The sequence below is a fragment of the Paraburkholderia phymatum genome (assembly GCF_040965635.1).
Classification (GTDB): domain Bacteria; phylum Pseudomonadota; class Gammaproteobacteria; order Burkholderiales; family Burkholderiaceae; genus Paraburkholderia; species Paraburkholderia phymatum_B.
Genome location: NZ_JBFRCH010000001.1, coordinates 683,237 through 739,938 on the forward strand (window position 1 = coordinate 683,237; position 56,702 = coordinate 739,938).

52 protein-coding genes, 1 tRNA gene and 1 pseudogene (2 of these 54 running past the window's edge) are annotated in these 56,702 nt (G+C 63.4%); 25 read left to right on the forward strand and 29 right to left on the reverse strand.

Annotation, left to right across the window (positions count from 1 at the left end; genetic code table 11):
• Positions 1 to 29, reverse strand: the 5' portion of a protein-coding gene (locus tag AB4Y32_RS03115) for a hypothetical protein (RefSeq protein ID WP_368719922.1). The gene continues 598 nt to the left of window position 1, outside the view; the window shows 29 of its 627 coding nt (coding positions 1–29); its start codon is at positions 27 to 29; its stop codon lies beyond the left edge, outside the window.
• A gap of 26 nt (positions 30 to 55) precedes the next feature.
• Between AB4Y32_RS03115 and AB4Y32_RS03120 the strand changes: the two genes are divergently transcribed.
• Positions 56 to 241 (forward strand): hypothetical protein, encoded by a 186-nt coding sequence (locus AB4Y32_RS03120; RefSeq protein ID WP_368719923.1) that lies wholly within the window; start codon positions 56 to 58, stop codon positions 239 to 241.
• Between the two features lie 527 nt (positions 242 to 768).
• Here AB4Y32_RS03120 and AB4Y32_RS03125 read toward each other — a convergent pair.
• The 10 genes and pseudogenes from AB4Y32_RS03125 to AB4Y32_RS03170 form a co-directional block, all read right to left on the reverse strand.
• Positions 769 to 2,892, reverse strand: coding sequence for a dipeptide ABC transporter ATP-binding protein (locus AB4Y32_RS03125; protein ID WP_368719924.1), 2,124 nt, complete (start codon positions 2,890 to 2,892; stop codon positions 769 to 771).
• The gene (locus AB4Y32_RS03130; protein WP_368719925.1) at positions 2,889 to 3,800 is read right to left on the reverse strand and encodes an ABC transporter permease; all 912 of its coding nucleotides are present in this window, start codon (positions 3,798 to 3,800) and stop codon (positions 2,889 to 2,891) included. Before AB4Y32_RS03130 ends, AB4Y32_RS03125 begins: the two co-directional genes overlap by 4 nt.
• Positions 3,797 to 4,807 (reverse strand): ABC transporter permease, encoded by a 1,011-nt coding sequence (locus tag AB4Y32_RS03135; protein ID WP_368719926.1) that lies wholly within the window; start codon positions 4,805 to 4,807, stop codon positions 3,797 to 3,799. Before AB4Y32_RS03135 ends, AB4Y32_RS03130 begins: the two co-directional genes overlap by 4 nt.
• 34 nt (positions 4,808 to 4,841) lie before the next feature.
• Positions 4,842 to 6,527, reverse strand: a complete 1,686-nt coding sequence (locus AB4Y32_RS03140; RefSeq protein ID WP_368719927.1) for an ABC transporter substrate-binding protein — start codon at positions 6,525 to 6,527, stop codon at positions 4,842 to 4,844.
• 300 nt (positions 6,528 to 6,827) lie between these two features.
• Positions 6,828 to 6,974, reverse strand: a pseudogene (locus AB4Y32_RS03145) (HoxN/HupN/NixA family nickel/cobalt transporter); the annotation flags it as partial.
• Positions 6,975 to 7,054: 80 nt separating this feature from the next.
• Positions 7,055 to 7,552: a cupin domain-containing protein gene (locus AB4Y32_RS03150; RefSeq protein ID WP_368719928.1), complete on the reverse strand. Its 498-nt coding sequence runs from the start codon at positions 7,550 to 7,552 to the stop codon at positions 7,055 to 7,057.
• Between the two features lie 215 nt (positions 7,553 to 7,767).
• A complete protein-coding gene (fusA, locus tag AB4Y32_RS03155) occupies positions 7,768 to 9,873 on the reverse strand; it encodes an elongation factor G (RefSeq protein ID WP_368719929.1) in 2,106 nt (701 codons plus the stop codon).
• A gap of 275 nt (positions 9,874 to 10,148) precedes the next feature.
• Complete coding sequence (locus AB4Y32_RS03160; RefSeq protein WP_368719930.1) at positions 10,149 to 10,673, reverse strand: DUF192 domain-containing protein; 525 nt, start codon at positions 10,671 to 10,673, stop codon at positions 10,149 to 10,151.
• Positions 10,674 to 10,817: 144 nt separating this feature from the next.
• Entirely contained in the window at positions 10,818 to 11,018 is a 201-nt protein-coding gene (locus tag AB4Y32_RS03165; RefSeq protein ID WP_087733785.1) for a hypothetical protein, read from the reverse strand.
• Positions 11,019 to 11,420: 402 nt separating this feature from the next.
• Positions 11,421 to 11,990 carry a pseudouridine synthase gene (locus AB4Y32_RS03170; RefSeq protein ID WP_368719931.1) on the reverse strand — a complete coding sequence of 190 codons (570 nt, stop codon included), beginning with the start codon at positions 11,988 to 11,990 and terminating at the stop codon, positions 11,421 to 11,423.
• A 395-nt stretch (positions 11,991 to 12,385) separates the two neighbouring features.
• Here AB4Y32_RS03170 and icd point away from each other — a divergent pair, with 395 nt between their 5' ends.
• The 3 genes from icd to AB4Y32_RS03185 all read left to right on the forward strand — a co-directional run bounded on the left by icd (position 12,386) and on the right by AB4Y32_RS03185 (position 15,934).
• On the forward strand, positions 12,386 to 13,642 hold the full coding sequence (gene icd, locus AB4Y32_RS03175; protein ID WP_368719932.1) for an NADP-dependent isocitrate dehydrogenase: 1,257 nt from the start codon (positions 12,386 to 12,388) through the stop codon (positions 13,640 to 13,642).
• Positions 13,643 to 13,807: 165 nt separating this feature from the next.
• Complete coding sequence (locus AB4Y32_RS03180) at positions 13,808 to 14,164, forward strand: hypothetical protein (protein ID WP_368719933.1); 357 nt, start codon at positions 13,808 to 13,810, stop codon at positions 14,162 to 14,164.
• Positions 14,165 to 14,305: 141 nt separating this feature from the next.
• Positions 14,306 to 15,934 (forward strand): multicopper oxidase family protein, encoded by a 1,629-nt coding sequence (locus AB4Y32_RS03185; protein ID WP_368719934.1) that lies wholly within the window; start codon positions 14,306 to 14,308, stop codon positions 15,932 to 15,934.
• A 94-nt stretch (positions 15,935 to 16,028) separates the two neighbouring features.
• Here the strand turns inward: AB4Y32_RS03185 and cspD are convergent, their stop codons facing one another.
• Positions 16,029 to 16,235 carry a cold shock domain-containing protein CspD gene (gene cspD, locus AB4Y32_RS03190; protein WP_017776809.1) on the reverse strand — a complete coding sequence of 69 codons (207 nt, stop codon included), beginning with the start codon at positions 16,233 to 16,235 and terminating at the stop codon, positions 16,029 to 16,031.
• 551 nt (positions 16,236 to 16,786) lie between these two features.
• On the opposite strand from cspD, the gene clpS reads away from it, so the two are divergent.
• A complete protein-coding gene (gene clpS, locus AB4Y32_RS03195; protein ID WP_012399982.1) occupies positions 16,787 to 17,101 on the forward strand; it encodes an ATP-dependent Clp protease adapter ClpS in 315 nt (104 codons plus the stop codon).
• Positions 17,098 to 19,398, forward strand: coding sequence for an ATP-dependent Clp protease ATP-binding subunit ClpA (gene clpA / locus AB4Y32_RS03200; RefSeq protein ID WP_368719935.1), 2,301 nt, complete (start codon positions 17,098 to 17,100; stop codon positions 19,396 to 19,398). Before clpS ends, clpA begins: the two co-directional genes overlap by 4 nt.
• A 113-nt stretch (positions 19,399 to 19,511) precedes the next feature.
• Here clpA and dut read toward each other — a convergent pair whose 3' ends face one another.
• From dut to AB4Y32_RS03230, 6 genes are all read right to left on the reverse strand, one after another.
• Complete coding sequence (gene dut / locus AB4Y32_RS03205) at positions 19,512 to 19,958, reverse strand: dUTP diphosphatase (protein WP_368719936.1); 447 nt, start codon at positions 19,956 to 19,958, stop codon at positions 19,512 to 19,514.
• Positions 19,959 to 20,012: 54 nt separating this feature from the next.
• A complete protein-coding gene (locus AB4Y32_RS03210) occupies positions 20,013 to 21,017 on the reverse strand; it encodes an LLM class flavin-dependent oxidoreductase (RefSeq protein ID WP_368719937.1) in 1,005 nt (334 codons plus the stop codon).
• 76 nt (positions 21,018 to 21,093) lie between these two features.
• Positions 21,094 to 22,305, reverse strand: a complete 1,212-nt coding sequence (coaBC, locus tag AB4Y32_RS03215; RefSeq protein ID WP_368719938.1) for a bifunctional phosphopantothenoylcysteine decarboxylase/phosphopantothenate--cysteine ligase CoaBC — start codon at positions 22,303 to 22,305, stop codon at positions 21,094 to 21,096.
• Positions 22,306 to 22,484: 179 nt separating this feature from the next.
• On the reverse strand, positions 22,485 to 22,985 hold the full coding sequence (lspA, locus tag AB4Y32_RS03220) for a signal peptidase II (RefSeq protein WP_368719939.1): 501 nt from the start codon (positions 22,983 to 22,985) through the stop codon (positions 22,485 to 22,487).
• Positions 22,985 to 25,822: an isoleucine--tRNA ligase gene (ileS, locus tag AB4Y32_RS03225; RefSeq protein ID WP_368719940.1), complete on the reverse strand. Its 2,838-nt coding sequence runs from the start codon at positions 25,820 to 25,822 to the stop codon at positions 22,985 to 22,987. The genes lspA and ileS overlap by 1 nt, the downstream gene beginning before the upstream one ends.
• A gap of 211 nt (positions 25,823 to 26,033) precedes the next feature.
• Complete coding sequence (locus AB4Y32_RS03230; RefSeq protein WP_368719941.1) at positions 26,034 to 27,026, reverse strand: bifunctional riboflavin kinase/FAD synthetase; 993 nt, start codon at positions 27,024 to 27,026, stop codon at positions 26,034 to 26,036.
• A gap of 119 nt (positions 27,027 to 27,145) precedes the next feature.
• Between AB4Y32_RS03230 and purN the strand changes: the two genes are divergently transcribed.
• The 6 genes from purN to nadC all read left to right on the forward strand — a co-directional run bounded on the left by purN (position 27,146) and on the right by nadC (position 34,072).
• Entirely contained in the window at positions 27,146 to 27,811 is a 666-nt protein-coding gene (purN, locus tag AB4Y32_RS03235) for a phosphoribosylglycinamide formyltransferase (RefSeq protein WP_368719942.1), read from the forward strand.
• Positions 27,808 to 29,067, forward strand: coding sequence for an RsmB/NOP family class I SAM-dependent RNA methyltransferase (locus AB4Y32_RS03240; protein WP_368719943.1), 1,260 nt, complete (start codon positions 27,808 to 27,810; stop codon positions 29,065 to 29,067). The genes purN and AB4Y32_RS03240 overlap by 4 nt, the downstream gene beginning before the upstream one ends.
• A gap of 79 nt (positions 29,068 to 29,146) precedes the next feature.
• Complete coding sequence (locus AB4Y32_RS03245) at positions 29,147 to 30,505, forward strand: mechanosensitive ion channel family protein (RefSeq protein WP_368719944.1); 1,359 nt, start codon at positions 29,147 to 29,149, stop codon at positions 30,503 to 30,505.
• Positions 30,506 to 30,711: 206 nt separating this feature from the next.
• Entirely contained in the window at positions 30,712 to 31,908 is a 1,197-nt protein-coding gene (locus AB4Y32_RS03250) for a DesA family fatty acid desaturase (RefSeq protein ID WP_368719945.1), read from the forward strand.
• Between the two features lie 131 nt (positions 31,909 to 32,039).
• Positions 32,040 to 33,170, forward strand: a complete 1,131-nt coding sequence (nadA, locus tag AB4Y32_RS03255; protein WP_368719946.1) for a quinolinate synthase NadA — start codon at positions 32,040 to 32,042, stop codon at positions 33,168 to 33,170.
• Positions 33,170 to 34,072 (forward strand): carboxylating nicotinate-nucleotide diphosphorylase, encoded by a 903-nt coding sequence (nadC, locus tag AB4Y32_RS03260; RefSeq protein ID WP_368719947.1) that lies wholly within the window; start codon positions 33,170 to 33,172, stop codon positions 34,070 to 34,072. The genes nadA and nadC overlap by 1 nt, the downstream gene beginning before the upstream one ends.
• Before the next feature lie 98 nt (positions 34,073 to 34,170).
• Here the strand turns inward: nadC and nadB are convergent, their stop codons facing one another.
• The 4 genes from nadB to radC all read right to left on the reverse strand — a co-directional run bounded on the left by nadB (position 34,171) and on the right by radC (position 37,396).
• Positions 34,171 to 35,769 carry an L-aspartate oxidase gene (nadB, locus tag AB4Y32_RS03265; RefSeq protein ID WP_368719948.1) on the reverse strand — a complete coding sequence of 533 codons (1,599 nt, stop codon included), beginning with the start codon at positions 35,767 to 35,769 and terminating at the stop codon, positions 34,171 to 34,173.
• Positions 35,770 to 36,059: 290 nt separating this feature from the next.
• Positions 36,060 to 36,227 carry a 50S ribosomal protein L33 gene (rpmG, locus tag AB4Y32_RS03270; protein WP_087733803.1) on the reverse strand — a complete coding sequence of 56 codons (168 nt, stop codon included), beginning with the start codon at positions 36,225 to 36,227 and terminating at the stop codon, positions 36,060 to 36,062.
• 10 nt (positions 36,228 to 36,237) lie between these two features.
• Complete coding sequence (gene rpmB / locus AB4Y32_RS03275; RefSeq protein WP_004186391.1) at positions 36,238 to 36,471, reverse strand: 50S ribosomal protein L28; 234 nt, start codon at positions 36,469 to 36,471, stop codon at positions 36,238 to 36,240.
• A gap of 244 nt (positions 36,472 to 36,715) precedes the next feature.
• Positions 36,716 to 37,396: a RadC family protein gene (gene radC, locus AB4Y32_RS03280; protein ID WP_439899720.1), complete on the reverse strand. Its 681-nt coding sequence runs from the start codon at positions 37,394 to 37,396 to the stop codon at positions 36,716 to 36,718.
• A 273-nt stretch (positions 37,397 to 37,669) separates the two neighbouring features.
• On the opposite strand from radC, the gene AB4Y32_RS03285 reads away from it, so the two are divergent.
• The 7 genes from AB4Y32_RS03285 (at position 37,670) to AB4Y32_RS03315 (ending at position 44,720) form a co-directional block, all read left to right on the forward strand.
• Entirely contained in the window at positions 37,670 to 38,125 is a 456-nt protein-coding gene (locus AB4Y32_RS03285; protein WP_368719950.1) for a peptidylprolyl isomerase, read from the forward strand.
• A 2-nt stretch (positions 38,126 to 38,127) separates the two neighbouring features.
• Complete coding sequence (gene ispH / locus AB4Y32_RS03290) at positions 38,128 to 39,087, forward strand: 4-hydroxy-3-methylbut-2-enyl diphosphate reductase (RefSeq protein WP_368719951.1); 960 nt, start codon at positions 38,128 to 38,130, stop codon at positions 39,085 to 39,087.
• 538 nt (positions 39,088 to 39,625) lie between these two features.
• Positions 39,626 to 40,825, forward strand: a complete 1,200-nt coding sequence (locus tag AB4Y32_RS03295) for a branched-chain amino acid ABC transporter substrate-binding protein (protein ID WP_368719952.1) — start codon at positions 39,626 to 39,628, stop codon at positions 40,823 to 40,825.
• Between the two features lie 227 nt (positions 40,826 to 41,052).
• Positions 41,053 to 42,003, forward strand: a complete 951-nt coding sequence (locus tag AB4Y32_RS03300) for a branched-chain amino acid ABC transporter permease (RefSeq protein ID WP_087733808.1) — start codon at positions 41,053 to 41,055, stop codon at positions 42,001 to 42,003.
• 26 nt (positions 42,004 to 42,029) lie between these two features.
• The gene (locus AB4Y32_RS03305) at positions 42,030 to 43,199 is read left to right on the forward strand and encodes an ABC transporter permease subunit (RefSeq protein WP_368719953.1); all 1,170 of its coding nucleotides are present in this window, start codon (positions 42,030 to 42,032) and stop codon (positions 43,197 to 43,199) included.
• A gap of 28 nt (positions 43,200 to 43,227) precedes the next feature.
• On the forward strand, positions 43,228 to 44,004 hold the full coding sequence (locus AB4Y32_RS03310; protein ID WP_015004377.1) for an ABC transporter ATP-binding protein: 777 nt from the start codon (positions 43,228 to 43,230) through the stop codon (positions 44,002 to 44,004).
• Positions 44,004 to 44,720: an ABC transporter ATP-binding protein gene (locus AB4Y32_RS03315; protein WP_368719954.1), complete on the forward strand. Its 717-nt coding sequence runs from the start codon at positions 44,004 to 44,006 to the stop codon at positions 44,718 to 44,720. Before AB4Y32_RS03310 ends, AB4Y32_RS03315 begins: the two co-directional genes overlap by 1 nt.
• A 119-nt stretch (positions 44,721 to 44,839) precedes the next feature.
• On the opposite strand, the gene AB4Y32_RS03320 is transcribed toward AB4Y32_RS03315, so the two are convergent.
• From AB4Y32_RS03320 to AB4Y32_RS03330, 3 genes are all read right to left on the reverse strand, one after another.
• Positions 44,840 to 45,292, reverse strand: coding sequence for a GNAT family acetyltransferase (locus AB4Y32_RS03320; protein ID WP_368719955.1), 453 nt, complete (start codon positions 45,290 to 45,292; stop codon positions 44,840 to 44,842).
• Positions 45,289 to 46,473 (reverse strand): acetylornithine transaminase, encoded by a 1,185-nt coding sequence (locus tag AB4Y32_RS03325; RefSeq protein ID WP_368719956.1) that lies wholly within the window; start codon positions 46,471 to 46,473, stop codon positions 45,289 to 45,291. Before AB4Y32_RS03325 ends, AB4Y32_RS03320 begins: the two co-directional genes overlap by 4 nt.
• A gap of 372 nt (positions 46,474 to 46,845) precedes the next feature.
• The gene (locus tag AB4Y32_RS03330) at positions 46,846 to 47,877 is read right to left on the reverse strand and encodes a CDP-6-deoxy-delta-3,4-glucoseen reductase (RefSeq protein ID WP_368719957.1); all 1,032 of its coding nucleotides are present in this window, start codon (positions 47,875 to 47,877) and stop codon (positions 46,846 to 46,848) included.
• 74 nt (positions 47,878 to 47,951) lie between these two features.
• Here AB4Y32_RS03330 and AB4Y32_RS03335 point away from each other — a divergent pair, with 74 nt between their 5' ends.
• Positions 47,952 to 48,986 carry an NAD-dependent epimerase/dehydratase family protein gene (locus AB4Y32_RS03335; protein ID WP_368719958.1) on the forward strand — a complete coding sequence of 345 codons (1,035 nt, stop codon included), beginning with the start codon at positions 47,952 to 47,954 and terminating at the stop codon, positions 48,984 to 48,986.
• A gap of 63 nt (positions 48,987 to 49,049) precedes the next feature.
• Here the strand turns inward: AB4Y32_RS03335 and AB4Y32_RS03340 are convergent, their stop codons facing one another.
• Both AB4Y32_RS03340 and AB4Y32_RS03345 read right to left on the reverse strand, forming a co-directional pair.
• A complete protein-coding gene (locus tag AB4Y32_RS03340) occupies positions 49,050 to 49,238 on the reverse strand; it encodes a hypothetical protein (RefSeq protein ID WP_368719959.1) in 189 nt (62 codons plus the stop codon).
• Positions 49,239 to 49,405: 167 nt separating this feature from the next.
• Positions 49,406 to 50,110 (reverse strand): pseudouridine synthase, encoded by a 705-nt coding sequence (locus AB4Y32_RS03345; protein WP_368719960.1) that lies wholly within the window; start codon positions 50,108 to 50,110, stop codon positions 49,406 to 49,408.
• Between the two features lie 43 nt (positions 50,111 to 50,153).
• On the opposite strand from AB4Y32_RS03345, the gene AB4Y32_RS03350 reads away from it, so the two are divergent.
• Together AB4Y32_RS03350 and AB4Y32_RS03355 are read left to right on the forward strand one after the other, a co-directional pair.
• Positions 50,154 to 50,498: a hypothetical protein gene (locus tag AB4Y32_RS03350; protein ID WP_368719961.1), complete on the forward strand. Its 345-nt coding sequence runs from the start codon at positions 50,154 to 50,156 to the stop codon at positions 50,496 to 50,498.
• 132 nt (positions 50,499 to 50,630) lie between these two features.
• Positions 50,631 to 51,899, forward strand: coding sequence for an MFS transporter (locus AB4Y32_RS03355; protein ID WP_368719962.1), 1,269 nt, complete (start codon positions 50,631 to 50,633; stop codon positions 51,897 to 51,899).
• A gap of 31 nt (positions 51,900 to 51,930) precedes the next feature.
• On the opposite strand, the gene AB4Y32_RS03360 is transcribed toward AB4Y32_RS03355, so the two are convergent.
• The gene (locus AB4Y32_RS03360; RefSeq protein WP_368719963.1) at positions 51,931 to 52,887 is read right to left on the reverse strand and encodes an alpha/beta hydrolase; all 957 of its coding nucleotides are present in this window, start codon (positions 52,885 to 52,887) and stop codon (positions 51,931 to 51,933) included.
• Between the two features lie 277 nt (positions 52,888 to 53,164).
• Between AB4Y32_RS03360 and AB4Y32_RS03365 the strand changes: the two genes are divergently transcribed.
• The gene (locus AB4Y32_RS03365; protein ID WP_368719997.1) at positions 53,165 to 54,553 is read left to right on the forward strand and encodes an amino acid permease; all 1,389 of its coding nucleotides are present in this window, start codon (positions 53,165 to 53,167) and stop codon (positions 54,551 to 54,553) included.
• A gap of 229 nt (positions 54,554 to 54,782) precedes the next feature.
• Here the strand turns inward: AB4Y32_RS03365 and AB4Y32_RS03370 are convergent.
• Positions 54,783 to 54,868 (reverse strand) — tRNA-Leu (locus AB4Y32_RS03370).
• Between the two features lie 196 nt (positions 54,869 to 55,064).
• Between AB4Y32_RS03370 and AB4Y32_RS03375 the strand changes: the two genes are divergently transcribed.
• Together AB4Y32_RS03375 and AB4Y32_RS03380 are read left to right on the forward strand one after the other, a co-directional pair.
• A complete protein-coding gene (locus tag AB4Y32_RS03375; protein ID WP_368719964.1) occupies positions 55,065 to 56,306 on the forward strand; it encodes a tyrosine-type recombinase/integrase in 1,242 nt (413 codons plus the stop codon).
• 139 nt (positions 56,307 to 56,445) lie between these two features.
• Positions 56,446 to 56,702, forward strand: partial view of a hypothetical protein gene (locus AB4Y32_RS03380; RefSeq protein WP_368719965.1) — the 5' portion only. The gene runs 160 nt beyond the window's last position; the window shows 257 of its 417 coding nt (coding positions 1–257); it begins with the start codon at positions 56,446 to 56,448; its stop codon lies beyond the right edge, outside the window.

Genomic DNA, 56,702 nt, shown 5'->3' on the forward strand with positions numbered 1-56,702 from the left:
GCCCGCGCCGCCGCTGCCACGCCCGCCATTGGGCGAGCAGTTGCCGGCGTTGCCAATGCAAGTCTTGAGTAGAAAGACGGATGCCGCGTCGTCGGCTGCCGTTGTCGTGACGGACTGCGCGCCTGTCGAGTCCGCATCGTTCTGCGCAAGCTGCGTCGCAGCCGACGCTCCGCTGGCCGTGAGCGGCGCATCGGCTGTGACGATCCACCTCGGAATCACTTCGTCAGTGGATGCGGCCTGAGCGAACTGGGCCGCCATCAAAGTCCCCGCGCCTACCGCGAAGGCTGCCGTACTTTTTATCGTCGTGTAGTAGTACGCAGCAAATTTGCTCGTGTTCATCGCACACCTCCCGAGGAAACGACGACCCCCGCAAGCCGTCATCCCTTTATGCTGCTTTTTGCTTTTGTCCCGTTTGCTCTGTCGAGCCGCGCGTGGGCCGGAAGTTCGCGGCGTACATCAGGCGCGAGACCGGCTGTCCTTTCTGTGCGCCGTTGCGTTGTTCGTGTACCGGCTGCGAAGCAGCATGTCCGAGGATTCGTCGACCTCGCCGCAACCCCATGCGCGACAGTCCTTTAGCGATAAACATGCCATTGCGCGCGCACGCCCGCCGCGTATGGCGCCGATGTGACAGATCCATTGCACGCGCATCGGAACGGATGAAAAACGTTTCGGACATGAAACGCAGGCCGCGAATCGCGAGGCTTTTCGTATCAGCGATGTCGATGAGCGGTTTCGGCGATGTTCGATGAGCGCGGCCGAACAGGTGTTTCAGTCGCGGCGTTGAAGGACGCGTAACTCGTCGACGGGAATGTGGCAACGGATGCGATGCCCGTCGCCGGCATCGGTGAAGGGCGGGTCCTGCTGTTCGCAGATCGCGCCGAGCTTGCGCGGACAGCGCGTATGAAAGACGCAGCCCGAAGGCGGCGAAGCGGGGCTCGGCAATTCGCCCGACAGGCGGATGCGCTGCGTGCGAGTGTTATCACGTGTTTCGTCTGGCTCGTTGCCGTGCGCGTCGAGCGTGGGCACGGAAGACAGCAGCGCTTCCGTATAGGGATGGTGCGGACCGCCGAACACAGCATCGGCGGGCCCGATCTCTAGCAGCCGGCCGACGTACAGCACCGCGATGCGATCGGACAGATAGCGTACGACATGCAGATCGTGCGAGATGAACACATAGCTCACGCCGCGATCGCGCTGCAGATCGGCGAGCAGATTGAGGATCGCGGCCTGCACGGACACGTCGAGCGCGGACGTCGGCTCGTCGCACACGACGATGCGCGGATCGCCCGCAAACGCGCGCGCAATCGCGACGCGCTGCTTCAATCCGCCCGACAGTTGCCGCGTGCGCGACGTCAGATAGCGGTCGGGCAGCCGCACGGCTTGCGTCAGCGACGCAAGCCTTTCGTCGCGCGCCGGGCCATGCAGCGAGGACAGCCGCGACAGCGCGCGGCCGATCAATCGCTTGACGGAATGCGCGCGATTGAGCGCGGAGTCCGGATTCTGGAAGACGATCTGCAGCGACTTCACCTGATCGTCGTTGCGATTCGTGACGCGCGGCGGCAGGCGCGCACCGTCGAGTTCGATGACGCTGCCCGCGTCGGGCGAAACAAGGCCGAGCAGCAGCTTCGCGAGCGTCGTCTTGCCGCTGCCCGATTCGCCAACGAGGCCGAGCGTCTCTCCCTTCGCGAGTTCGAGCGACACGTCGTCGACGGCGCGTAGCGTCGCGCCCGGGACGTGAAAAGTCTTCGACACGTTCTCCGCGCGCAGAACGGCCGAATGATCGCGTGCGCCGCGTGCATTATCAGCGGCATCATTGGACGCATGTAAGGCCGTCACGCGCGGCAACTCGATCGCGCGTTCGTGATAGTGGCAGCGAGACATCTGGTCGCCGTTCTGCGACCGCACGCGATAAGGCGGCGGTGCTTCGCGACGGCAGCGGTCATCGGCGAGACGGCAACGCTCCGCATAGATGCAGCCCTGCGTGACGGAGCCCAGTTGCGGCAGGCTGCCCGCGATCGTATCGAGCCGGTCGGTGTCCTTGCTGCGGCCCGAAGTGGGCAGACAGCGCAACAGGCCCACGGTGTACGGATGACGCGGCCGCGCGAACACATCTTGCGTCGCGCCTTCTTCGACGAGCTTGCCCGCGTACAGCACGCCGACGCGCTCGCACATCCGGCCGATCACCGCGAGGTTGTGGCTGATGAAGAGCACGGCCGTGCCGAACTCTTCGCGCAGTTGCGCGACGAGGTCGAGCACTTCCGCTTCGACGGTGGCGTCGAGTCCCGTCGTCGGTTCGTCGAGAATCAGCAGCGCGGGTTGTGACGCGAGCGCCATTGCGATCACGACGCGCTGCTGCATGCCGCCCGACAACTGATGCGGATAGCTGTCCATCACGCGCTCGGGCTCGGCGATGCGCACCTTGCGCAGCATCTCCGCGGTTCGCGTGAGCGCTTGATCGTAGCTCGCACCGGACGCTTCGAACGCTTCCGACACCTGGCGCGCAATCGTCAGCGAAGGGTTCAGCGCGCGCGACGGGTCCTGGTAGACCATCGAGATCGCGTTTGCGCGCATCTCGCGCAGCGCGGCGGCGTCGAGTGAATGCACTTCCTTGCCCGCGATCGAAATGCGGCCCGCCTTCACGCGGCCATTGCGCGGCAGATAGCGCAGCGTCGCCATCGCGACCGTCGACTTGCCGCAGCCCGATTCGCCGACGAGCCCATACGATTCACCGCGCCTGATCCGAAACGACACGTCCTGCAGCACTTCGCGCTCGCGTCCGCGCGTGCGGTACGTGACGGTGAGGCCGACGATCGTGAGCGCGTCCGACTGGTCGCTCTTCGACACGTCGAAAGCGGGAAACGAGGCGGGAGGAGAGGGGGGCGGTCCGTTCATCCGTCGACGGCTCCTTGCACGGCATCCGCGATCAGGTTCACGCCGACCACCAGCGAAGCGATGGCCACCGCGTCGAACACGACTGTCCACCATGCGCCGCCCGCCATCAGCGTGTACGACTCGGAGAGCGCGAGGCCCCAGTCGGCGGAAGGCGGCTGGATGCCGAAGCCGAGAAACGACAGCGTCGCGACCGCGAAGATCGCGTAGCCGAGGCGCACCGTCGCCTCGACGATGATGGGCGGCAGCACGTTCGGCAGGATTTCCGCGAACATGATGTAGAGCGCGTTCTCTCCCCGAAGCTGCGCGGCCGCCACGTAGTCGAGATGCCGTTCGGCGAACACGGCGGCGCGTACCGTGCGTGACGTGATCGGCGCGAACGTGATGCCGATCACGAGGATCACCGTCGCGTTCGACGCGCCGACGGCCGCCAGCGCGAGCAGCGCGACGATCACGAGCGGCAGCGCGAGCACGGCATCGATTGCGCGTCCGATCACGTTGTCGACCCAGCCGTCGAAGTAGCCGACCACCAGACCGAGCGCGGTGCCCGCCAGCGTGCCGAGCAGCGTCGCGAGCGGGGCGATCGTCAGGATGTCGCGCGCGCCGACGATCACGCGCGAGAGCACGTCGCGGCCCAACTGATCGGTGCCGAACCAGTGTCCCTGCGCGGGTGGCGCGAGCGAATTCAGCGGATCGGATGCGTACGGATCGAGCGGCGCGATCCACGGGCCCGCAATCGCGCACACGATCCACCACAGCACGATGACCGCTCCGACAATGAACGTCGGCGAGTGGAGCAACACGCGCAGCGCGTCGTAGCGGCTCTCGCGCGGGCGCGGCGCGGACGTTTGCAGCGGCGTTTGCGGTGGCGTTTCAGGTGGCGTAACAGGCGAGGCGGGCGTCGTGCTCATTCGGCGCTCCTCACACGCAAGCGCGGATTGAGCAGCACGTACAGTGCATCGGCGATGAGATTCGCGGCCGTATACACGACGCCGATCGTCAGCACGCCCGCTTCGAGCATCGGAAAGTCCTTGGCCTTCGCCGCGTTGTAGATCAGCGAGCCGATGCCCTGGTAGTGGAACAGCGTCTCCACGACGACGAGCCCGCCGATCATGTAGCCGAGCTGCGTCGCGGCCACCGTGATGGTCGGCAGCAGCGCGTTGCGCAGCACATGTCGCCAGATCACGATATGCGGCGGCAGCCCCTTGAGGATCGCGGTGCGTGTGTAGTCGGCGTCGAGCGCCTCGACGGTGCCCGCGCGCGCCATCCGCGCGATATAGCCGAAGAACACGAAGACGAGCGGCAGCACGGGCAGGATCAGGTGCTTCAGTTGCGTGAGGAAGTCCGCATTGGCCGGATACGACGCCTCGATGGGCAGCCATTGCAGCCACACGCCGAATACGAGTATCAGCACGATCGACGACACGAACTCCGGCACGACTGTCGCCGACAAGCCGGCGATGCTGATCGTGCGGTCGAGCCAGCGTCCCGCGTGCATCGCGGCCCACACGCCGCCCGCGATGCCGATCGGCACGACCACGATGAACGCGAGAAACCCGAGCTTCGCGGAGTTCGCCAGCGCGTTGGCGATGAACGGCGCAACGGGCTCGCGAAACGCGTACGACATGCCCATGTCGCCGTGCACGAAGTGCGTGATCCACTGCACGTACTGCGTGAGAAGCGGCCGGTCCGCGCCCAGCTGATGATTGAGCGCCGCGACGGCGCGCGCGTCGGCGAGCGGCCCGAGCAGCGCGCGGCCGATGTCGCCGGGGAGCAGCTGCCCGCCCGCGAACACGATGATCGACAGGAGCCACAACGTGATCAGCGACAAGCCGACACGCGTCGCGACAAAACGCGCGACGCGCGCCGTACTGCCGCCCGTGCTGCGAGCGATGGATGAGGAGGCCGTGGTCGACATCGATATCTCTTGCTCGCTGCTATGTCACGCGGGCTCAGGCCGCGAGCGTCGCGCGATCGAAATACAGCTGCGCGATCGCGGTAAAGCGCACGCCGTTCAACTGCTTGCGCGCGGCGATCAGCTGATCGTAGAAGAACGGAAAGATCACGGGCGTTTCGTCGAGCAGCAATGTCTGGATCTGCCCAGACACTTTCTTTTGCGACGCGAGATCGAGTGCCGCGACGTAATCGGCAACCAGCTTGTCGTACTGCGGGTTCTTGAAATGTGCTGCGTTCCAGGTGCCCGTGCTCGTCAGTGGCGCATTGAGAAACACGTTCGGGACGCCACGGCTGCCGTAATCGGTGATGCCCAACGGCGCGTCGAGCCAGTCCGATTTGCCCGGTGTGCCCGAGCCGTAGTACTGCGACTGGCTCTCGACCTTCAGGTTGATGCGTATGCCGATGGCCTTCGCGTAGTTCTGCACGACGACGGCGAGATCGGGAATCTCCATGAACTTCTCGGTTGTGAGCGTCACGTCGAAACCGTTCGGCACGCCGGCTTGCGCAAGCAACTGCTTCGCCTTGGCGACGTCGATCTTGCGCTGCGGCACCCCCGCATCCGACGACGGAAACGCAGGCGCGAACGGGCTGTCGTTGCCGACCTGCGCGCGGCCCTTGAAGAGTCCCTTGACGATCACATCGCGATCGAGTGACAGCGCGAGCGCCTGGCGCACGCGCTTGTCCTTGAACTGCGGGCTGTCGACGCGCATGTGAATCTGCCTGTGCGCGCTCGACTTCACGCCGATCACCTTGAACTCGGGATTGTTCATCAGGCCCTGGCCGCCCTGCACGGTGAACGTGCCCATCACGTCCGCCTGATGGCCTTGGAGCGCGAGTATCTGCGCCTGCTGGTCCGCGTAGAACGTGAACTGCACGCGCTGCGGCAACGCTTTTTCACCCCAGTAGTCGGGATTGCGCGCGAACGTCGCGCCGACCTTCGCCTGATACTTCTCGAGCTTGAACGGGCCCGTGCCGATGAAGCTCTTCTCATATCCGCCCGTGTAGCTCGCGGGCAGGATCACCGCGTTGTAGTTGTCCGACGAAACGTAGTACGGGAAATTGCCGTTGGGCGCGTCCAGGTGGAACGCGACCGTGTGATCGTCGACGACCTTCGTTCCGCCTTTCGACAGCACGCCCTTCAGCACCGACAGCGCAGCCGAGCCGGCGGCGGGATCGGCGAGACGGTCGAAGGTCGCGGCGACGTCCTTCGCGGTGAACGGCTGGCCGTCGTGGAACTTGACGTTCTCGCGCAGCTTGAAGGTCCACACGTCGCCCTTGTCGTTCGCCTTCCACGACAACGCGAGCGCGGGCTTGAGCACCTGCTTTTCGCCATCGTCGTCGATCAGGAATTCGCCCGTCTGATTCAGCAGGCAGAGGCTAGCGGCATCGGTGACGGTCATCGGATCGACGGCGCCCGCGGGCGTCAGGTGCGCGACGCGGATCGTTCCATTCGCATTCGCCGCGCCTTGCGCGCGGGCGCTGTGCGGCGCGAGCAGGCCGCCGCCCACGAGCGACATGCCGATCACGCTCGCGTATCGCAGCAGCTCGCGGCGCGTGAGGCGGCCGGCCTGCCATTCGTCGATCGCATGATTGCCGTAGGCGTCGGCGCTTCGGCGTGTCGCCTCGACGTCAAAACCGGCTTCTGAAAGAGGCGCAAAACGCGGGTCCGCGGAGTTCTTCATCGATGGTTAGTCCGATCCGTTCTGTTGGGACGCCACGCGTTGTGCGCGCGGCGCTGCGGGTTGACGCAAGCGGTACTGCGGCGACGATGCGGGTTCAGTGTAAGCGATTGCCTTTGTATTGGGAGCATTCGTGTCCGTGATGGGTTCCCTTCAGACGAATCGGCGATGAAACATGTGTCGCGCACACAACGTCGCGGCCGCGCCTGCGGGCCGCTCGACGGCGTTGCGGCGGCCAATCCGGCGTTCGGGCGGCGCGCTTGCCGCGTTCAGTCGGTGTTTATGAAGCGCTGATGAGGTGGTGGCGGCGATGTGGTCTGCGTCGACTGCGTGCCGCAGGCCGAAGCCATGCGCGAGCAGCGCTGTGCCGAGCAGCAGCGGATAGTGGCGAAACGCGATCAGCGCCCACGCCCACGCGGCGACGTTCGCGTCGATCAGTCCCGCGTACAGCGTGACGAGGCGAGAGCGTGGCGAACAGCGCGGCGCGGGCGTCGTGCTCGGCGTTGTGCTGACGTTGCGCGGGACCTCAATCAATGCTCGTGCGGATGCTTGTGAATCGGATCGACCCAGTAGACGGTCTCGGGCTTTTCGACGGCATCGATGTTCAGGTTCACGACGACGGCTTCGTTGTCGCTGCGCACCAGCACGCATTCGAGGGGATCGTCGGTGCTCGCGTTGATCTCCTGATGCGGCACATACGGCGGCACGAAGATGAAGTCGCCGGGGCCGGCTTCCGCGGTGAATTCCAGATGCTCGCCCCAACGCATCCGCGCATGGCCGCGCACGACGTAGATCACGCTTTCGAGCGCGCCGTGATGATGCGCGCCCGTCTTTGCATTCGGATGAATCGTCACTGTGCCCGCCCACAGCTTCTGCGCGCCGGCGCGCGCCGCGTTGATCGCGGCGGCGCGGTTCATGCCGGGCGTTTGCGGCGTATTCGTGTCGAGCTGATCGCACTTGATGACCTTTACGCCGTGCTCGCGCCAGTCGATCGGCGCCTGGGGCGCTTGCTGATGTTCGTCGCTCATGTGTCGTCTCCTTGCTCGGGCCGCGTTTGCGCGCGGTTGTTTGCTTTCGCGCTTGCCGCCATGCGCACAACGATGTGATCGCCGATGTCATTGCGATATGAGTCGGGTCATTCTGGCATGGCCAAAAACTTCGCGTATGACGCTGCGCCAGAACGCGAGCGCAAAAAAAAGCCCGTTCCAACGGAACGGGCTTTCATGCTCAACGAGGAAAACGCCTACTTCCCCTTCGAATTGATGATCGCCTCCGACACATTGTTCGGCGTCTCGGCGTAATGCTTGAACTCCATCGTGTAGGTCGCGCGGCCTTGCGTCAGCGAGCGCAGCGACGTCGAATAGCCGAACATCTCGGCGAGCGGCACTTCGGCGCGCACGAGCTTGCCGCCGCCGCCCGCAATGTCCTCCATGCCCTGCACGATGCCGCGGCGGCCCGACAGGTCGCCCATCACGTTGCCCATGAAGTCCTCGGGTGTTTCCACTTCGACGGCCATCATCGGTTCGAGCAGCACTGGCTTCGCGCGGCGCATGCCTTCCTTGAATGCCATCGACCCAGCCATGCGGAAGGCGTTTTCGTTCGAGTCGACGTCGTGGTACGAACCGAACGTGAGCGTGACCTTCACGTCGACGACGGGATATCCCGCGAGCACGCCCGCCTTCAGCGTCTCCTGAATGCCCTTGTCGACGGCGGGAATGAATTCGCGCGGAATCACGCCGCCCTTGATCGCGTCGACGAATTCGTAGCCCTTGCCCGGGTCCGGTTCGACCGTGATGACCGCGTGACCGTACTGGCCGCGCCCGCCCGACTGCTTGACGAACTTGCCCTCGACGTTCTCGATCTTCGTGCGCACCGTTTCACGATACGCCACCTGCGGCTTGCCGACCGTCGCCTCCACGCCGAACTCGCGCTTCATCCGGTCGACGAGAATTTCCAGGTGCAGCTCGCCCATGCCGGAGATGATGGTCTGGCCGGATTCTTCGTCGGTGGTGACGCGGAACGACGGGTCTTCCTGCGCGAGACGGTTGAGCGCGATGCCCATCTTTTCCTGGTCGGCCTTCGTCTTCGGCTCCACGGCCTGCGAGATCACCGGGTCGGGGAAGATCATCCGCTCGAGGATGATGATGTTGTTCGGGTCGCACAATGTGTCGCCCGTGGTCGCCTCTTTCAGGCCGACAGCGGCCGCGATGTCGCCCGCGCGCACTTCCTTGATTTCCTTGCGCTCGTTCGCGTGCATCTGAAGAATGCGGCCGAGGCGCTCCTTCTTTTCCTTCACCGGGTTGTAGACGGTGTCGCCCGATTCGACCACGCCCGAGTACACGCGGAAGAAGATCAGCTGACCGACGAACGGGTCCGTCATGATCTTGAACGCGAGCGCCGAGAACGGCTCCTCATCGCTCGGATGACGCTCCGCTTCCTTGTCGTCTTCGGTGTGGCCGAGAATCGCGGGCACGTCGACGGGCGAGGGCAGATAGTCGATCACGGCATCGAGCATCGCCTGCACGCCCTTGTTCTTGAACGCGCTGCCGCACAGCATCGGCACGATTTCGTTGGCGATCGTGCGTTTGCGCAGGCCCGTCTTGATCTCGTCTTCCGTCAGGCTCTCGTGATCGGTCAGGTACTTTTCGAGCAGCTCTTCGCTCGATTCCGCGGCTGCCTCGACCATCTTTTCGCGCCACTCGTGCGCGAGATCCTTCAGGTTGTCGGGAATTTCTTCGTAGGTGAACTTGATGCCCTGGCTCTCGTCGTCCCAGACGATCGCCTTCATCTTCACGAGATCGACGACGCCCTGAAAGTGATCTTCCGCGCCGATCGGGATCTGGATGGGCACGGCCACGCCCTTCAAACGCTCGCCGATCTGCCGCTGCACGCGGAAGAAGTCCGCGCCGACGCGGTCCATCTTGTTGACGAACGCGATGCGCGGCACCTTGTACTTGTTCGCCTGGCGCCACACGGTTTCGGACTGCGGCTGCACGCCGCCGACGGAGTCGTACACCATGCACGCACCGTCGAGCACACGCATCGAGCGTTCGACTTCGATCGTGAAGTCGACGTGTCCCGGCGTGTCGATGATGTTGATCCGATGCTCCGGATAATTGCCGGCCATGCCTTTCCAGAACGCCGTCGTGGCCGCCGACGTGATCGTGATGCCGCGCTCCTGCTCCTGTTCCATCCAGTCCATCGTCGCCGCACCGTCGTGAACCTCGCCGATCTTGTGAGTCACGCCGGTATAGAAAAGAATGCGTTCGGTGGTGGTGGTCTTGCCGGCATCGATGTGAGCACTGATACCGATGTTCCGGTATCGCTCGATAGGAGTCTTGCGGGGCACGTGAACCTCCATGAGTTGGCGCGCCGGTAAATGGCGCCGGGTCCGCTGCTGACATATGCTGCGCGGCCCGGACGATCTCTCTCGGTGCTGCTGATGAGACTATAAGAATAGCGTGTCGCCCTGGCTTTTGCAGGAATCCTGCCAGCACGCGCGCGACGCCGCGCCTGCTTTGCATTGCAGTGCAGCGGACGCAAAAAAGCCGGCGCGCCCCGAGGCTGCGCCGGCCTGTATTCGTTCGGGCCGTTGGCGGTTTCCGGCTTGCGCGGTGCGCGTGCTTATTGTGCTTGTTGCGGCGCCGGCAGCCCCTGGATCTTCATTCCGGGCTTGATGCCCTTCGACGTGAACCAGCCCTTGCTCATCTCCAGCGCATATACGCCGTTGTTTTTCGGGCAGTGGTTGTTGGTGGTTTCGGCCTGCATCTCGTCGATGTCGGTGACCGTGCCGTCGGCTCGCATGAATGCGATGGACAGCGGGATCAACGTGTTCTTCATCCAGAAGCAATGCACGGCGTTCTCGCCGAACACGAAGAGCATGCCCTCGTTCGGCGCGAGTTGCGTACGGTACATGAGGCCTTGCTCGCGGTCGGCATCGTTCGCGGCAACGGCGGCGTCGATGACGAACATGCCCGCCGAGAGTTTCGCGCGCGGGAAATCGCCCGGCTGCTTCGCGCCCTGGGGCATCTGCTGTGCAAGGACGTCCTGTGAGGACAGCGTTGCCAGCGACACAGCGGAGAATGCGGCGACAGGCAGTGCAACTGCAATTGCGAAGCGCGCCATCAACGAGCGCAAAGAAAATCGCACGACGTGACTCCTTGCTGAATGTGAACCGCGAATGTTACGCGAGCGCGTCAAAAACAAAAAGGCAGAGAGCCTTGCGGCCATCTGCCTTTCAACGCCGTAAGAACGGCAATGAAGCGAGTTCTTGACTGCGTTATTTCAACAAACTTATTCCGAAGCTGCCGAAGCTGCTGCTGCCGGAGCGGCCTTCTTGTGCGACTTCTTGTGCGATGCCTTCTTGTGCGACGACTTGTGAGCCGACGAAGCTGCTGCTGCCGGAGCTGCCGAAGCTGCTTCCGGTGCCGAAGCTTGTGCGAATGCTGCCGTTGCGAAGAGACCAGCGACCAGAGCGGCGATCAGTTTGTTCATTTTGTGAATCCTCGACTTTAGTTAATTAACCAAATGACCCGGTTAGGTTGAGTCATGTCGTTAAACGTGCCATCCACCTTTCGGTTGACATCCGCATCGAAGAAATTTTTCTCAGCGGCTGCTAGCGTTCGGACACCCCGTACAGGTCGTCGAAGCGGCTTGTATCAAGGCTCTTGAAGCTCAATGCCGGACAGCTTCAGCGGCATCTGCGTCGAATAACGCGTGACGTTGCGGCACGGTTGACGAAAATCTCCTGGAATTTTTTTGAGTGCGCCTCGCAGACTTTCGAGTGCTTTTTTGAGGCTTTATCGCACGCTTTTCAAATAGCGAAAAGAACAGAAAATGTTTGCCGATACAACGGCTTAGTGCTCTGCCGACTAGGCGTTTCCGGTATGGCGATTGCTACGCGAGGCCATCCCAAGGTGCGCGCGATGGTAGCTCGATGCACTCGCACGGCTGCAATCCAAGCGAAAAGACATCGAGCGCGCCGACACCGACGCGCACGAGACGCAGCGTCGGAAAACCGACGGCTGCCGTCATGCGGCGCACCTGACGGTTCTTACCTTCAGTGATCGACAGTTCGATCCACGTCGTGGGAATCGCTGCGCGATAGCGAATTGGCGGCGTACGTGCCCATAGCGCATCGCCGGGCTCGACGAAATTCGCACGGCAGGGACGCGTCACATAGTCGCCGAGATCGACGCCGCGCGCGAGCGCCTTTAGATCGTTCGCACCAGGCGCGCCTTCGACTTGTGCCCAATAGCGCTTCACCAGCTTGTGACGCGGTTCCGTGATGCGAGCCTGCAATGTGCCGTCGTCGGTGAGCAGCAGCAGGCCTTCGCTGTCGGAGTCGAGTCGGCCGGCGGGATAGACGTCGGGCACCTTCACCCAGTCGGAAAGCGACGCGCGTGTTTCGTGCGGCGAGAACTGGCAGATGGTGCCGAAGGGCTTGTTGAGAGCGAGCAGAGTCATGCGTGAGCGAAGCACTGTGCGGACGCGGCGTCGTGCGGCCGCAGCAACGCGGTCGCCGTGCGTCGACGGCCAGTACGGGCAAGTCGGGTGGCAAATGGCGAGATCTTAATACATAATATGGAACGTTAAGTTCTATGTCTTATATAAGACATAGGACGTTTGATTCCTCTCGCGCCAGTGAGCCTGCCGCGGCGTGCGTCGGTGCTCGTCCCGAGGGCAGCGTCACGGCGACGTGGGCTAGAATACCCGCCTGCCTGTCTGCTGCAAGGGCCTTGGCTCGCAGTATCGGGCATCGGCATTCGCAGCGGCATCTTGCCGCGTCGCGCGCAAGAGGAGCGCCCCGGTTTCGCAGTTCCAACCTGTTCTTACAGACCAGCCATCACTGGAGTCCGATCATGGCGTATCAGCACATCAAGGTTCCGACTGACGGTGACAAGATCACCGTCAACGCGGATTTCTCGCTCAACGTTTCCGACCAGCCGATCATTCCGTACATCGAAGGCGACGGCACGGGCTTCGACATCACGCCCGTGATGATCAAGGTCGTCGATGCGGCCGTTGAAAAGGCGTACGGCGGCAAGCGAAAGATCCACTGGATGGAGATTTACGCGGGCGAGAAGGCGACCAAGGTCTACGGTCCCGATGTGTGGCTTCCGGACGAAACGCTGGAGGTGCTGAAGGAATACGTCGTGTCGATCAAGGGGCCGCTGACGACGCCCGTCGGCGGCGGCATCCGTTCGCTGAACGTCGCGCTGCGCCAGGAGCTCGACCTATACGTGTGCCTGCGTCCCGTGCAGTACTTCAAGGGCGTGCCGTCGCCGCTGCGCGAGCCGGAGAAGGTCAACATGGTGATCTTCCGCGAGAACTCGGAAGACATCTACGCGGGCATCGAATGGCCGGCCGAATCGCCGGAGGCGAAGAAGGTCATCAAGTTCCTGCGCGAAGAAATGGGCGTGAAGAAGATCCGCTTCCCCGACACCTCGGGCATCGGCGTGAAGCCGGTGTCGCGCGAAGGTACGGAACGTCTGGTGCGCAAGGCGATCCAGTACGCGATCGACAACGATCGCCGCACGGTCACGCTGGTCCACAAGGGCAACATCATGAAGTACACGGAAGGCGCGTTCCGTGACTACGGCTACGCGCTCGCGCAGAAGGAATTCGGCGCGGAGCTGATCGAAGGCGGCCCGTGGATGAAGGTGAAGAATCCGAAGACGGGCAACGACATCGTCGTGAAGGACGTGATCGCCGATGCGTTCCTGCAGCAGATTCTGCTGCGTCCCGCCGAATACGATGTGATCGCCACGCTGAACCTGAACGGCGACTACATCTCCGATGCGCTGGCGGCGCAGGTCGGCGGCATCGGCATCGCGCCGGGCGCGAACATGTCCGATTCCGTCGCGATGTTCGAAGCGACGCACGGCACGGCGCCGAAGTACGCGGGCAAGGACTATGTGAATCCGGGCTCGGAGATTCTGTCGGCGGAAATGATGCTGCGTCACCTGGGCTGGACGGAAGCGGCCGACGTCATCATCTCGTCGATGGAAAAGTCCATTCTGTCGAAGCGCGTCACGTATGACTTCGCGCGTCTGATGGAAGGCGCGACGCAAGTTTCCTGCTCGGGTTTCGGGCAGGTGCTGATCGAGCATATGTGATCGCGTCTTAACGTTTCGGTATCCTGCACGGACCCCGGCAAGCTCATGCTTGCCGGGGTTTTTCGTTTGGGCTTCCGTCATCAACGCATCGACCGCACTGCGTTATGATCCACTGATGCGCTTTGTCATCGGACATCGCATTCCCGTACCCGTCGATAGATACGCATGACTCTGCTTTCGCGCATCCTCATCGTGTTGACGCTCGCCTTGATCGGCATGCAGGGCGCGTCGGCGTGCGAGCATGAACATGCGTCGACGTCGCCGCTTGCGATGCGCTCGCACGACGCGATGCGTGTCGTTGCAACGCATTGCGATGCTTCGACGGACACGCGCGATGCCGGCTCGCCTTGCCACCACGCGCACTCGCTGTGCTGCACGACGACGTGCGGCGTGCACTGCGCGATGCTGTCGACTACGGGCGTTCACGCGCGCATGTCGTCGGCGGACGTGCCGGTTCCTCGCAGCGATCCTGCGCGCGCCGGTGTCACTCGTGCGCCCCCTGTGCGGCCGCCGATCGTTTGACCGTTTCGTGTCGGCGCGCTTTTTCGTGGCGCGCAAAACGCAACTCGATGGGTGAGCGCACGCGCGCTCGCAACTCGCCACACGATCCGTGCGCGCAGCGAGCAATCTGATTGCCGCGCCGCATCAGCAAGGAAACGATCCATGATTCGCAGGGAATTCCTCGTCCGCACGTTGAGCGCCGCTGTTGCTTCGCTCTTCGCGCGCGACGTTTTCGCACAGCACTCGATGCACTCGATGCACGGCATGTCCGGCATGGACGATATGAAAGACATGCCCGGCATGTCGCCGGATCACGCGGCGCACTCGCACGCCGCTCCGTCCGCTGGGAATCTCGCGCCCGAATCCGCGCTGCCCGCGGGCGCGCCACTCGCCGCATTCCGCAAGCTCGCGAACGAGAGCAGCGAGCCGGGCGTCTTCCGCGCGACGCTCGTCGCGCAGTCCGTGCGGCGCCAGTTGATGCCGGGACATTCGACCGCGCTGTGGCTCTACGGCGATGCTGCGCAAGGCTCGATCGTCGGTCCGCTGATCGACGTGCGCGAAGGCGACACCGTCGAAATCCGTTTCGTCAACCGTTTGCCGCAGCCGTCGACGATCCACTGGCACGGACTGCCCGTGCCGCCCGATCAGGACGGCAATCCGACGAACCCTATCGCGCCGGGCGCCACGCACGTCTATCGCTTCACGCTGCCGCGGGGCAGCGCGGGCACGTACTGGTATCACCCGCATCCGCACATGATGACGGCGGAGCAGGTGTTTCGCGGGCTGGCCGGACCGATCATCGTGCGCGCGGCCGACGATCCCCTCGCCGCGTTTCCGGAGCGGCATCTGTTCTTCTCGGACCTGAAGCTCGCGAGCGATGCGTCCGTCGCGCCGAACGACATGATGGACTGGATGAACGGCCGCGAAGGCCAGTTCGTTCTGGTGAACGGCGCGCGCCGTCCGCGTCTCACCGTTGCGCAGGACGAGCGCTGGCGTTTGTGGAACGGATGCAGTGCCCGCTATCTGAGATTATCGTTCGGCAACGAACAGACTTTCACGCAGGTCGGCACGGACGGCGGTCTGCTCGACAAGCCGCGCGACGGTCTGACGGAGCTGCTGCTCGCGCCCGGTGAGCGCGCGGAGATCGTCGTGCGCGCGGGTGCGCAGCCGTCGACGGCTGTTCTCACCGCTGCCGTCCATGACCGCCGCAAGATGACGATGACGGAAGGCCGCAGCCTGCCGGCCGATCCGGCGAAAGCGCTCGCTGATGTCCGATTCGAGCCACGCCCGTCGGCGGCGCGCGCCGTGCCGCCGACGCTGCGGCCCATCGCGCCGCTGTTGTCGTCGGCTGATACGGCCGCCGGCAAAGTGCCGCGCAAATCCGTCGTCTTCGAGGAAGCGATGGACATGAAGTCAATGCACCGTCCCGGCGCGATGATGTCCGCGCTGCCCCCCGGCATGAAGTTCATGATCAACGGCGCAACATTCGATCCATTGCGCATCGCGCTAACCAGCCGGGCGGGCGAAGTCGAAATCTGGTCGATCGAAAACCGCACCGACATGGATCATCCGTTTCATCTGCACGGCACGCAGTTCCAGGTGATCGGGCGCGAGCTGGATGGCGCGAAGACGACCGAGCCGTATCTCGCATGGCGGGATACCGTCAACGTGCAGCGGGGAGAGACGGTGCGCATCGCGACGGTCCAGCGCGACGCGGGCGAGCGGATGTTCCACTGCCACATTCTGGAACACGAGGACCTGGGCATGATGGCGACCCTCAAGGTCGTCTGATTGCTGCCGTAGATACCGATAGCGGCGCGACGTGCGCCAGAAACGAAAAAACCCGGCGTGACGCCGGGTTTTCAAGGGTGCCGTACCGAACGTATCAGGCTGCGGCCTGAATGTTCGATGCCTGCTTGCCCTTCGGGCCTTGAACGACCTCGAAGCTGACCTTCTGGCCTTCCTTGAGGGTCTTGAAACCGTTCATCTGGATAGCCGAAAAGTGTGCAAACAGATCTTCTCCGCCTTCGTCGGGCGTAATGAATCCGAAACCCTTCGCGTCGTTGAACCACTTGACCGTACCAGTTGCCATACCAACTTCCCCTGTAACTCAAAAGCTGCCACGAGCCCTCGAAAAGCTCAACGACCGCAGGATGCAGTCGCCCCTCCTCACAAGCTCACCAACGGCATTTTTTCGTATAGACCACTTATTGAAAAAAGTGCCAGCTTGATTGTTGAGTCTCTTTATTCGAGTGTCAAGAAAATTTTGAGACGCTCAATTCTCCGTTGTAAAGAACCAATTTCCAGGGTTTTTACCGCTTTGCATGTGTGTTGTCGCGCAAGCGTGGCATCTTGAAAAGTCGCATAATCAACGCACATGCTGTACTGCGAGGAAGAGGCCGGTATTGAACGGACGCGCCGTCAGCCCGCTGGCCCGGGTTGTGCGATACTCAATCCGACCGAAGTCATTACGTTGCAACACAGATGTACATCGAATATTTCGGAGGGCCGCGACCGCAATCGGCCCGGCGCAAAGCGCACCCACGAGAGGCCGCTCCAACGGGCCGGAGGGAACTGATGTCCGACCAGCCGGTCGGGTTTTGACAGGATTGCGGGCCTGTCCGAGTTGTTTAGAATGGGTGTATGGCGATTATCCCGGACAAGCAGGACAACACCGTACTGGAGCGGCAGGAACAAAAGCTGAAACCGCCTGCCATGTTCAAGGTGGTGCTGTTGAATGACGATTTCACGCCGATGGAATTCGTCGTGATGATCGTGCAGGAATATTTCAATAAGGATCGTGAGACCGCGACACAAATCATGTTGAAGGTCCATCGCGAGGGCAGGGGAGTTTGTGGGGTCTACACGCGGGACATCGCGTCGACCAAAGTCGAGCAAGTCGTTACCCACGCACGGCAGGCCGGGCATCCGCTGCAGTGTGTGATGGAGGAAGCATGATTGCCCAGGAACTGGAAGTCAGCCTGCACATGGCGTTCATGGAAGCGCGCCAGGCGCGGCATGAGTTCATTACGGTCGAACATCTTTTGCTGGCGCTGTTGGACAACCCGACGGCGGCCGAAGTGCTGCGCGCGTGCGCTGCCAACATCGAAGACCTGCGTCAGAACCTGCGCAACTTCATTCACGACAATACGCCGACCGTTCCGGGCACCGACGACGTCGATACTCAGCCGACGCTGGGTTTCCAGCGCGTGATCCAGCGCGCGATCATGCACGTTCAGTCCACGTCGAATGGCAAGAAGGAAGTGACGGGCGCAAACGTGCTGGTCGCGATCTTCGGCGAGAAGGACTCGCACGCGGTCTACTACCTGCAACAACAGGGTGTCACGCGTCTGGACGTCGTCAACTTCATTTCGCACGGCATCGCGAAGACGAACAGCTCGGAAGCCGCGAAGTCGACCGACGCGAGCGTCGAATCGGACGAAGCCGCTGCGCAGAAGGAAACGCCGCTCGCGCAGTTCACGCAGAACCTGAACCAGATGGCGAAGGACGGCCGCATCGATCCGCTGATCGGACGCGAAGCGGAAGTCGAGCGCGTCGTGCAGGTGCTGTGCCGCCGACGCAAGAACAATCCGCTGCTGGTCGGCGAGGCAGGCGTCGGCAAGACGGCGATCGCCGAGGGCCTCGCCTGGCGGATCACGCGCGGCGAAGTGCCGGACATTCTGGTGGATGCGCAGGTCTACTCGCTCGACATGGGCGCGTTGCTCGCGGGCACCAAGTATCGCGGCGACTTCGAACAGCGCCTGAAGACGGTCCTGAAGGAATTGAAGGAGCGTCCGAACGCAATCCTGTTCATCGACGAAATTCATACGCTGATCGGCGCGGGCGCCGCATCGGGCGGCACACTGGACGCTTCGAATCTGCTGAAGCCGGCGCTGTCGTCGGGCACGCTCAAGTGCATCGGCGCGACGACGTTCACCGAATTCCGCGGCATCTTCGAAAAGGACGCGGCATTGTCGCGCCGCTTCCAGAAGATCGACGTGACCGAGCCGACCGTCGAGCAGACGGTGGCGATCCTGCGCGGCCTGAAGTCGCGCTTCGAAGAGCACCACGGCGTGAAGTATTCGTCGGGTGCGTTGTCGGCGGCGGCTGAGTTGTCGGCGCGCTTCATTACGGATCGTCATCTGCCCGACAAGGCGATCGACGTGATCGACGAAGCGGGCGCGGCGCAACGCATCCTGCCGAAGTCGAAGCAGAAGAAAACGATTGGCAAGAGCGAGATCGAGGAAATCATCTCGAAGATCGCGCGTGTGCCGGCGCAAAGCGTGTCGCAGGACGATCGCAGCAAGCTGCAGACGCTTGACCGCGATCTGAAGGCCGTCGTGTTTGGCCAGGACCCTGCTATCGACGCGCTCAGCGCTTCGATCAAGATGGCACGCGCGGGCCTCGGCAAGACCGACAAGCCGATCGGCGCTTTCCTGTTCTCCGGCCCGACGGGCGTCGGCAAGACGGAAGTGGCGCGGCAACTGGCGTTCACGCTGGGCATCGAGCTGATCCGCTTCGACATGTCGGAGTACATGGAGCGTCACGCGGTGAGCCGTCTGATCGGCGCGCCACCCGGATACGTCGGTTTCGACCAGGGCGGCCTGCTGACGGAAGCCGTGACGAAGAAGCCACATTGCGTGCTGCTGCTCGACGAAATCGAGAAGGCGCATCCGGACATCTTCAACGTGCTGCTGCAAGTGATGGACCACGGCACACTGACAGACAACAACGGACGCAAGGCGGATTTCCGCAACGTCATCATCATCATGACGACGAATGCGGGCGCCGAGTCGATGCAGAAGTCGACGATCGGTTTCACGACGCGCCGCGAGACGGGCGACGAAATGGTCGACATCAAGCGCATGTTCACGCCGGAGTTCCGCAACCGTCTGGATGCAACGATCAGCTTCCGCTCGCTCGATGAAGAAATCATCATGCGCGTGGTCGACAAGTTCTTGATGCAGCTCGAAGACCAGTTGCACGAGAAGAAGGTCGACGCGCTCTTCACCGACTCGCTGCGCAAGCATCTCGCGAAGCACGGTTTCGATCCGCTGATGGGCGCGCGTCCGATGCAGCGTCTGATCCAGGACACGATCCGCCGCGCGCTCGCCGACGAGCTGTTGTTCGGCAAGCTGATGAACGGCGGCCGCGTGACGGTCGACGTCGATGCGGACGACAAGGTCCAGCTGACGTTCGACGAGAACTCGGCGCCGCCGCGCAATCCGAATCCGGAAGCGGTGGAAGTGGACTGAGCGTCAGTCGCTCCGCAGATCCGAAGCAAAAACAAAAACGGCGTGGGTTTTACGACCCACGCCGTTTTCATTTTCGGCACGTCAAATGCATCAAAGGGAAGACGAGCAATGCCTCAGTGCTTGCCGGTGCTCCCGAAACCGCCTTCACCACGCTCGCTCGTTTCGAACTCGTCGACGATATTGAACGCGGCTTGCACGACCGGGACGATTACGAGCTGCGCGAGACGCTCCATCGGATTCAGCGTGAAGGTGGTCGTGCCGCGATTCCATGTGGAGATCATCAACTGGCCCTGATAGTCCGAGTCGATCAGGCCGACCAGGTTGCCAAGCACGATGCCGTGTTTGTGGCCCAGGCCCGAGCGCGGCAGGATCAGCGCCGCGTAGCCGGAATCGCCGACATGGATCGCGAGGCCCGTCGGCACGAGCGCCGTTTGGCCAGGCTCGAGCGTCAGCGGCGCTTCGAGGCAGGCGCGCAGGTCGAGGCCCGCGCTGCCCATCGTCGCGTAGGCGGGGAGTTGTTCGCGCATGCGCGGATCGAGAATCTTCAGGTCGAGTTTCATGCAGTTCGGTGAGAGGTTGAAGAAGTAACGTTGTCTGTTGATTCGAAGTTTTTTCTACGACTTGCCGAGTTCGAACGCCTCGGCAAGCAGTTCATACGAGCGCAGACGCGCGCGATAGCTGCCCGCAACGGTGAGCACGATCAGCTCGTCCGCGTCGAACTGTTCCTGCAACGCATGCAGCCGTTCCGTCACCGACTCCGGCGTCCCGATGATGCTGCGCGGCTTTTCCCTGTCGATGACCAGAACTTCACGCTCGCCGTATTCCTGCGCGAGCCCTTGCTCGATGGACGGAATCGGCGCATTCAGGCCGTACGCCATCTGCACGCGGCGCAAATCGACGGCCTTTTCCAGGTCGGCGGCTTCGCGCTCGGTGTCCGCGCAGATCACGAAGACAGCGGCCGCGAGATACGGTTTCTGCTCGTGACCAGGCTTGAAGCGTTCGCGATACGTCTGCGCGACGGCATGCCCGAAATGCGCATTGATGAAATGCGCGAACGAGAAACGAATGCCGAGTTGCGCCGCCAGCAGCCCGCCGAAATCGCTGGAACCGAGCACCCACAGCTGCGGACGCGTTTCGATTTGCGGCTGCAGCAGCACGCCGTAGCCGAGATGATCGGAAGGCAGCGTGCCATCCATCATTGCGACGAGATCGGCGACCTGCTGCGCAAACTGTTCGCCGCAATTGTAGGCGCCCGCCGCGACCGCCTCCGCAGTGCGCATGTCGCCGCCCGGCGCGCGTCCGACGCCCAGATCGACGCGGTTCGGAAACAGCGCCTCGAGCATCATGAACTGCTCGGCGACCTTGAACGGACTGTAGTACGGCAGCATGATGCCGCCCGAGCCGACACGGATGCGCTTCGTCACGCTGCCCAGGCGCGCGAGCATCACTTCCGGACACGGATTCGACAGGCCAGAAAGCCCGTGATGTTCGGCGCACCAGTAGCGCGTGTAGCCGAGATCGTCGGCGAGTTGCGCAAGTTCGACCGTCGCGGCAATCGCGTCGGACACCTTATGCCCGTCGATCACGGGCGTCTGGTCGAGCACGGAGAGCAGGGTCATGACAGCACCATGGCATTGGCTGAGGGATCGTATTCGAGCGTGACCATTCGCGATGACACGATGAGCGCTGCGACGCTCAGGCGATCACGCTCGCATCCGGCAGGCGCTTGGCGATTTCCGCGATCAATGCGCGCGCGAGCGTCTGCTTGTCCGCGCGCGGAAGCCGCGTGATGCCGGCGGCTTCGAAAAGCACGACTTCGTTGTCGTCGAGCCCGAACGTCTGCGGGCCGAGATTGCCGATCAGAAGCGGCACGTTCTTGCGCTTGCGCTTCTCTTCGCCGTGCGTGTCGAGATCGCCGCTCTCCGCCGCAAAGCCGACGCAGAACGGCGCATGCTGCAGCTTCGCGACCGACGCCAGAATGTCCGGGTTCTCGACGAACGAGAACGACGGGATCGCGCGATCGGCGGTCTTCTTGATCTTGTGATCGGCAACATGATCGATGCGCCAGTCCGCGACGGCCGCCACGCCGATGAAGATGTCGCAGTCGGGCACGGCGCGCATGACGGCGTCGTGCATCTGCTGTGCCGTCTGCACGTCCTCACGGTAGACGCCCCACGGCGTTTCCAGGCCGACGGGCCCGGCGACGAGATGCACGTCCGCGCCCGCCTGTTGCGCCGCGCGCGCGAGCGCGAAGCCCATCTTGCCGCTCGAACGGTTCGTGATGCCGCGCACGGGATCGATCGGCTCGAACGTCGGGCCCGCCGTCAGCAGCACGCGGCGGCCCGCCAGGATTTTCCGCGTGAAAAACGATGCAATCGCCTCGTAGACGGCTTCCGGTTCGAGCATGCGCCCGTCGCCGACTTCGCCGCAGGCCTGCGCGCCCGAATCCGGTCCGAGCAGTTCGATGCCGTCCGCGCGCAGTTGCGCGACGTTGCGCCGCGTCGCGGGATTCATCCACATCTGACGGTTCATCGCGGGTACCACGAGCAGCGGACAGTCACGCGCGATGCAAAGTGTGGACAGGAGATCGTCGCACAGGCCGTTTGCCAGTTTCGCGAGGAAATCGGTGGAGGCGGGGGCGATCACGATCGCGTCGGCTTCGCGCGACAGATCGATGTGCGGCATGTTGTTCGGAATGCGCGCGTCCCACTGGCTCGTGTAGACGGGGCGGCCGGACAGCGCCTGCATCGTGACGGGGGTGATGAACTGCGTCGCTGCGTCCGTCATCGCGACCTGGACGGTCGCGCCCGCCTTCGTCAGGAGGCGCGTGAGTTCAGCGATCTTGTAGCAGGCGATCCCGCCTGTCATGCCGAGGACGATGTGTTTTCCGGCGAGTTCTGTGGCCAACTGATGCCTCCGACAAGACGTGATGGCCGACGCATCGGTGAAGCGCGCCGGCTTCGCACTGCAAGACTGCTGTCTGATCGCGAGCGGCACGGCTTATGATTTTGCCGAAGGCTCGCGCGCTGCGTGCGGCCGGACATGCGCCGCGCGCAGCCTGTTGTTATTCAAGTCAAGCGTCGCGCTCAGCGCGCGCCGCGCACGCGTCGCAGTTCGTCGAACACGAGCAGCGCCGCGCCGATCGTGATCGCGCTGTCCGCGAGATTGAACGCCGGCCAGTGCCACGTGCCGACATGGAAGTCGAGGAAGTCGATCACGTGGCCATACATTAGACGGTCGATCACGTTGCCGATCGCGCCGCCCATGATCAACGCGAGCGCGGTGCAGAACAGCTTCTGCGTGCCGTGACGCTTGAGCAGATAGCAGATCAGCAACGCCGCCGCGACGCCCAGAGCCGTGAACGCCCAGCGCTGCCAGCCACCCGCCATCGCGAGAAAGCTGAACGCGGCGCCGCGGTTGTAGACGAGCACGAGGTTGAAGAACGGCGCGATCGCGTGCGACGAGCCGTATGCAAACACCTTCGCCACCGCGATCTTCGTCAACTGATCGAACAGGATCACGATGACCGCAACGCCCAGCCACGGCGCGAGCGAACCGCCCGTCGATTTCGACAGCGTTCTGGACATTATGCCGCGCTCCTCGTTTCGCCGTTGCCGAACAGATTGCTGATGCAGCGGCCGCACAATGTCGGATGCTCGGCGTTTTCGCCCACTTCCTTGCGGTAGTGCCAGCAGCGTTCGCACTTCAGGTACTTCGACGTGATCACGTCGACGCCTTCTTCCGCTTCGGTGTTCACCTTCACGACAGTCGCGCCCGACGTGATCAGCACGAATTTCAGGTCTGCGCCGAGGCTCGCGAGCGCATCGTGACGCGCGCCGCTCGCGCGAATCTCGACTTCCGCCTGCAGCGACGAGCCGATCTGGTTTGCGACGCGCGCTTCTTCCAGCGCCTTCGTCACGTCGCTGCGCACCGAGCGCAGCAGCGTCCACTTGTCGAGCAGCGCGGACGCGTCTGGCACTTCCGGCCAGGCGTGATAAGTCTCGGTGAAGATGGTTTCGCTTTGCGGCTGGAACACCCTCCACGCTTCTTCGGCCGTGAACGACAGGAACGGCGCCATCAGACGCAGCAAACCTTGCGCGATGTGATACAGCGCGGTTTGCGCCGAACGGCGCGCGTTCGAATCGGGCGCCGTCGTGTACAGGCGGTCCTTCAGCACGTCGAGATAGAAGCCGCCCAGGTCTTCCGAGCAGAACGTTTGCAGCTTCGCGACGACCGGGTGGAACTCGTACTTGTCGTAGTGCGAGAGGATGTCGGCTTGCAGATTGGCCGTCAGCGCAACCGCGTAACGGTCAATCTCGAGCCACTCGCTGACGGGCCGCGCGTGCTTCTCGAAGTCGAAGTCCGACAGGTTCGCGAGCAGGAAGCGCAGCGTGTTGCGGATACGCCGATAGCTTTCCGTCACGCGCTTGAGGATTTCCTCGGAGATCGCCAGTTCTCCCGAGTAGTCGGTCGACGCGATCCACAGACGGATGATTTCCGCGCCCAGCCGGTTCGCGACCTCGTGCGGATCGATGCCGTTGCCGAGCGACTTCGACATCTTGCGGCCCTCGCCGTCGACGGTGAAGCCGTGCGTGAGCAGCGCGTTGTACGGCGGGCGGCCGTCGAGCATCGACGCCGTCAGCAGCGACGAGTGGAACCAGCCGCGATGCTGGTCCGAGCCTTCGAGATACAGATCGGCCGGGAATTGCAGCTCGTCCTTGTGCGAGCCGCGCAGCACGTGCCAGTGCGTCGTGCCCGAATCGAACCAGACGTCGAGTGTGTCGCGGTTCTTGTCGTACATGTTCGCGTCGTCGCCGATCAGCTCGCGCGCATCGAGCGTTTGCCACGCCTCGATACCCGACACTTCCACGCGCTTCGCGACTTCTTCGAGCAGCTCCAGCGTGCGCGGATGCAGCTCGCCCGTTTCCTTGTGGACGAAGAACGCCATCGGCACGCCCCATTGGCGCTGGCGCGACAGCGTCCAGTCGGGACGGTTTGCGATCATCGCGAAGAGGCGCTGCTTGCCCCACGACGGATAGAACGCCGTCGCGTCGATGCCTTCCAGCGCGGTCTCGCGCAGGGTCTTGTCGCCGTCGTTCGGCTTGATGTCCATGCCGGCGAACCACTGCGACGTCGCGCGGTAGATGATCGGCGTCTTGTGGCGCCAGCAGTGCATGTAGCTGTGCACGTACTTTTCGGTGCGCAGCAGCGTGCCCGCTTCGTCGAGCGCTTCGACGATCTTCGGATTCGCCGCCCAGATCGACAGGCCGCCGAACAGCGCGAGCGATTCGATGTAGCGGCCGTCGCCCATCACCGGGTTGATGATGTCCGAGTCGGCCATGCCGTGCGACTTGCACGAAATGAAGTCCTCGACGCCATACGCCGGCGACGAGTGCACGATGCCCGTGCCCGTTTCCGTCGTCACGTACTCGCCCAGATAGACGGGCGACGTGCGCTTGTAGCCCGGGTGCGTGGACGCGAGCGGGTGCGTGAAGCGCACGTTCGCGAGCTTCGCGCCGGGCGCCGTCGCGATCACGCGGCCTTCGAAGCCGTACGTCTTCAGGCACGCCTCGACGCGTTCCTCAGCGAGGATCAGCAGGCCGCGCGGCGTATCGACGAGCGCGTACGTGATGTCCGGGTGCACGTTGAGCGCCTGATTGGCGGGGATCGTCCACGGCGTCGTCGTCCAGATGACGATGCCGCCCTCGTCGCGCGGCAGCGACGCAAGGCCGAACGCCTGCGCCGTCTTGCCGGTTTCAGCGAACGGGAAGAGCACGTCGATGGTCGGATCGGTCTTGTCCTTGTACTCGACTTCCGCTTCCGCCAGCGCCGAGCCGCAGTCGAAGCACCAGTTCACCGGCTTCAGGCCGCGGAACACGTAGCCCTTTTCCATGATCTTCGCGAGCGCGCGGATTTCGCCGGCTTCGTTCGCGAAGTTCATCGTCTTGTACGGATTGTCCCAGTCGCCGAGCACGCCCAGACGGCGGAAGCCGGCCTTCTGCTTCTCGATCTGCTCGGTCGCGTAGGCGCGCGCCTTCTGCATCACTTCGGCGGCGGGCAGCGACTTGCCGAACTGCTTTTCGATCTGGATCTCGATCGGCATGCCGTGGCAGTCCCAGCCCGGCACGTAGACGGCGTCGAAGCCCGCCATGTCGCGCGCCTTGACGATCATGTCCTTCAGGATCTTGTTTACTGCGTGGCCGAGGTGGATGTCGCCGTTCGCATACGGCGGGCCGTCGTGCAGCACGAACTTCCTGCGCCCCTTGCTGGCGGCGCGGATCTTCTCGTAGATCTTGCCTTCCTGCCAGTCCTTGACCCATTGCGGCTCGCGCTTGGGCAGGTCGCCGCGCATCGGGAAGGGCGTGTCCAGCAGGTTGACGGGATACCGGGCCTGCGGTTTCGAATCGGCTTTCTTGTTGCTCATGGTTACGTAGCGGTGAATACGGTGTTAGGACGCGGCATGCGCGAAAGGCCTGAGTGGCGCCGGGTGCGGCGCGTTGCGCCCGGCGTCGCGCACGACGCGGGGGCCATTGCATTGCACGCTGCTGTCGAAGCTTCATGCTGCGCGCGGCGCCCCTCTATGCGCGGCGGACGGTACGTGCGTCATGCGATGCGTCGTGCACGTACCGCATCGGTCATCTAATTCGATCGGTGGCCGATGTGGCGAAGCCCGTGGAACGGCTGCCGGGCGCATCGCCGATCGCTTCGAACCACGCGCGGGCATGGGTGACGTCGCGCGCGATCGCGGCCGTCAGTGTTTCGAGGTCGACGAATTTTTCCTCGTCGCGCAGCTTCTTCAGAAACTCGACGCGCACCAGCTTGCCGTACGCATCGCCGTGCCAGTCGAGCAGGTGCACTTCGAGCAGCACGCGGCCGGAATCGTCGACGGTCGGACGCAAGCCGAGGCTCGCGACGCCGGGCAGCGGCTTGTCTTCGATGCCATGCACGCGCACGATGAAAATGCCCGACAGCGCAGGACGCTTGTGCGCGATCGGCAGATTCAGCGTGGGAAAGCCGAGATCGCGGCCGAGCTTCAGCCCATGCACGACGTGGCCGCTGATCAGATAGTCGCGGCCGAGCGCGGCGCGCGCCGCGTCGAGGTCGCCTGAAACCAGCGACGCGCGCACGCCGGAACTCGAAATGCGTGCGCCGGACGGGTCGGCGACGGTCGCCATCTGCTCGACTTCGAAGCCGTACTGCTCGCCCGCTGCCTTGAGCGAAGCGAAATCGCCAGCGCGTTTCGCGCCGTAGCGAAAGTCGTCGCCGATCATCACCCAGCGCGCATGCAAGCCGTTGACGATGATCCTTTCGACGAAAGCATCCGGCGACTGGCTCGCGAACGTGTGATTGAAATGCTCGACGACCACGCGGTCGACGCCGTTCATGCGCAGCGCTTCGAGCTTGTCGCGCAGCATCGCAATGCGCGGCGGCGCGCTCGCGGGACTGAAGAACTCACGCGGGTGCGGCTCGAAGGTCATCACGCAGACGGGCAGGCCGCGCGCGTCCGCGGCGGCGCGGACACGGGCGAGCAATGCCTGATGCCCGCGGTGGACACCGTCGAAATTGCCGATGGTCAGCGCGCAAGGCGCACGGCTCTCGGCATTGGGAAGACCGCGAAAGACTCTCACAATAGCGGGCGATGGGATTTGAGCGGGCCAGATGCCGCAAAACAATCGATTATAAACGCAGAGGGCCACACACGGCGCCGCGGCGCGGATTGGCGGTTCCCGAATGATAAAATCCGCGGATGAAAAATCTCGTCATTCTGATTTCCGGACGGGGAAGCAACATGGAAGCCATCGTACGCGCCTGCGCGAGCGAAGGCTGGCCGGCGCGGATCGCCGCCGTGATTGCCAACCGTCCAGACGCCGCCGGGCTTGCGTTCGCGGCGTCGCAAGGCATTGCGACGGTGGTCGTCGACCACCGCCAGTTTCCCGACCGCGAAACCTTCGACGCGGCGCTCGCGCGCGAAATCGACAGTTTCAAACCTGATCTCGTCGTGCTAGCGGGCTTCATGCGCGTGCTGACGAACGGTTTCGTCGATCGCTATGCGGGACGCATGCTCAACGTGCATCCTTCGCTCCTGCCTAGCTTTCCGGGCCTCAAGACACATCAGCAGGCGCTCGACGCTGGCGTGCGGCTGCACGGCGCATCGGTGCATTTTGTCACCTCGCAGCTGGATCATGGGCCGATCGTCGTGCAATCGGCTGTGCCCGTGCTTGCCGGCGACGACGCCGCGACGCTCGCCGCGCGCGTGCTCGCAACCGAGCATGTGATTTATCCGCGCGCGGTGCGCTGGTTCGTCGAAGGGCGCGTCGCGCTCGACGGCCTGCGCGTTACGGTGACGCCGCCCGAGCCTCAATGGCTCTTCGTTGACACAGCAAGCCAGAACGCTGCCGGGGAGGCTGCATGAGACTACATGGATTTCTAATCGGACAAACCGAAACGCTGCTCGCGGACGTCCTTAAGTTCACCGGCCCCGCGGATGCGACGACCAGCCGGTTTTTCCGCGCGCATCCGAAGCTCGGCCACGGCGAGCGCGGCGTGATCGCGGAAGCGGTGTTTGCGGTGCTGCGTCGGCGGATGGAATTCGCGCACCTGGCGGAAAGCGGAACCGGCAGTCCTAACCGTCGGCTAGCGCTGCTCGGACTGATGCAGACGGCGGGCCGTACGGCGCTGAAGCCGTTCGTCTCCGACGCAGAAGGCGCGTGGCTCGAGCATGTGTCGAAGGTCGATCCGCAAAGCCTGCCGCTGCGCACGCGTCTGAATTTGCCGGACTGGATCTGCCAGGCGCTCGGCACGCGGTTCGAAGCCGAGGAGCTCTCCCATCTGGCCGCCGCGCTGAACTATCCGGCGCCGTTGGATCTGCGCGCGAATCCGATCAAGGCGAGCCGCGATGAAGTGCTGGACGCTCTGTCGAAGGCGGGCATCGAGGCGGGCGCCACGCCGTATGCGCCGCTTGGCGTGCGCGTGGTCGGCAAGCCGCCGCTGTCGAAGCTCGACGCGTTCCAGAACGGCTGGCTCGAAGTGCAGGACGAGGGCAGCCAGCTGCTGTGCGCGCTGGTGGCGCCGAAGCGCGGCGAGATGGTCGTCGACTTCTGCGCGGGCGCAGGCGGCAAGACGCTGGCGCTCGGCGCGATGATGCGCTCGACGGGCCGCCTCTACGCATTCGACATTTCCGACCGTCGCCTTGCCAAGCTCAAGCCGCGCCTTGCGCGCAGCGGCCTGTCGAACGTGAACCCGGTGCTGATCGACAGCGAACACGACGCGAAGATCAAGCGCCTTGCGGGCAAGATCGATCGCGTGCTGGTCGATGCGCCGTGCAGCGGTCTCGGCACGCTGCGCCGCAATCCCGATCTGAAGTGGCGCCAGTCGCCGGAATCGATCGCCGAGCTGACGCCGAAGCAACTGTCGATCCTGACGAGCGCGGCGCGTCTCGTGAAGAAGGGCGGGCGGCTCGTCTATGCGACGTGCAGCATTCTGGAAGCGGAAAACGAAGGCGTCGTGCAACAGTTTCTCGCCGATCATCCCGATTTCGAGCTGGTGCCCGCGCGCGATGTGCTCGCCGAGCAGCGTATCGATCTGGAAATGGGCGATTTCCTTTCGCTGTGGCCGCACCGTCATTCGACGGATGGCTTCTTCGCCGCCGTGCTGGAGCGCCGCGGGTAAGGCCGGACGCGCGAGCGGTCGGGGCTGACGCGGTCCTGCCGGCGCATGCGTCAGCGCCGCGCCGGCTGCGGGAAACATCATGCAAAACCATCTCTTGTTCCACTCGCTGGGCGATGTCGTGCGCGACTTCGGCCAGCCCGTCATTCTGTGGCAGCTCGGCGTGCTGCTGGGCGCACTGGCGCTCGCGTGGGTGCTCGCGCGTGTCGCGCGCCGCGCGCTCGATGCGCAGCGCGAAACCCGCTACGGCGCGCTGCGCTTCGGCGCGGAGGCGCTCAATCGCGCGCTGTTCCCGCTGCTCGGCGGCATTTTCGTCTGGATCTCGCAGACGATTGCCGGGCATTTCATCCATACGTCGCTGCTCGAACTCGCGATGGTGCCGCTCTTCGGCATCGGGCTAATCTACATCGTGTTCTACCTCGCGCGGCGCGTGTTCGGCCGCGACGGCAGCACGCATACGTGGCTGTCGCTGGTCGAAAAGCTCGTGTCGCTGGTTGTCTGGGTCGGCATGGTGCTGACCGTGACGGGCATCCAGAGCGACGTGCTGAAGTGGATGGCGAGCGTGCAGTTTCGTCTCGCCAATACCCATCTGACGCTGCTCTCGCTGCTGTCGGGGCTGCTGTGGGTGTGCGTGACGATGATCGTCGCAATGTGGCTCGGCGCGGCGCTCGAGGACAAGCTGATGCGTTCGCGCTCGCTCGACGCGAACCTGAAAGTCGTGCTGTCGCGCGTCGGACGCGCGCTGCTGATCCTTGCGGCGGTGCTCATCAGCCTGTCGCTGGTCGGGATCGACGTGACGGTGCTCGGCGTGTTCGGCGGGGCGCTCGGCGTCGGCCTCGGGTTCGGCTTGCAGAAGATCGCGAGCAACTACGTATCAGGCTTCATCATCCTGATCGACCGGTCGCTGCGCATCGGCGACACGATCAACGTCAGCGGCCTGCAAGGCATGGTCACGCAGATTCGCACGCGCTATACGGTGGTGCGAGGGCTCGACGGCATCGAAACGCTGATCCCGAACGAAAAGCTGATTACGGACGTCGTACAGAACCAGTCCTCGTATCTGACGCGCGGCAACGCGAAGGCGAGCGTGCAGGTGGCGTATTCGACGGATGTCGAAAAGGCCATGGCGCTGCTGGTCGAGGCCACGCACGGCGTCGAGCGCGTGCTGCAGGAACCGAAGCCGACGCCTATACTCGCCGGCTTCGGCCCGGACGGCATTAATCTGGAACTCGGCTACTGGATCGAAGATGCAGCGACGGGCACGGCCGGCGTGCGTTCGAACGTGAACCGCAACATCTGGCGGCTCTTCACAGAAAACGGCATCTCGATTCCCTATGCGCAGCGCGACGTGCGCATCGTCGCCGGTCCAAGCGACATCATGCCGCAGGCAATCACAATGACTACCGGTCGCGCGGCGAACGAACCCGGCAGCGCGGCCTGAGGCGCGTCCCAGCGGGTAGCAATCGGACGTTTCCAGACCGATATCGGGAAACGCCCGGTTGATGCAACACAACAATTTTCTTTTTTGTTACAGACACTTGGAACGGTTCGCGTAAAATATCGTCCAAAACAATCTGCTTGCTTTCACTTTCTTGACATTCGCCGTGTATCCTTCCGCGCATGTCTTCCATTCCCAGGTAAATGGCCTTGCTGAATTCCCTGCTTGATTTTCTGGCGCACGGCGCGCTGCGTTTTTCGTGGTGGCAAATCGCGTTGTGGACGCTCGCCGTCACGCACGTGACGATCATCGGTGTCACTGTCTATCTGCACCGCTGCCAGGCGCACCGCGCGCTGGACCTGCATCCCATCGCAAGCCACTTTTTCCGGTTCTGGCTGTGGATGACCACAGGCATGCTGACGGGCCAATGGGCCGCGATTCACCGCAAGCACCACGCGAAGTGCGAAACCGAAGACGATCCGCACAGCCCGCAGACGCGCGGCATCTGGAAGGTGCTGCTCGAAGGCGCCGAGTTGTATCGCGCTGAAGCGAAGAATGAAGAGACGATGCGCAAGTTCAGCCACGGCACGCCTAACGACTGGCTCGAGCGCAACGTCTACACGAAGTACCCGATCCTCGGCGTGAGCCTGATGATGGTGATCGACGTGGCGCTGTTCGGCATCGTCGGTCTGACTGTGTGGGCCGTGCAAATGATCTGGATTCCGTTCTGGGCGGCTGGCGTCGTGAACGGCCTCGGACACTTCTGGGGTTATCGCAACTTCAATTCGGCGGATGCGAGCACCAATCTGTTCCCGTGGGGCATCATCATCGGCGGCGAAGAACTGCACAATAATCACCACACGTATGCGACGTCGGCCAAGCTGTCGAACAAGTGGTACGAGTTCGATATCGGCTGGATGTACATCCGCATCATGTCGGCGTTCCGTCTTGCCAAGGTGAAGAAGCTCGCGCCGACGCCGCGTCTGACCACCGGCAAGCTCGTGCTCGACCAGGACACGTTGCAGGCCGTGCTCGCGAACCGCTACGAAGTGATGGCGCGTTACGCAAAGGCGATCAAGCGCGCGTACCGTCAGGAACTCGCGCATCTGAAGGAAATGGGCGCGCGCGAGAAGTATCAGCTGATGCGTGGCGCTCGCAAGTGGTTCCACAAGGAAGAGGCTGGTCTGGACGAGCCGCAGCGCCGTCAGCTTCCGCAAATTTTCGCGAACAGCCAGAAATTGCGCACTTACATCGAATTGCGCAACGAACTGTCGCAGATGTGGGAGCGCTCGAACGCATCGCGCGAGCAATTGCTGGTGCAATTGCAGGATTGGTGCCATCGCGCCGAGCAAAGCGGCATCAAGGCCCTGCAGGAATTTGCGATGCGCCTGCGTCGCTACGCATGACCCCCGACGAAATCTATTAAACTTTCGTTACGTCACAAAACCCCGCGTTGGCGGGGTTTTGCTTTTTGGGCCGCCGGAATCAGGGCACTGAAGGGGCTATCGGCGGCGGCATTAGCAGGGCAGAGGAGATCATGAATCAGGCGATCAGGAGCATCGAGTATGACCGCCCGCAGGGTGCGGCCTGCAGCGTCGGCAAGGCTTGGGCGAAGGTGCCCGAGACGCCTTCGGCGCAGGAGCGGCTCGCGTTGAAGGAGCGTATTCGCGGATTGCTCAAGCGTGAGAAAGCGGTGCTCGTCGCGCACTACTACGTCGATGCGGAATTGCAGGAGCTGGCGGACGAAACGGGCGGCTGTGTGGCCGATTCGCTGGAAATGGCGCGTTTCGGACGCGATCACGATGCACAAACGCTGGTCGTCGCGGGCGTGCGCTTCATGGGCGAGACCGCGAAGATTCTTAGTCCAAACAAGCGCATTCTGATGCCCGATCTGGATGCAACCTGCTCGCTCGATCTCGGCTGTCCCGTCGATGAATTTTCTGCATTCTGTGATGCGCATCCGGACCGGACCGTTGTCGTCTATGCGAATACGAGCGCCGCGGTCAAGGCGCGCGCCGACTGGATGGTGACGTCGTCGATCGGGCTGGAGATCGTCGCGGATCTGCACGCGCGCGGCGAAAAGATCATCTGGGCGCCGGACCGGCATCTGGGCGCCTATATCCAGAAGAAGACGGGCGCCGATATGCTGCTGTGGCAAGGCTCGTGTCTCGTGCACGACGAGTTCAAGGGTGTCGAGCTCGATCTGATGCGCGCCGAGTATCCGCACGCGAAAGTGCTCGTGCATCCAGAGTCGCCGGAAAGCGTCGTGGCGCACGCGGATGTCGTGGGGTCAACCACGCAACTGATCGACGCGGCGAAGAACAGCGACGCGACGCATTTCATCGTCGCCACCGACCTGGGCATCCTGCACAAGATGCGTCTCGCAGCGCCCGGTAAGACGTTTATCGAAGCACCCACGGCCGGCAATAGCGCGACGTGCAAGAGTTGCGCGCATTGTCCGTGGATGGCGATGAACGGTTTGCGCAATCTCGTCGAGGTGCTGGAGCGCGGCCACAACGAAATCTTCGTCGATCCGGCGATCCGCGAGCGTGCGCGTCTGCCGATCGACCGGATGCTTGATTTCGCTGCGCGTCACAAGAAACGCGTGCAAGCAAGCGGCGATCTCGCGCGCGATACGGCGCTGTTCTCGAATGTCGGAGCGGCGTGATGGGGGCGAATGAATCGATGGAACTGAGGGACGCGGTGTCGCCGCTTTTCGCGGAAATCCGCGCGCAGTACGGCGATGCACTCGATGCGGCGATCATGCGCAACGTCAGCGATGCGCTTGCCGAGGACGTCGGCACGGGCGATCTGACGGGCCTGCTCGTTCCCGACGACGAGATGCGCGACGCCCGCATCATCGTGCGCGAACAGGCGGTGTTGTGCGGCGTGCCATGGTTCAACGAAGTGATGCGCCGCGTCGATGCGCGCATCGACGTGCAATGGCGCTATCGCGAAGGCGACCTCATGGCGACGGATTCCGTCGTATGCACGTTGCGCGGTCCGGCTCGTTCACTGCTCACCGCCGAGCGCAACGGTCTCAACTTTCTGCAGATGCTGTCGGGTGTCGCGAGCGTGACGCGCAGATTCGCCGACGCGATCGCGCATACCCGCGCACGCGTGCTCGACACGCGCAAGACGCTGCCGGGGTTGCGTCTCGCGCAAAAGTACGCGGTGCGCATCGGCGGCGGCGCGAACCAGCGGCTCGCGCTCTACGACGGCATTTTGATCAAGGAGAATCACATCGCGGCGGCAGGCGGCGTCGGTGCGGCGATGAACGCGGCCCTCGCGCTGAACGCGGGTGTGCCGATCCAGATCGAAGTCGAAACGCTCGAACAGCTGGAGTCGGCGCTCGCGCATGGCGCGCAGTCGATTCTTCTCGACAACTTCTCGTTGGACATGATGCGCGAAGCGGTGCGTATCACGGCCGGCCGCGCGGTGCTCGAAGTGTCGGGCGGCGTGAACTTCGATACGATCCGACAGTTCGCGGAGACGGGTGTCGACCGCATCTCGGTCGGCTCGCTGACGAAGGACGTGCGCGCGACCGACTTTTCGATGCGCATCGTGTGATTGCGTAACCCGCGCCGGAAAGCAAAAGGCCATCCCCGATTTACGGGCGACGGCCTTTTCGCCTTACTGGTCAACAGCGGTCAACAGGAAAAGCGCTACTACACGTTCCGATTCGGCACGCGCTCCGGGGACAGCACAGTCGGCAGCGCCTTGGGCAACGAATTCGGCCAGTCGCGGCTGTAATGCAGCCCACGGCTCTCGCGCCGCGAACGCGCGCTATCGACGATCAGCGAAGCCACGTCGACCAGGTTGCGCAGTTCGAGCAGATCGCGGCTGACCTTGAAGTTTGCGTAGTACTCGTGGATCTCGTCTCGCAGCAGCGCAACCCGGTGCCGCGCGCGCGCAAGGCGCTTGTCCGTGCGCACGATGCCGACGTAATTCCACATCAGGCGGCGCAACTCGTCCCAGTTGTGCGCGACGACCACCTCTTCATCCGGATCGGAGACGCGGCTCTCGTCCCAATCGGGCAGCGGCGCATGCACGGCCGCGCCGAAGCCTTCTTCCTCGATGGCCTGCGCGGCCGACCGGCCGATCACGAGACACTCCAGCAGGGAGTTGCTCGCGAGCCGGTTCGCGCCGTGCAAGCCGGTGCACGACGTCTCGCCGACGGCATAGAGTCCCGTCAGGTCCGTGCGCCCGGCGAGATCCGTTACGACGCCGCCACATGTGTAGTGAGCCGCCGGCACAACGGGAATCGGCTCTTTCGTAATGTCGATGCCGAATTGCAGGCATCGCGCGAGAATCGTCGGGAAATGCTCGCGCAGGAATTCGGCCGGCTGATGGCTGATGTCGAGATACACGCAGTCGATGCCGCGCTTCTTGATCTCGAAGTCGATCGCGCGGGCGACGATATCGCGTGGCGCCAGTTCGGCGCGTTCGTCGTGAGCGGGCATGAAACGCGTGCCGTCGGGAAGCTTGAGGATGCCGCCTTCGCCACGCACTGCTTCCGTGATCAGAAACGACTTGGCGTACGGGTGGAACAGACACGTCGGATGAAACTGGATGAATTCCATGTTCGACACGCGACAGCCGGCTCGCCAGGCCATCGCGATGCCATCGCCCGTCGCAGTATCGGGATTCGTCGTGTAGAGATAGACCTTGCCGGCGCCGCCCGTCGCGAGCACGGTGTGCGGCGCCTCGATCGTGACGGTGCGGCCGCTCGCCAGATCGAGTGCGTAGAGGCCGTGGCAGCGGCGTCCCGGCATGCCCAGGCGGTCCGACGTAATCAGATCGATCGCGTAGTGGTCTTCGAGCAGCGTGATGTTCGGATGATGCCGCACGCGCTCGCTCAGCGTCGCGACGACGGCATGGCCCGTGGCGTCAGCCGCGTGAATGATGCGGCGATGGCTGTGGCCGCCTTCACGCGTCAGATGGAAGCCGAGCTCGGCCGCGTCGTCTTTCGTGAACGGCACACCCTGGTCGATCAGCCACTGGATGGCCTCGCGGCCATGTTCGACGATAAAGCGCGTCGCGGCTTCGTCGCACAAGCCGCCGCCGGCGATCAGTGTGTCGTCGACGTGATTCTCCGTGCTGTCCGCCGAATCGAGCACGGCCGCGATCCCGCCTTGCGCCCAGTCGCTCGCGCCGTCCGTCAGCGAACGTTTCGCGACCACGGCGACGCGACGCGTCTGCGCGAGATTGAGCGCGACGGTCAAACCGGCGAGCCCGCTGCCGACAATCGCTACATCGAAGTTCATCTCCTCTCTCCGTCGCATTGCGTGGCTGGTGCGGCGAACGCCGCCGCAGCCATTCGATTGGGAAACCGAAGAGCATACGCGTTGCAGCCTTCGAGGGAAAGCTGGCCGAATGGCGAAGTCTATTGCGCGCGGCGGAAGGGATGTGGATCGTCGGCGACGCCGGCGGAAAAGAGCGGCAAACGGAGGCAAACGGCGGCAGAAGGCGTCAGAAGTCAGGAAAGGGAAGCGTGCAAAAACAAAAAGCCCCGCATGGAGCGGGGCTTTTTGTCGTCAACAGACTGGAAACGCGATTACTTGATCTTCGTTTCCTTGTACGCCACATGCTTGCGAACGACGGGATCGAACTTCTTGATCTCCATCTTTTCCGGCATGTTGCGCTTGTTCTTCGTGGTCGTGTAGAAGTGACCCGTACCAGCGGTCGATTCCAGCTTGATCTTGTCGCGTGCGCCTTTGGCCATGATTTACTCCTTAGGCTTCGCCACGTGCGCGCAAATCTGCGAGCACCGAGTCGATACCGTTCTTGTCGATCAGGCGCAGGCCGGCGTTCGAGACGCGCAGTCGCACCCAACGGTTTTCGCTTTCAACCCAGAAACGGCGGTTTTGCAGATTCGGGAGAAAACGACGCTTGGTCTTGTTGTTCGCGTGGGAAACGTTGTTGCCGCTCATCGGCGCTTTCCCAGTTACTTGGCATACGCGTGCCATGAGAGCACTCCTAATACGCTAATTCTGAGTTCGAACGCCGTGAAGTTTCCCAAGAAAACGAGAGGACCGAGCCGTAGCCGACTTCAATCACTTGCTTTCCGGAAAGGCCTTGGTGGCTTCGGAACAGGGTTGGAAAGAGGCAAACCGAGAGTCTAGCAGAAAAAGAGCCGCAAAATCAAACTTATTTGGAGGCGGCTGGCGGCCGCGCAACGGTATCTGCGCTTGGCGCCGAGTGTTCCATGGGTCACGGCCAGCCTGCGCGGGCAAACGAAAACGTGTCGTTTGCGCCGACCACCAGATGGTCGATCAGTTGCACGTCGATGAGCACGAGGGTATCGCGCAGCACCCGCGTGAGTTGCCGGTCGCTGGCGCTTGGCTTGACGGCGCCGGACGGGTGGTTATGCGCGACGATAAGGCTTGCCGCATTCACCGAGAGCGCCCGCCGCACGATTTCGCGCGGATACACGGCCATGCGAGTGAGCGAGCCGCGCGAATTCTCCTCCGAGCGGATCAGTCGGTGGCGCGTGTCCAGAAAGAGACAAATGAACACCTCATAAGGCCGGGAGCCGATCAGCAGCCGCAAATAGTCTTCGACCGCTTCCGGGGAATCGATCAACGGGCGCTCGCGCATCTTTTCTGCGAGCGCGCGCCGCGCCAGCTCCATGATGGCCAGCAACTGCGCCCGCTTGGCGGGGCCGACGCCGCGCACGCCGTTGAGATCCTCCGGCGTCGCGTCGAGCATCGCGCGCAGCGAGCCGAAGCGCTGCAGCAGCGAGCGCGCGACGTCGAAAACGTTATGTCCGGGCAGCCCGGAGCCCAGCACGAGCGCGACCAGTTCGGTATCGGACAGCGCCGCCGCGCCGGCGTCGAGCAGTCGTTCGCGCGGCATGTCGCGCAGCGGCCATACGGGTGCAGACACGGACATGGGCACGGACGCCGAAACGGGCGCCGGCAAGGGCGCGGGGCGGCGAACGGAGCTTTTCTCCGCCTCGTTGAGCGGGATGACTATCGGATCGTTCATGGCAAGGTCCTCGGTAATTCAGTGGAGCGGCGACGACGCGCCGCGCGGCCGCGATCCAGCCGGCTCGGGATATGTGGCTTACAATAGAGCCTTTGCGCACGGCGCCAGACGGCCTGCCATGCGCGCGACCCTTGCCGCCGCGCCCTGCGCCGCGCGCCACGACTGAATGAGTACCGCATGAGCATCATCGACATCTCCGAAGTGAAACCCGGTTCGCACGTCACGCTTCACTACCGGCTTTCGCTCGCCGATGGCGCCGAGATCGTCAGCACCTTCAACGACAAGCCCGCCACGCTGCTGCTGGGCGCCGGCCAACTGGCGCAGCCGCTGGAAGACATTCTGCTGGGCCTGAGAACGGGGCACCACTCGACCTTTCAGCTAGAGCCGGGCCAGGCATTCGGTCCGCGCAACCCTGAAATGATCCAGCGCGTGTCGCTGGCCACGCTGCGTGAAAACAGCACGGTCGGGGAGGATTTTTCTCCCGGCGATCTCGTCGAATTCAATGCGCCGGGTGGCGGCCGCTACGCCGGCGTGCTCAAGGAAGTCGGCGAAACCTCGGCTCTCTTCGATTTCAACCATCCGCTCGCCGGCCAGGCGGTGACGTTCGAAGTCAAAATCATCGGGATCCTGTAAACATGAGCATCACGGACACGACTCTCGCCGAAGCTGAAATCCTGCTTGCGCAACCGCGCGGATTTTGCGCCGGCGTCGACCGGGCGATCGAGATCGTCGAACGCGCCATCAAGCTGTACGGTTCGCCGATCTACGTGCGTCACGAAATCGTTCATAACGCGTATGTCGTCGAGGACCTGCGCAAGAAGGGCGCGATTTTCATCGAGCAGCTCGAAGAGGTGCCCGCGGGCAGCACGGTGATCTTCAGTGCGCACGGTGTGTCGAAGGCGGTGCGCGCCGAAGCCGAGGAGCGCGGGCTGCGCGTGTACGACGCGACCTGTCCACTCGTCACGAAGGTGCACATCGAAGTCGCGAAGATGCGCGCGGACGGCTTCGACATCGTGATGATCGGCCACAAGGGCCATCCTGAAGTCGAGGGCACGATGGGGCAGACGGGAGAAGGCATGTATCTCGTCGAAGACATCGAGGACGTGCAGGCTCTGCAGCTGGCCGATCCGCAGCGTATCGCCTACGTGACGCAAACGACGCTCTCTGTCGACGATGCCGCGCAGATCATCGCGGCGTTGAAGGCAAAGTATCCGAACATCAAGGAGCCGAAGAAGCAGGACATCTGCTACGCGACGCAAAACCGCCAGGACGCCGTCAAGTTCATGGCGCCCCAATGCGACGTCGTGATCGTCGTCGGCAGCCCGAACAGTTCGAATTCCAACCGGCTGCGCGAACTCGCCGAGAAACTCGGCGTGCCTGCCTACATGGTGGACTCGCCCGATCAGATCGATCCCGCTTGGGTTGCCGACAAGCGCCGCATCGGCGTGACGGCGGGCGCATCTGCGCCCGAGGCGCTGGCGCAGGCCGTGATCGGCCGTCTGCGCGAACTCGGCGTGCGCAGCGTGCGCGCGCTCGAAGGCATTGAGGAAAACATCGCTTTTCCGCTGCCGCGCGGCCTCGGTTTGCCGGCCTGACGAACCGACCCCAATCAAAAAAGCGCGCCGTGGGCGCGCTTTTTTGTATCCGCCGAGCCCGGAAATCGCCCAGTAAACGGTGCCACATCACAGAAAAACGAGAGCTGCACGGTGTCGGCGCGCACATTCTTTTTGATTTTTGGGGCGTATTTTGCCCTGAGACGACCGATCGAGCCCCTTTTTACATCAGACGAACGATCAGCCGGCAGATTGGTCGCACCGATTCGGTGAATTTTCGTACCAGCGATTCGCGGCGAGGCTTGCTTGTGTCGAAGTCCGCTCGATAGGCCTCACAGCGCCGTCCATGCAACAACTGATGTTGCGGAGCGTCATCCATGGTGCAACTGGTGCACGGAAATATGGCGCAACCGGGTTGCAATCTGCATGCGCTAGAGGTCCCAAAAAGCGGTTGCAATGCAGGAAAACCCTGCGCATTCAACAATATTGCCCGTCGCATAATTGGAGTTACAATGCGCGCGTTCTCAAGGCTTCAGCGCCTCGGAACACCAGATTTAGCAAGGCGCAGGAGACCTATTTAATGCGAGTCAAGTTTGCTTGTGCCGTGTCCATCGCGGCCGCGGTTGCGATGTTGACCGCGTGCAGCAAAAAAAACGATGGCGAGGCAGGCACGGGTGCATCGGCTGCAGTGGCAGCGTCGGCGCCTGCAAGCGAAGCGACTGTCGTGAAGATCGGTCATGCGGCCCCATTGACGGGCGGCATTGCGCATCTCGGAAAGGACAATGAAAACGGAGCACGTCTGGCGACAGAGGAGATCAACGCGCAGGGGTTGACCATCGACGGCCGCAAGATCCAGCTTCAACTCGACGGGCAGGATGACGCGGGCGACCCGAAAACGGGCACGCAGGTCGCGCAGAAGCTGGTCGATGACCACGTTGTCGCCGTCGTCGGGCATCTGAACTCGGGCGTCTCGATTCCCGCATCGAAAATCTATAGCGACGCAGGCATCGTGCAAATCTCGCCGTCCTCGACGAATCCGGCCTATACGCAGCAGGGTTTCAAGACGACCTTCCGGGTTGTCGCGACCGATGCGCAGCAAGGCCCGGCGCTGGCGAACTACGCGACGAAGTCACTCGGCGCGAAACGGATCGCCGTCGTCGACGACGCGACTGCCTATGGCAAGGGTCTTGCTGACGAATTCGCGAAGACGGCCGAGGCGGGCGGCGCGAAGATCGTCGCGCGCGAGGCGACCAATGACCGGGCCACGGATTTCCGGGCCATTCTCACCAAGATCAAAAGTGCTCAGCCGGACGCCATCATGTTCGGCGGCATGGATGCAACGGGCGGGCCGTTCACAAAACAGGCAGCCGCGCTCGGAATCAGGGCAAAAATCCTTGGCGGCGACGGCGTGTGCACCGACAAGGTAGGGGAGCTGGCGGGTAGTGCCGTCCAGAACCTCGTATGTTCGGAGGCAGGTCTTGCGCTTTCGAAGATGGACAGGGGAGCGGACTTCGAAAAGAAGTACGACGCACGCTTCCACACGCCGGTGCAGATTTACGCGCCGTTCACGTATGACGCTGTGTACGTGATCGTCGATGCAATGAAGCGCGCCAATTCGATCGAGCCGTCCAAGGTGCTCGCTGCGATGCCGTCGACCGACTACACAGGTGTCATCGGCCACATCGCATTCGACAACAAGGGCGATTTGAAAGAAGGCGCCATTACGCTCTACGACTTCAAGGACGGCAAGAAAGCAGTCCTCGACGTCGTGAAGATGTAATGACGGGACGTACAGCCTGACGGCACCGGACCATCCGACGGTGCCGTTTTTGCATCCGCATCGAGTGCGACGGCCGCTGCAACCCGGCGACCACGAACGCTCGATGGAGATAACCCTTACCGGTCTTTTATATCAGTACCCGCAGTGCCGTTGCGATTCCGCAAAGCATCAGCGCCAACCGGCAGATGAAGAGCGTGAATCCAGTCGCACGGGCTAAGGAGCATTAAATGGATATTTTCATCCAGCAGGTTCTCAACGGGCTGGTGCTTGGCAGTGTCTACGCCATCATTGCACTCGGCTATACGATGGTGTACGGCATTCTCGGCATCATCAACTTCGCTCACGGCGACATCCTGATGGTGGGGGCGATGGTCGCCCTGTCCTGCATCGGTGTATTGCAGAACCACTTCCCCGGTCTCGGCAACGTGCCGACGCTTTGCATCGCGCTGGCCATAGCCGCCGTGGTGTGCGCGGTGGTGGGCTACACGATCGAGCGCGTCGCGTACCGGCCGCTGCGTAAAGCGCCCCGTCTCGCCCCGCTGATCACCGCGATCGGCGTGTCGATCTTGCTGCAAACGCTCGCGATGATGATCTGGTCGCGCAACCCGCTGCCGTTCCCGCAGCTTCTGCCGACCGATCCCCTCAACGTGATCAAGGCCACGGACACGACGCCGGGCGCCGTGATCTCGATGACTGAAATCGTGATCATCGTCGTGGCGTTCCTCGTGATGGCGGGCCTCCTGCTGCTCGTACACAAGACGAAGCTCGGCCGCGCGATGCGCGCGATCGCCGAGAACCCGGGCGTCGCCTCGCTGATGGGCGTGAACCCGAACTTCGTGATCTCGGCGACCTTCATGATCGGCTCGGCGCTGGCTGCGCTGGCGGGCGTGATGATCGCATCGGAATACGGCAATGCGCACTTCTACATGGGCTTCATCCCCGGCCTGAAGGCGTTCACGGCAGCCGTGCTCGGCGGTATCGGCAACCTGGGCGGCGCGATGGTCGGCGGCGTGATTCTCGGTCTGATCGAACAGCTGGGCGCGGGCTACATCGGCAATCTCACGGGTGGCGTGTTCGGCAGTAACTACCAGGACGTGTTCGCGTTCATCGTGCTGATCATCGTGCTGGTGTTCCGTCCGTCGGGCCTGCTTGGCGAACGTGTTGCGGACCGTGCCTAACGGCGCAGGGAAAAGGAGTAAACACAATGACCTCAATTCAACCGATCGAGCCGTCCACGACGCTCGTCCCTGAACGCAACATGACGAAGACGCTGACGGTGGGCATCCTCACCGCCGTGTTCGTGATCGCCGCGCCGATGATCATCGGCACAGCAGGCGGCAATTACTGGGTCCGCGTGCTCGACTTCGCGATGCTGTACGTGATGCTCGCATTGGGCCTGAACGTGGTGGTCGGCTTCGCCGGCCTGCTGGACCTGGGCTACATCGCGTTCTATGCAGTGGGCGCTTATACGGCGGCACTGCTGAGCTCGCCGCACCTGTCGTCGCAGTTCGAATGGATCGCGCATCTCGCGCCGGGCGGCCTGCACACGCCGTTCTGGATCATCGTGCCGATCGCGATGGCGATCGCCGCGTTCTTCGGCGTGATTCTCGGTGCACCGACGCTGCGTCTGCGTGGCGACTACCTCGCGATCGTGACGTTGGGCTTCGGGGAAATCGTCCGGATCTTCCTGAACAACCTCGACCGTCCGGCGAACATCACGAACGGCCCGAAGGGCATCACGGGCATCGATCCGATCCACGTCGGCGACTTCAGCCTCTCGCAGACGCACTCGCTGTTCGGCTTCCAGTTCCCGTCGGTGTACTCGTACTACTACGTGTTCGTGCTGTGCGCGCTACTGGTGATCTGGGTGTGTACGCGCCTGCAGCACTCGCGCATCGGCCGCGCGTGGGCCGCGATCCGCGAAGACGAAATTGCCGCGAAGGCGATGGGCATCAACACGCGTGACGTGAAGCTGCTCGCGTTCGCGATGGGCGCGTCGTTCGGCGGACTGTCGGGTGCGATGTTCGGTATGTTCCAGGGCTTCGTGTCGCCGGAATCGTTCACGCTGCCGGAATCGATCGTCGTGCTCGCGTGCGTCGTGCTGGGCGGCATGGGCCACATCCCGGGCGTGATTCTCGGTGCCGTGCTGCTCGCCGTGCTGCCGGAATTCCTGCGCTCGACGATGGGCCCGCTGCAGAACATGATCTTCGGTCATGAGATCGTCGATACGGAAGTGATCCGTCAGCTCGTCTACGCACTCGCGATGGTGCTGATCATGCTGTACCGCTCGGAAGGCCTGTGGCCGTCGCCGAAGCATGAGGACAAGATCGCGAAACTGGCGAAGCGCGGCGGCAAGAAGCCGGTGCGCGCGTAACGGACCACGGACCGAAGGGGAAACACACATGAGCGACAAACAAATCCGTCTGTCCGTGAAGGGCGTGAACAAGCGCTTCGGCGGCCTGCAGGCGCTGTCGGATGTCGGCCTCGAAATCGAGGAAGGCTCCATCTACGGTCTGATCGGCCCGAACGGCGCCGGCAAGACCACGTTCTTCAACGTGATTACCGGTCTCTACACGCCAGACTCGGGCGAGTTCAGGCTTGACGGCACGAACTACACGCCGACGGCCGTGTATCAGGTGGCGAAGGCGGGCATTGCGCGCACGTTCCAGAACATCCGTCTGTTCGGTGGCATGACCGCGCTGGAAAACGTGATGGTCGGCCGTCACGTGCGTACGAAGCACGGTCTGCTGGGCGCCGTGTTCCAGACGCCCGCCGAGCGTCAGGAAGAGCGCGAGATCAAGGAGCGGGCGCTCGAACTGCTCGAATACGTCGGCGTGCTGCAATACGCGGACTACACGTCGCGCAACCTGTCGTACGGCCACCAGCGTCGTCTGGAAATCGCGCGCGCTCTGGCGACCGATCCGAAGCTGCTCGCGCTCGACGAACCGGCTGCCGGCATGAACGCGACCGAGAAGGTCGAACTGACCAAGCTGCTCGACAAGATCCGCAGCGACGGCAAGACGATCCTGCTGATCGAGCACGACGTGAAACTGGTGATGGGCCTGTGCAATCGGATGACAGTGCTCGACTATGGCAAGGTGATCGCCGAAGGTCTGCCGCATGACGTGCAGAAGGACCCGAAGGTGATTGAGGCTTATCTGGGTGCGGGGGTCCACTGATGGCTACGGCAATGTTGAAAATCAAGGGCCTGCAGGTCAACTACGGCGGCATTCAGGCCGTCAAGGGTGTCGACCTGGAGATCGCGCAGGGCGAACTCGTCACGCTGATCGGCGCGAACGGCGCGGGCAAGACGACCACGATGAAGGCGATCACGGGCCTCAAGCCTTACTCGGCCGGCGACATCGAATACATGGGCCAGTCGATCAAGGGCGTGCCGCCGCACGAGCTGCTCAAGCGCGGCCTCGCGATGGTGCCGGAAGGCCGTGGCATCTTCGCGCGCATGTCGATCGTCGAGAACATGCAGATGGGCGCGTATCTGCGCAACGATAACGAAGGCATCAAGAAGGACGTCGAGCGCATGTTCGGCTTCTTCCCGCGCCTGAAGGAACGCGCGACGCAGCTCGCCGGTACGCTGTCCGGCGGTGAACAGCAGATGCTGGCGATGGCGCGTGCCGTCATCTCGAAGCCGAAGCTCCTGCTGCTCGATGAGCCGTCGATGGGTCTGTCGCCGATCATGGTCGAGAAGATCTTCGAAGTGGTGCGCGAGATCTCGAAGGAAGGCATCACGGTGATGCTGGTCGAGCAGAACGCGCGCCTCGCATTGCAGGCTGCGGACCGCGGCTACGTGATGGACTCGGGCACGGTCACGATGTCGGGTGACGCGAAGCAGATGCTCGACGATCCGAAGGTGCGTGCGGCGTATCTCGGCGAGTAAAGCTAAGCAAGCTCAAGTGCCGGTTCTCGCGACCGGCAACGCGCAATAAACAAAGGCCGCATGCGTCAAGCATGCGGCCTTTGTGTTTTCAGCGATTCAACGCGCGACGAAGCAACCGCTCAAGCCAACGCGCCCAGCCGCTTGCCGAGGCTGACGACCTCATCGGCGCGATAGCCGAGCGTTTCGTAGAAAGCGCGCACATCCGCCTTCGCGCTCAGCACCTGAAGATTGACCTTCGGGCAGCCGCGCGCCGTCAACGCCGCTTCCGCGTGCCGCACCAGCCGCGTGCCGGTGCCCTGGCGCCGTTGCGCCGGATCGACCGCGAGCGAGTACAGCCAGCCGCGATGCCCGTCGTAACCGGCCATCACCGTGCCGACGATGCACGCATCCTTCACCGCGACAAAGAACAGTTCCGGCTGGGTCGCGAGCTTGTTTGCGATCGACAGATGCGGATTGCGCTGCGGCTTGCTCGCGTCCTTGTACTCCGGGAACGCGTCGAGCCACAGCGCGACGACGGCATCGGTGTCGGCCGAGTCGAAGCAGCGGATCGACAGTGGCGAAGCAGTCGTCACAGCGTGTCCAGAACCGAGCGCAGCATCGACATCATCTGGTCGATCTCTTCCGTCGTCACATTGAGCGCGGGCATGAAGCGCAGCAGATTCGGACGCGCGGCGTTGAGCAGCAGGCCGTCGGGCTGCATCAGGCGAGCCTTCTCGACGATCTGGTTGCCGATGTCCTTGCCGAGCAGCAGCGCGCGCAACATGCCTTCGCCGCGCTCGCCCGCAAAGCCGCGCTCTTCCGACAGTTCGAGCAGCTTCGCGCGCAGATATTCGCCGCGCGCCTTCACGCCATCCAGGAAGCCGGGCGCCGTCAGTTGCGAGATCACCGAATAGCCGACTGCCGTCATCAGCGGATTGCCGTTGTACGTGCCGCCCTGTTCGCCCGCTTCGAACACTTCGACTTCCTTCTTGCACAGCAGCGCCCCGAGCGGAACGCCGCCGCCGATGCCCTTCGCAAGCGTCATCACGTCGGGCTCGATACCCGACAGCTCGTACGCGAACAGCGTCCCCGCGCGGCCGCAACCGCTTTGCACTTCATCGACGATCAGGAGCAGGTTGTGCTTCTTCGTCAGCTCGCGCAGTTGCTGCATGAATTCGCGCGTTGCGGGAATCACGCCGCCTTCGCCCTGGATCGGTTCGAGCATCACAGCGACCGTCTTGTCGCCGATGAGCTTCTCGACGGATGCGATGTCGTTCAGATCCGCTTTCGGAAAGCCCGGCACCTGCGGTGCGTAGATCGTGTCCCAGCCCGGCTTGCCGCTCGCCGACATCGTCGCAAGCGTGCGTCCGTGGAAGCTGTGATCGAACGTGATGATTTCATACGCGCCTTTCTTGAACTTCTTGCCCCACTTGCGCGCGAGCTTGATTGCGCCTTCGTTCGCTTCGGCGCCGCTGTTCGTGAAGAACACCTTGTCGAAGCAGCTGTGCTGCGTGAGCAGGCCGGCGAGCTTCGCCATCGGCTCGTTGTAGAACGCCGGCGACGGGTTGATCAGCGTGCGTGCCTGGTGCGTGAGCGCTTCGATGATGCCTTCGTTGCAGTGGCCAAGGCTGTTCACCGCCCAGCCCTGGATGAAGTCCAGATAGCGCTTGCCGTCGTTGTCGTAGAGCCACGAGCCTTTGCCGTGCGTGAAAACGATCTCGGGCCGGTTCGTGATGTACATCAGCGAATCGATCGGGTACTCATTGAAGTTCATGGCTACAGGCTCCAGGCAAACAGGGATAAGAAACCGCCTCGGACAAAATGGCCCAGCAACGGAGAGAAAACGCCGACGAGTACATGTGTTCAACAGCACGTCGTCGACAGAACGTCGAAGCAGCGACGGAAATACAAAAAGCCACGGCATGCCGTGGCTTTCGTGATTTGAACTGCGTGCGCGTCGTGCGAAGCTGATACGCGCAAACCGTGACGAAGCCAGCGGCGCCCCTACGGGAGCGGCGAGCGGCGACGTCGAAGTTCGGACAGGATGCGGTTCATGCGCGAAAGAATACGACAATGCCGGCGCCCGTGTAAACCAGCAATTTGCGCGCGCCGGCCGATTCGTTCATGCAGGATGACGACGCAACGATCAGACGGGGTTCGCGAGATCGGCTGCGCTCGTGAACGAATCCGCGTAGAACTCATCTTCCGGCAGGCGATGATGCTGCGTGAAATCGCGCTGCGCGGATTCGACCATCACAGGCGCGCCGCACGCATACACCTGATATGCCGACAAGTCTGGCAGATCTTCGATGACGGCGCGATGAACGAAGCCCGTGCGGCCCGTCCATGCGTCGTCCGCGTCCGGTTCAGAGAGCACGGGCACGAACTTGAAGTTCGGCACTTCGCGCGCCCATTGCTCGGCGAGATCCATCATGTACAGGTCTTTCTTGCGACGAGCGCCCCAGTACAGCGTCATAGGGCGCGTGATGTTCTTGAAGACGGCATGCTCGACGATCGCCTTCAGCGGCGCGAAGCCAGTGCCCGATGCGAGCAGGACGATCGGCTTGTCCGATTCTACGCGCAGGAAGAACGTGCCGAGCGGTGCTTCGAAGCGAAGGATGTCGCGCTCCTTCATCGTGTTGAACACGTGATCGGTGAACGCGCCGCCCGGCATGTGGCGGATATGCAGCTCGATGGGGCCTTCCGTATGCGGCGCGTTGGCCATCGAGTAACTGCGGCGCTTGCCGTCCTTCAGGATGAACTCGAGGTACTGGCCAGCCATGTATTGCAGGCGCTCGTTCGCGGGCAGTTGCAGCTTCAGCGCGACGACGTCGTCGGCCTTGCGCTCGATCGAATTCACACGGCACGGCAGCTTCTTGATCTGCACGTCGCCGATGCCCGTCACTTCGCGGATATCGACCTCGAGGTCCGTGCAGGCCGTCGCGCAGCAGAAGAGGGCCATGCCGCGCGTCTTCTCGTCGTTCGACAGCGCCGACGACGAATGTGCGCGCTGTTCGATTTCTCCGCCGATGACCGTGCCCTTGCACGAGCCGCATGCGCCGTTCTTGCAGCCGTACGGCAGGCCGATGCCCTGGCGAAGGGCGGCCGTCAGCACGGGTTCATCGGGTTCCACCTGAAACTGCCGGCCGCTTTGCCGGAGCGTTACGTTAAATGCCATAGGTCGTTCAAAGTTCGAGTACAGGGAGTCGGTAACCAGTGCGTACCATGGATCGCGGCTACAATGCGTCCACGATGAAAGCGACACGAAATTTGCGCAGACCGCGCGTGCTGATCGTCGGTTGCGGCGATGTCGGCATGCGCTGCGTGCGGCAACTGCAACGGCGCGCGCGCCTCTATGCGCTCACGCATCACGCCGAGCGCCGCGACGAACTGCGCGCGGCGGGCGTCACGCCGATAGTCGGAGATCTCGACGCGCGCAAGAGCCTCTGGCGTCTTGCGGGCCTTGCGCCAACCGTGCTTCATCTCGCGCCGCCGCAAAAGACGGGCTACATCGACATGCGCACGCGCTCGCTGATCGCCACGCTAACCGCGCCGCGCATCCGGCATGCCCGCGCTGTCGAGGCACGGGCGACGGGGCGGCTCAGGTCCGCGCAGCAAGGCATTCGTGCTCGCAAAACATCCGATATTGTACCCGACGGGGGTCTCCCGGCCCTTAGGGCTGGACACTACGCGGGCGTGCGTCCGCGCATCGTCTACGCGAGCACGACGGGTGTCTATGGCGATTGCGGCGGCGCGTGGCTTGACGAAACGCGTCCCGTCGCGCCCGCGAACGAGCGCGCGAAGCGGCGCGTGTCGGCGGAGACGCAGTTGCGGCGCGCGGCCGCGCGGCATGCGATTGCGGCGAGCATTGCGCGCATTCCGGGCATCTACGCGGGCAACCGGCTGCCGCTTGCGCGGCTCAAGAGGCGCACTCCCGCGCTCGTCGATGCCGACGACGTCTACACGAATCACATCCACGCCGACGACCTCGCCGCGATCCTGCTGCGCATGGCGACGCATGGCTTGCCATCGCGCGTGATCCACGCATCCGACGACACGACGTTGAAGATGGGCGAGTACTTCGATCGGGTCGCGGACGCGTTCGGTGTCGAGCGGGCGCCGCGCATCACGCGCGACGAAGCGCAGCGGCAACTCGAACCGATGATGCTGTCGTTCATGCGCGAGTCGCGGCGCCTCATCAACGCCCGGCTCAAGCGCGAGTTGCGCGTGAAGCTGCGCTATCCGAGCGTCGATGATTTCTTGCGCGCAGCAGCCCGTCGCGCGTGAACGCAGCCACGCACCGCACGTGCAGCGATGCCGCGAAGAACAGCGAGCGAGACTGAGAAGCCGTCAGATGAGGGCAGGCAGCGCTTCCAGCAGCAGGAAGCAGCAGATTGCGCCGATCAGCGCTGCGATCAGATTGGGCGCGTACTTGTGCCGGATGTGCATGACGGCCAGAAGGCCGCCGACAAGCAGTATCGCGAAGCAGATGATCGCGACCATCCCATATGAAATCGCCAGGTTGCCGTAGATGACCATGGCGCCTCCTTGCCTGTCTTGTAATGTTTGTTAAGACGAGTATAGGACGGGCGTTCGTAGCAAGCATGCTGCATCGCAGCGTTTGGAATGGCTTTTGTTGCCGCTTTGTTCGGAGTCCGGTGCAGTGTCCGGGCATCTGAAAACAGGCGGGCGCGGAACGCGTCGCTTTATGCAACGCGCAGCGATTCGAGGCCGGCTTCATCGAGCCATTGCCATGCACCTTCAGCAAGCGCCGCAGGCAGCGCGAGTCCGCCGATCCGCTCGCGATGCAGCGCTTCCACGCGATTGCCGGCCGCCGCGACCATTCGCTTGACCTGGTGGTACTTGCCTTCCAGCACGGTCAGCTCGAGTTCGTGTTCGCCGCGCGCATGCGCCGCGACGGCCGCAACCGGCTTCGCTTCGCCGTGCAGCAGCACGCCTTCGCGCAACGCGGTGAGTTGCGCGTCGTCGAGGGGATGACGGGTCGTCGCCAGATAGACCTTCGGCACCTTGCGTTTCGGCGACGTGTACGCATGGACGAACTGGCCGTCGTCGGACAGCAGCAGAAGCCCCGTGGTGTCCTGATCGAGCCGCCCGACGCACTGGACGCCGCGCGTCGCGAACTGCGCGGGCATCAGGTTGAAGACGCTCAAGTGGTGCTGCGGATCGCGCGAGCACTCATAACCCGCGGGCTTGTTGAGCACGAGGTACGCGCGTTCGCGATACGGCCACGGCGTGTCGTCGACTTCGAACGTGAGGGCGTCGGTCGCGACATCGGCGTTGGGATCGTCGATCGTCGAGCCGCCGATCGACACGCGGCCGTCCGCGATCAATGCGCGGCACTGACGGCGCGAGCCGAAGCCTTGGGAAAAGAGAACGCTTTCGAGATTCATCGGAACGGACAGAGGGCGGCCACAAGCCGCGATGCATCGGACGATGACGGCGCCCCCAACTATCGAGGACGCGGCCATCGCGTGCATTCTACCCGTCGCCTTTGCCGCCTCGCGCCGCTCGCTCGCTTCGACACACGCGGCGCGTCACGCACACGCTCACTGCGCGCCGGACCGACGTTCGACGAAACGCGCGACGGCGCTGCGCCAGGAGGGCGTGCTCGTCAAGACGGCCGACAGCTTCGTGATCGGCCGCAACGCCGCGCCGCACGCGATCCGCATCTGTATGAGCGGCGCGTTGCTCGATTCGCTCGCCCGCGGACTCGCGGCGATCGGCACGACGTTGGAACATTGGCTCGAAGGCGGGATGGCGGCGTCGTATGCGCCTTGAGCGCGTTGTGCGCCTGCCTCGCGGGCGAATCGCGGGATCGTAGAAAAGGAATCACACAGCAAGAACCGGAGCGCACCGACAGGCCGAAATCGCGACCATGGGCTTCCCGTCATCGCGTCACGGAGCCCTCCGATGCGTTCCCGCCTTCCGCGTTTTCGCTTTCCGATTGCCGGCGCCAGCTTGCCCGCGTCGTTCCATCAGCTCGCGTGGTCGAACCTGATCGCGCAATCCGCCGAACAGATCAGTCTCGCCGCCGCGCCCCTCGTTGCCGTGTTCACGCTCGGCGCGACGGCGCGCGATACGGGGCTTCTGCAAACGGCGCAGACGCTGCCGTTCCTGTTGCTGTCGATACCCCTCGGCGTCGTTGCCGACCGCCGTTCGCGCCGCACGCTGATGGCCGTCTCGGAGAGCGTGCGCGCGCTGGCGATGGCGTTTGTGCTGCTACTCGTGCTGTCGCATGCGCTGACGCTGCCGCTACTCGCCGTGCTCGGCTTTCTCGGCGCGACGGGCACGGTTGCGTATAGCGTCGCCGCGCCCGCATTGGTCCCCGCGCTCGTGACGCGCGACGCGCTGCCCGCCGCGAACGGACGCATCGAACTCGCGCGCAGCGTCGCGTATTCGGCGGGGCCGGCGTTGGGCGGGCTGCTGGTCGGCTGGATTGGCGCGGGCTGGGCGTATGGCTGCGCGGCCGCGCTGTCGGTGCTGGCGGCCGCGTTGCTCGCGGGTTTGCGCGAGCCGCCGCGCGCCGTCGGCGCCGCGCGTCATTTCATGACCGAGTTGCGCGAAGGCACGCGCTTCGTGATCGGCGACGAGTTGCTGCGGCCGATGCTCGCAACGGCCGTGTTCTTCAACATTGGCTTCTTCACGTTGCAGGCGGTGTACGTGCCGTACGCGGTGCATCGGCTCGGCTTGAGCGCGTCGGCGATCGGCATGACGCTCGGCGCGTATGGCGTGGGCATGGTGTGCGGCGCGCTGGCCGCGCCGTCCGTCGCGCGGCGGGTGGCGTTCGGGCGCACGCTGATCGCCGGGCCGTTTTGCGGGCTGGCCGCTTCGCTGACGATGGTCGCGACGCTCGCCGTGCCGTCGTTCTGGCTCGCGGCAGCGAGCTTCTTTCTGCTGGGCGCGGGGCCGATCCTGTGGACGGTCGGCTCGACGACGCTGCGTCAGGCGATCACGCCAGCGAACATGATGGGCCGCGTATCCGCGCTCAACAGCACGGCGACGTATGGCGCGCGACCGCTCGGCGCTCTGCTGGGCGCGGCCGTCAGCGCGCGCTTCGGGATGGACGCCTGCCTCGTCGTCGCCGCGCTCGGCTTCGTCGCGCAGGCGTGGATCATCGTGATGTCTCCTGCCGCGAGGCTCGCGCGGATTCCGGACGGCGCGGCCGTGCTGTCCTCGTGATCCGCGCCGTACGCACGCTCTTCACGAGCCGTCACTCCTTGCCGAATTCCTTCGCCGCGCGGGCGACCGCATCGGCCGTCGCGCCCGCGTGCGCGACGGACACGAGGTGGCTCGACGGCGTCTCGACGATGGTCGCGCCGATCCGGTGCGCCAACCAGCGCTGGATTTCGGGCGACACGGCGCGGTCGCGCGTCGTCACGACGTACCACGACGGCTTGTAGCGCCACGCGGCCTGCGTCACGCGCTCCTCGAACGCCTTGCCCGCGATCGGCTGCTGCGCGGCGACGAGCACGCGGGTGAGGCTTTCGGGCACGTCGGCGGCGAAGTCGCTGTGGTACTTCGCCGGGTCGAGCCACAGAAAGCCGGTGGCGTCCTTTGTCATCGCCGAGCCGATGGGCATCTGCGGGCCGCGCTTGAGCACGTCGCCCGTCGATTCGCCGACGTCGGGCGCGATCGCCGCCACATAGACGAGGCCGACTACCTTCGATGCGTCCGGTCCCGAACCCGCCTCCGTGATCACGACGCCGCCCCACGAATGGCCGACCAGCACAGTCGGCCCGGATAGCCGGGCGAGCACGCGTCGGGTTGCGGCGACGTCGTCGGCGAGCGACGTCAGCGGAATCTGCACCGACGCGACGCGATAGCCCTTCTTTTGGAGCCGTTCGATCACGCCGTTCCAGCTCGATCCGTCGACGAACGCGCCGTGCACGAGCACGATGTTCTGCACCGGGCCGGCGGGTGGCGCCGAATAGGCGGCGGCGGGTCGGGGCGCGGAAGCAGGGGCAGGCGCCTGGTCGGTGGAAGGCGCGGCGGCCGAAGGCGCGGGGGCGGGTGCCGGCGATGTATCGGAGTCCGCGGCGGCGGGGGCTGGCGCTGCCGACGTATCCGGCGCGGGCGGCGGCGCGGTTTGTCCGGTCTGGGCGCGTGCGCCGGATGCGGCGACGCAGACGCTGAGGAGAACGGCATAGAGCAGACGTTTCGGCGACATGGCGGCTCCATCATCGGCTGGACCGGATTCTCGGAACATACCGACCGGCAAGCAGGGTGACAACCGCTATCTAAAGGCAATTTCGGACACGTTGGACGGTGTTTTGGCGGGTGGGTGGCGCGTGCGCGCGGCGGCATCGGCGGCGCAATGCGAATTCCACGAAACCCGGTTGCGCGTGCCCGTTCTGTGGGCACGTCGCAGGAGGGTACAATTTACGGTTTTTCCGGGCGCGTCCTGTGCGTACCGCGTGGATTTCAATGCAGTGGAGTGGGACATTTTGAGCAACGGACAGCAGCATGACGGCCTCCAGCGCGGGTTGAAGAACCGCCATATCCAGCTGATCGCGCTGGGCGGCGCGATCGGCACGGGCCTCTTTCTCGGATCGGCGGGCGTGTTGAAGGCGGCGGGGCCGTCGATGATCCTCGGTTACGCGATCGGCGGTTTCATCGCGTTTCTCATCATGCGGCAGCTCGGCGAAATGGTTGCGCAGGAGCCCGTCGCCGGCTCGTTCAGCCACTTCGCGTACAAGTACTGGGGCGATTTCCCGGGCTTCCTGTCGGGCTGGAACTACTGGGTGCTGTACGTGCTCGTCAGCATGGCCGAGCTGACGGCCGTCGGCACCTACGTGCATTTCTGGTGGCCGGACGTGCCGACGTGGGTCTCGGCGCTCGTCTGCTTCGTTGCCATCAACGCGATCAACCTGGCGAACGTCAAGGCGTACGGCGAGACCGAGTTCTGGTTTGCGATCATCAAGGTCGTAGCCGTGATCGGCATGATTCTGTTCGGCGGCTATCTGCTGATCAGCGGTCGTGGCGGTCCGCAGGCGTCGATTACGAACCTGTGGGCCGACGGCGGTTTCTTTCCGCACGGCTTCAGCGGACTCTTCATAATGCTCGCCGTGATCATGTTCTCGTTCGGCGGACTGGAACTGATCGGCATCACGGCGGCGGAAGCCGACGAGCCGCAAAAGAGCATTCCGAAAGCCGTGAATCAGGTGATCTACCGGATTCTGATTTTCTACATCTGCTCGCTGGTCGTGCTGCTGTCGCTGTATCCGTGGAATCAGGTGGCGGAAGGCGGCAGCCCGTTCGTGATGATCTTCTCGCAGATCGGCGCGGGCTTGACGGCGAACGTTCTGAACGTGGTCGTGCTGACGGCGGCGCTGTCCGTGTACAACAGCGGCGTCTATGCGAACAGTCGCATGCTGTACGGTCTTGCCGAGCAGGGCAATGCGCCGCGCGCGCTGCTGAAGGTCGACGGTCGCGGCGTGCCGTACATGGCGATCGGCCTGTCCGCGCTCGCGACGTTTGCTTGCGTGATCATCAACTATCTGATTCCCGCCAAGGCGCTCGACGTGCTGATGGCACTCGTCGTGGCCGCGCTGGTGCTGAACTGGTCGCTGATCAGCCTGACGCATCTGAAGTCGCGTCGCGCGATGGTCGCGAAAGGCGAGAAGCTCGTGTTCAAGTCGCTGTGGTTCCCGCTCGGCAACTGGATCTGTCTCGCGTTCATGGCGATGATTCTCGTGATTCTCGCGATGACGCCAGGACTCAACGTATCGGTGCTGCTCGTGCCCGTGTGGCTCGTCGTGATGTGGGCGGGCTACGTGGTGAAGCGCCGGCGCGCGGCCGCGCATGGGCTCGCGGGAGCGGCGAGCGGGCGCTGAGCCGTGATGTTTTTTGGAGCGGGCGCGTCCGATCGTCTTATCGAGTAAGAGCTGGGCCGGATTTGCCGTAAGGCGATCCGGCTTTTTTTACGTTCGCGCGGATTCGAATTGGCTTGCGGATGGTCTGCGCTGCGGACGCATTGCGGGCCGCAGAAAGCACAAAACCCGCGGCATCGGATCGATGAGCGCGGGTTTGTCGGGGTGAAGCTGACCTACTGAGGCTGAATTCTGGTGCCCAGGGCCGGACTCGAACCGGCACGCCTTGCGGCGGGGGATTTTGAGTCCCCTGCCAAGACCGAAGCACGAACTGGCAACGTTGATTCTTAAAGCTTTTTTCTGTTAGAGCGTCTCGGCTTTTCCGTATTTCGATTCACTTTTACGGAAAAATCGCGGAAAAATGCTAACCCTCGAAAACGGGCGTACAGCCCTTTCAAGAAAGGCGACCTTCACTAGCGCGGCGCGAACACCGGGCCGATACACAGACAGAGACTTCCCAGCACTCGGCTTACAAGTGTCTCCGAAGCTCAAAGCCGTTTGGTACGTCCGTTTCAAGGCGAATGGAAAGGAAATACGGACAACACTCGGACTCGCGGCGCAGGACGGGGACGTGCGGCTGGCGCTCTCGTATGAAGAGGCGAAGGAGCGGGCCGTTTCGAGTGTTCTAGCCGCCCGAAGCGATACGGTCGAAGCCTCGCCTATACCGGAGGCCGCGCCGCCCGGAAACACGACCGACCGCGCACTAATTTCGGGCGATTCTCTCGCTACGGTATGGGCTTCCTTCCTCGAAAATCGGCGCACTAAGAAGGGCGCACCGCTCGCCGCAGCGACAAGGGCCGATTACGCGAAGGTCTATCACTACGCGCTCGCGCCTGTGAAAGACTGGCCGCTGAACGAGACGCGCGTTGCCGCGTGGGTGGACTTCTTCACCAGCGTCCGCGAGAAGCACGGTCAATCGAAAGCACTGTACGCGAGCAATATCGTCTCTGCGGTCTACACGTACCTGATGAGCCTAGATCGGATCGACTACAACCCGATCACAAAGGTGCGTTTAGGTCGGCAATTCATCGCCCCTACGCCGCGCGATACGCACATCGAAACGGCTAACCTTCGCGCGTTCTGGACGGGCATCGGGCGGACGCTAAAGCGACGAGACAGCCGCGACGCGGTGCGGCTCCTGTTTATGAGTGGGCTGCGGCTGAACGCGGCTTTGGGGATGAGATGGGATCAGATAGACCTCGCCAAAGGCTTCCTCTATGTCGAGCCGGGAACGGAAGGCTGGAAAGGTTTCAGCGGTGTCTTCCCGTTGAGCGATTACGTGATGGATATGCTTCGCGTCCGGTACGTCAGCCGCAAATCGCGTGAATGGGTATTCCCAAAGAGGGCGGGCGATGAAGAGGACGCTTCGCCACACATGACGCGTGTGGGCGATTCGCTCGCGAAGGTCTGCGAAAGCGCGTGTATAGAGCGCGTGACGGCGCACGACCTGCGGCGGACTTTGGCGACGGTCGGAAACTTGGCCTTTGGCGCGGATCACTCAAAGGTCGCGGTGCTACTCGGCCATAACTGGGCGACCACCGAGAAGGGCATGACGGTATCGCGCGGCGCTATCACGGCCCGCTATATCCAAACGGAGTTGCCGACCCTGCGCGCGATAGCGAACGAAGCCGCGCGAACGCTTATGGAGTTGGTCGGGGAGCTTCCGGTATCGGACGAAACAGCCGCGAAGCTGCGGCGGGCTGGACTGACTATTTAGTAGTGCGTGCGATAGACATAATTAACTGGACATGATCCAGAAAGATGTATCCATCGCACATGTAATGGTCGAGAATCAATTCTGTAGTAAGCAGTTCCGAACCGAAACAGAACCCTCAGAACCTTTAGGAGTACACAAAATGGCTACTCGTCAAACGATCACGAAGAAGTCCGCCGCAAAGAACATCGCAGTAGTCGAAGCTGCGCTGGCCGATTTCGGCCCGTATCCCTTCCCGAAACGCTCAGATTTCTTCTTCGATTTTCCGCGTGGTGTCGATTTCGGCGTTAAGGGCGCAGCCGGAAACCCGGCGGGCGTGGCCGCGAGTTGGAGTGACGAGAAGGTACGCGCCGCGCGACTCCAGAAGAACGGCGTAAAGGTCACTTTTAACGGCGAGAC

Coding starts and splice junctions, on each gene's coding strand:
- AB4Y32_RS03120 (WP_368719923.1), top strand. CDS start 56: ATGCAAGTCTTGAGTAGAAAGACGGATGCCGCGTCGTCGGCTGCCGTT.
- AB4Y32_RS03125 (WP_368719924.1), bottom strand. CDS start 2,892: ATGAACGGACCGCCCCCCTCTCCTCCCGCCTCGTTTCCCGCTTTCGAC.
- AB4Y32_RS03130 (WP_368719925.1), bottom strand. CDS start 3,800: ATGAGCACGACGCCCGCCTCGCCTGTTACGCCACCTGAAACGCCACCG.
- AB4Y32_RS03135 (WP_368719926.1), bottom strand. CDS start 4,807: ATGTCGACCACGGCCTCCTCATCCATCGCTCGCAGCACGGGCGGCAGT.
- AB4Y32_RS03140 (WP_368719927.1), bottom strand. CDS start 6,527: ATGAAGAACTCCGCGGACCCGCGTTTTGCGCCTCTTTCAGAAGCCGGT.
- AB4Y32_RS03150 (WP_368719928.1), bottom strand. CDS start 7,552: ATGAGCGACGAACATCAGCAAGCGCCCCAGGCGCCGATCGACTGGCGC.
- AB4Y32_RS03165 (WP_087733785.1), bottom strand. CDS start 11,018: ATGAACAAACTGATCGCCGCTCTGGTCGCTGGTCTCTTCGCAACGGCA.
- AB4Y32_RS03170 (WP_368719931.1), bottom strand. CDS start 11,990: ATGACTCTGCTCGCTCTCAACAAGCCCTTCGGCACCATCTGCCAGTTC.
- icd (WP_368719932.1), top strand. CDS start 12,386: ATGGCGTATCAGCACATCAAGGTTCCGACTGACGGTGACAAGATCACC.
- AB4Y32_RS03180 (WP_368719933.1), top strand. CDS start 13,808: ATGACTCTGCTTTCGCGCATCCTCATCGTGTTGACGCTCGCCTTGATC.
- AB4Y32_RS03185 (WP_368719934.1), top strand. CDS start 14,306: ATGATTCGCAGGGAATTCCTCGTCCGCACGTTGAGCGCCGCTGTTGCT.
- cspD (WP_017776809.1), bottom strand. CDS start 16,235: ATGGCAACTGGTACGGTCAAGTGGTTCAACGACGCGAAGGGTTTCGGA.
- clpS (WP_012399982.1), top strand. CDS start 16,787: ATGGCGATTATCCCGGACAAGCAGGACAACACCGTACTGGAGCGGCAG.
- clpA (WP_368719935.1), top strand. CDS start 17,098: ATGATTGCCCAGGAACTGGAAGTCAGCCTGCACATGGCGTTCATGGAA.
- dut (WP_368719936.1), bottom strand. CDS start 19,958: ATGAAACTCGACCTGAAGATTCTCGATCCGCGCATGCGCGAACAACTC.
- AB4Y32_RS03210 (WP_368719937.1), bottom strand. CDS start 21,017: ATGACCCTGCTCTCCGTGCTCGACCAGACGCCCGTGATCGACGGGCAT.
- lspA (WP_368719939.1), bottom strand. CDS start 22,985: ATGTCCAGAACGCTGTCGAAATCGACGGGCGGTTCGCTCGCGCCGTGG.
- ileS (WP_368719940.1), bottom strand. CDS start 25,822: ATGAGCAACAAGAAAGCCGATTCGAAACCGCAGGCCCGGTATCCCGTC.
- purN (WP_368719942.1), top strand. CDS start 27,146: ATGAAAAATCTCGTCATTCTGATTTCCGGACGGGGAAGCAACATGGAA.
- AB4Y32_RS03240 (WP_368719943.1), top strand. CDS start 27,808: ATGAGACTACATGGATTTCTAATCGGACAAACCGAAACGCTGCTCGCG.
- AB4Y32_RS03245 (WP_368719944.1), top strand. CDS start 29,147: ATGCAAAACCATCTCTTGTTCCACTCGCTGGGCGATGTCGTGCGCGAC.
- nadA (WP_368719946.1), top strand. CDS start 32,040: ATGAATCAGGCGATCAGGAGCATCGAGTATGACCGCCCGCAGGGTGCG.
- nadC (WP_368719947.1), top strand. CDS start 33,170: ATGGGGGCGAATGAATCGATGGAACTGAGGGACGCGGTGTCGCCGCTT.
- nadB (WP_368719948.1), bottom strand. CDS start 35,769: ATGAACTTCGATGTAGCGATTGTCGGCAGCGGGCTCGCCGGTTTGACC.
- rpmG (WP_087733803.1), bottom strand. CDS start 36,227: ATGGCCAAAGGCGCACGCGACAAGATCAAGCTGGAATCGACCGCTGGT.
- rpmB (WP_004186391.1), bottom strand. CDS start 36,471: ATGGCACGCGTATGCCAAGTAACTGGGAAAGCGCCGATGAGCGGCAAC.
- radC (WP_439899720.1), bottom strand. CDS start 37,396: ATGTCCGTGTCTGCACCCGTATGGCCGCTGCGCGACATGCCGCGCGAA.
- AB4Y32_RS03285 (WP_368719950.1), top strand. CDS start 37,670: ATGAGCATCATCGACATCTCCGAAGTGAAACCCGGTTCGCACGTCACG.
- ispH (WP_368719951.1), top strand. CDS start 38,128: ATGAGCATCACGGACACGACTCTCGCCGAAGCTGAAATCCTGCTTGCG.
- AB4Y32_RS03295 (WP_368719952.1), top strand. CDS start 39,626: ATGCGAGTCAAGTTTGCTTGTGCCGTGTCCATCGCGGCCGCGGTTGCG.
- AB4Y32_RS03300 (WP_087733808.1), top strand. CDS start 41,053: ATGGATATTTTCATCCAGCAGGTTCTCAACGGGCTGGTGCTTGGCAGT.
- AB4Y32_RS03305 (WP_368719953.1), top strand. CDS start 42,030: ATGACCTCAATTCAACCGATCGAGCCGTCCACGACGCTCGTCCCTGAA.
- AB4Y32_RS03310 (WP_015004377.1), top strand. CDS start 43,228: ATGAGCGACAAACAAATCCGTCTGTCCGTGAAGGGCGTGAACAAGCGC.
- AB4Y32_RS03315 (WP_368719954.1), top strand. CDS start 44,004: ATGGCTACGGCAATGTTGAAAATCAAGGGCCTGCAGGTCAACTACGGC.
- AB4Y32_RS03325 (WP_368719956.1), bottom strand. CDS start 46,473: ATGAACTTCAATGAGTACCCGATCGATTCGCTGATGTACATCACGAAC.
- AB4Y32_RS03330 (WP_368719957.1), bottom strand. CDS start 47,877: ATGGCATTTAACGTAACGCTCCGGCAAAGCGGCCGGCAGTTTCAGGTG.
- AB4Y32_RS03335 (WP_368719958.1), top strand. CDS start 47,952: ATGAAAGCGACACGAAATTTGCGCAGACCGCGCGTGCTGATCGTCGGT.
- AB4Y32_RS03340 (WP_368719959.1), bottom strand. CDS start 49,238: ATGGTCATCTACGGCAACCTGGCGATTTCATATGGGATGGTCGCGATC.
- AB4Y32_RS03345 (WP_368719960.1), bottom strand. CDS start 50,110: ATGAATCTCGAAAGCGTTCTCTTTTCCCAAGGCTTCGGCTCGCGCCGT.
- AB4Y32_RS03350 (WP_368719961.1), top strand. CDS start 50,154: ATGACGGCGCCCCCAACTATCGAGGACGCGGCCATCGCGTGCATTCTA.
- AB4Y32_RS03355 (WP_368719962.1), top strand. CDS start 50,631: ATGCGTTCCCGCCTTCCGCGTTTTCGCTTTCCGATTGCCGGCGCCAGC.
- AB4Y32_RS03360 (WP_368719963.1), bottom strand. CDS start 52,887: ATGTCGCCGAAACGTCTGCTCTATGCCGTTCTCCTCAGCGTCTGCGTC.